Origin of the sequence: Mucilaginibacter pankratovii, assembly GCF_014773265.1 — a bacterium.
Taxonomy (GTDB): Bacteria; Bacteroidota; Bacteroidia; order Sphingobacteriales; family Sphingobacteriaceae; genus Mucilaginibacter; species Mucilaginibacter pankratovii.
On record NZ_JACWMY010000007.1, the window covers coordinates 1 to 57,671 of the forward strand.

Annotated in this window: 50 protein-coding genes (1 of these 50 running past the window's edge); 30 read left to right on the plus strand and 20 right to left on the minus strand. The window is 43.5% G+C overall.

All coding sequences use genetic code 11. The annotated features are described in order from the left end of the window. Window positions 1-317: hypothetical protein (locus IDJ77_RS27650; protein WP_224751104.1), on the plus strand; the 317-nt coding region annotated here is incomplete at its 5' end. Next, complete coding sequence (locus IDJ77_RS14325) at window positions 229-690, plus strand: nuclear transport factor 2 family protein (RefSeq protein ID WP_191189659.1); 462 nt, start codon at window positions 229-231, stop codon at window positions 688-690. The genes IDJ77_RS27650 and IDJ77_RS14325, both read left to right, overlap by 89 nt. A 75-nt stretch (window positions 691-765) precedes the next feature. On the opposite strand, the gene IDJ77_RS14330 is transcribed toward IDJ77_RS14325, so the two are convergent. Next, a complete protein-coding gene (locus IDJ77_RS14330) occupies window positions 766-1,527 on the minus strand; it encodes an SGNH/GDSL hydrolase family protein (protein ID WP_224751105.1) in 762 nt (253 codons plus the stop codon). 109 nt (window positions 1,528-1,636) lie between these two features. Between IDJ77_RS14330 and IDJ77_RS14335 the strand changes: the two genes are divergently transcribed. Beyond that, the gene (locus tag IDJ77_RS14335) at window positions 1,637-3,265 is read left to right on the plus strand and encodes a M1 family metallopeptidase (RefSeq protein ID WP_191189660.1); all 1,629 of its coding nucleotides are present in this window, start codon (window positions 1,637-1,639) and stop codon (window positions 3,263-3,265) included. Window positions 3,266-3,371: 106 nt separating this feature from the next. Here the strand turns inward: IDJ77_RS14335 and IDJ77_RS14340 are convergent, their stop codons facing one another. Both IDJ77_RS14340 and IDJ77_RS14345 read right to left on the minus strand, forming a co-directional pair. After that, window positions 3,372-4,100, minus strand: coding sequence for an esterase family protein (locus IDJ77_RS14340; RefSeq protein WP_191189661.1), 729 nt, complete (start codon window positions 4,098-4,100; stop codon window positions 3,372-3,374). Window positions 4,101-4,160: 60 nt separating this feature from the next. Then, a complete protein-coding gene (locus tag IDJ77_RS14345) occupies window positions 4,161-4,757 on the minus strand; it encodes a GDSL-type esterase/lipase family protein (RefSeq protein WP_191189662.1) in 597 nt (198 codons plus the stop codon). A 193-nt stretch (window positions 4,758-4,950) separates the two neighbouring features. Between IDJ77_RS14345 and IDJ77_RS14350 the strand changes: the two genes are divergently transcribed. The 21 genes from IDJ77_RS14350 to IDJ77_RS14450 all read left to right on the plus strand — a co-directional run bounded on the left by IDJ77_RS14350 (window position 4,951) and on the right by IDJ77_RS14450 (window position 30,278). Further along, entirely contained in the window at window positions 4,951-5,961 is a 1,011-nt protein-coding gene (locus tag IDJ77_RS14350; RefSeq protein ID WP_191189663.1) for a hypothetical protein, read from the plus strand. 212 nt (window positions 5,962-6,173) lie between these two features. Further along, window positions 6,174-6,953: a polysaccharide biosynthesis/export family protein gene (locus tag IDJ77_RS14355; RefSeq protein WP_191189664.1), complete on the plus strand. Its 780-nt coding sequence runs from the start codon at window positions 6,174-6,176 to the stop codon at window positions 6,951-6,953. A gap of 15 nt (window positions 6,954-6,968) precedes the next feature. After that, window positions 6,969-9,449, plus strand: a complete 2,481-nt coding sequence (locus IDJ77_RS14360; protein WP_191189665.1) for a GumC family protein — start codon at window positions 6,969-6,971, stop codon at window positions 9,447-9,449. A 51-nt stretch (window positions 9,450-9,500) separates the two neighbouring features. Next, on the plus strand, window positions 9,501-10,391 hold the full coding sequence (locus tag IDJ77_RS14365) for an ABC transporter permease (RefSeq protein WP_191189666.1): 891 nt from the start codon (window positions 9,501-9,503) through the stop codon (window positions 10,389-10,391). An 8-nt stretch (window positions 10,392-10,399) separates the two neighbouring features. Beyond that, window positions 10,400-11,710 carry an ABC transporter ATP-binding protein gene (locus tag IDJ77_RS14370; RefSeq protein WP_191189667.1) on the plus strand — a complete coding sequence of 437 codons (1,311 nt, stop codon included), beginning with the start codon at window positions 10,400-10,402 and terminating at the stop codon, window positions 11,708-11,710. Between the two features lie 50 nt (window positions 11,711-11,760). Then, window positions 11,761-12,693, plus strand: coding sequence for a glycosyltransferase family 2 protein (locus IDJ77_RS14375; RefSeq protein WP_191189668.1), 933 nt, complete (start codon window positions 11,761-11,763; stop codon window positions 12,691-12,693). Beyond that, window positions 12,693-13,700: a glycosyltransferase family protein gene (locus tag IDJ77_RS14380; RefSeq protein WP_191189669.1), complete on the plus strand. Its 1,008-nt coding sequence runs from the start codon at window positions 12,693-12,695 to the stop codon at window positions 13,698-13,700. Before IDJ77_RS14375 ends, IDJ77_RS14380 begins: the two co-directional genes overlap by 1 nt. A gap of 5 nt (window positions 13,701-13,705) precedes the next feature. Continuing rightward, complete coding sequence (locus IDJ77_RS14385; protein ID WP_191189670.1) at window positions 13,706-14,557, plus strand: DUF5672 family protein; 852 nt, start codon at window positions 13,706-13,708, stop codon at window positions 14,555-14,557. Then, a complete protein-coding gene (locus IDJ77_RS14390; RefSeq protein ID WP_191189671.1) occupies window positions 14,547-15,713 on the plus strand; it encodes a glycosyltransferase family protein in 1,167 nt (388 codons plus the stop codon). The genes IDJ77_RS14385 and IDJ77_RS14390 overlap by 11 nt, the downstream gene beginning before the upstream one ends. Before the next feature lie 57 nt (window positions 15,714-15,770). Continuing rightward, complete coding sequence (locus IDJ77_RS14395) at window positions 15,771-16,835, plus strand: NAD-dependent epimerase/dehydratase family protein (protein ID WP_191189672.1); 1,065 nt, start codon at window positions 15,771-15,773, stop codon at window positions 16,833-16,835. Between the two features lie 9 nt (window positions 16,836-16,844). After that, window positions 16,845-17,957 (plus strand): glycosyltransferase family protein, encoded by a 1,113-nt coding sequence (locus tag IDJ77_RS14400; protein ID WP_191189673.1) that lies wholly within the window; start codon window positions 16,845-16,847, stop codon window positions 17,955-17,957. A gap of 440 nt (window positions 17,958-18,397) precedes the next feature. Then, complete coding sequence (locus IDJ77_RS14405) at window positions 18,398-19,528, plus strand: glycosyltransferase family protein (protein ID WP_191189674.1); 1,131 nt, start codon at window positions 18,398-18,400, stop codon at window positions 19,526-19,528. 7 nt (window positions 19,529-19,535) lie between these two features. After that, the gene (locus tag IDJ77_RS14410; RefSeq protein WP_191189675.1) at window positions 19,536-20,699 is read left to right on the plus strand and encodes a glycosyltransferase family protein; all 1,164 of its coding nucleotides are present in this window, start codon (window positions 19,536-19,538) and stop codon (window positions 20,697-20,699) included. A 53-nt stretch (window positions 20,700-20,752) separates the two neighbouring features. Further along, window positions 20,753-21,841, plus strand: a complete 1,089-nt coding sequence (locus IDJ77_RS14415) for an acyltransferase family protein (RefSeq protein WP_191189676.1) — start codon at window positions 20,753-20,755, stop codon at window positions 21,839-21,841. A gap of 153 nt (window positions 21,842-21,994) precedes the next feature. Then, window positions 21,995-23,236, plus strand: a complete 1,242-nt coding sequence (locus tag IDJ77_RS14420; protein WP_191189677.1) for a glycosyltransferase family 4 protein — start codon at window positions 21,995-21,997, stop codon at window positions 23,234-23,236. A gap of 29 nt (window positions 23,237-23,265) precedes the next feature. Continuing rightward, entirely contained in the window at window positions 23,266-24,717 is a 1,452-nt protein-coding gene (locus IDJ77_RS14425) for a hypothetical protein (protein WP_191189678.1), read from the plus strand. Window positions 24,718-24,726: 9 nt separating this feature from the next. Beyond that, window positions 24,727-25,839 (plus strand): glycosyltransferase family 9 protein, encoded by a 1,113-nt coding sequence (locus IDJ77_RS14430; protein WP_191189679.1) that lies wholly within the window; start codon window positions 24,727-24,729, stop codon window positions 25,837-25,839. Beyond that, window positions 25,836-27,053 (plus strand): glycosyltransferase, encoded by a 1,218-nt coding sequence (locus IDJ77_RS14435; RefSeq protein WP_191189680.1) that lies wholly within the window; start codon window positions 25,836-25,838, stop codon window positions 27,051-27,053. Before IDJ77_RS14430 ends, IDJ77_RS14435 begins: the two co-directional genes overlap by 4 nt. A gap of 332 nt (window positions 27,054-27,385) precedes the next feature. After that, complete coding sequence (locus IDJ77_RS27950; RefSeq protein WP_317174344.1) at window positions 27,386-27,982, plus strand: LbetaH domain-containing protein; 597 nt, start codon at window positions 27,386-27,388, stop codon at window positions 27,980-27,982. 22 nt (window positions 27,983-28,004) lie between these two features. Further along, entirely contained in the window at window positions 28,005-28,817 is an 813-nt protein-coding gene (locus tag IDJ77_RS14445; RefSeq protein ID WP_191189681.1) for a glycosyltransferase family 2 protein, read from the plus strand. Between the two features lie 204 nt (window positions 28,818-29,021). After that, a complete protein-coding gene (locus IDJ77_RS14450) occupies window positions 29,022-30,278 on the plus strand; it encodes a WcaI family glycosyltransferase (protein WP_191189682.1) in 1,257 nt (418 codons plus the stop codon). A 50-nt stretch (window positions 30,279-30,328) separates the two neighbouring features. On the opposite strand, the gene IDJ77_RS14455 is transcribed toward IDJ77_RS14450, so the two are convergent. Continuing rightward, on the minus strand, window positions 30,329-31,429 hold the full coding sequence (locus tag IDJ77_RS14455) for an endonuclease/exonuclease/phosphatase family protein (protein ID WP_191189683.1): 1,101 nt from the start codon (window positions 31,427-31,429) through the stop codon (window positions 30,329-30,331). A 196-nt stretch (window positions 31,430-31,625) separates the two neighbouring features. Here IDJ77_RS14455 and IDJ77_RS14460 point away from each other — a divergent pair, with 196 nt between their 5' ends. The 4 genes from IDJ77_RS14460 (at window position 31,626) to IDJ77_RS14475 (ending at window position 35,693) form a co-directional block, all read left to right on the plus strand. After that, complete coding sequence (locus IDJ77_RS14460) at window positions 31,626-32,297, plus strand: CatB-related O-acetyltransferase (RefSeq protein ID WP_191189684.1); 672 nt, start codon at window positions 31,626-31,628, stop codon at window positions 32,295-32,297. A 63-nt stretch (window positions 32,298-32,360) separates the two neighbouring features. Beyond that, on the plus strand, window positions 32,361-33,641 hold the full coding sequence (locus tag IDJ77_RS14465; protein WP_191189685.1) for a hypothetical protein: 1,281 nt from the start codon (window positions 32,361-32,363) through the stop codon (window positions 33,639-33,641). Continuing rightward, a complete protein-coding gene (locus IDJ77_RS14470; RefSeq protein ID WP_191189686.1) occupies window positions 33,631-34,509 on the plus strand; it encodes a glycosyltransferase family 2 protein in 879 nt (292 codons plus the stop codon). Before IDJ77_RS14465 ends, IDJ77_RS14470 begins: the two co-directional genes overlap by 11 nt. Further along, a complete protein-coding gene (locus IDJ77_RS14475) occupies window positions 34,506-35,693 on the plus strand; it encodes a glycosyltransferase family 4 protein (protein ID WP_191189687.1) in 1,188 nt (395 codons plus the stop codon). Before IDJ77_RS14470 ends, IDJ77_RS14475 begins: the two co-directional genes overlap by 4 nt. Before the next feature lie 13 nt (window positions 35,694-35,706). On the opposite strand, the gene IDJ77_RS14480 is transcribed toward IDJ77_RS14475, so the two are convergent. From IDJ77_RS14480 to IDJ77_RS14495, 4 genes are all read right to left on the minus strand, one after another. Continuing rightward, window positions 35,707-37,110 carry an undecaprenyl-phosphate glucose phosphotransferase gene (locus IDJ77_RS14480; protein WP_191189688.1) on the minus strand — a complete coding sequence of 468 codons (1,404 nt, stop codon included), beginning with the start codon at window positions 37,108-37,110 and terminating at the stop codon, window positions 35,707-35,709. 373 nt (window positions 37,111-37,483) lie between these two features. Then, window positions 37,484-38,896, minus strand: a complete 1,413-nt coding sequence (locus IDJ77_RS14485; RefSeq protein ID WP_191189689.1) for an undecaprenyl-phosphate glucose phosphotransferase — start codon at window positions 38,894-38,896, stop codon at window positions 37,484-37,486. 284 nt (window positions 38,897-39,180) lie between these two features. Then, complete coding sequence (gmd, locus tag IDJ77_RS14490; RefSeq protein ID WP_191189690.1) at window positions 39,181-40,299, minus strand: GDP-mannose 4,6-dehydratase; 1,119 nt, start codon at window positions 40,297-40,299, stop codon at window positions 39,181-39,183. Between the two features lie 222 nt (window positions 40,300-40,521). Further along, the gene (locus IDJ77_RS14495; RefSeq protein WP_191189691.1) at window positions 40,522-41,394 is read right to left on the minus strand and encodes an SMP-30/gluconolactonase/LRE family protein; all 873 of its coding nucleotides are present in this window, start codon (window positions 41,392-41,394) and stop codon (window positions 40,522-40,524) included. A 113-nt stretch (window positions 41,395-41,507) separates the two neighbouring features. Between IDJ77_RS14495 and IDJ77_RS14500 the strand changes: the two genes are divergently transcribed. Together IDJ77_RS14500 and IDJ77_RS14505 are read left to right on the plus strand one after the other, a co-directional pair. Then, window positions 41,508-42,635, plus strand: coding sequence for a glycosyltransferase (locus IDJ77_RS14500; RefSeq protein ID WP_191189692.1), 1,128 nt, complete (start codon window positions 41,508-41,510; stop codon window positions 42,633-42,635). A 257-nt stretch (window positions 42,636-42,892) separates the two neighbouring features. After that, window positions 42,893-43,969 (plus strand): GH39 family glycosyl hydrolase, encoded by a 1,077-nt coding sequence (locus IDJ77_RS14505; protein ID WP_191189693.1) that lies wholly within the window; start codon window positions 42,893-42,895, stop codon window positions 43,967-43,969. 17 nt (window positions 43,970-43,986) lie between these two features. On the opposite strand, the gene IDJ77_RS14510 is transcribed toward IDJ77_RS14505, so the two are convergent. The 12 genes from IDJ77_RS14510 to IDJ77_RS14565 form a co-directional block, all read right to left on the minus strand. Beyond that, window positions 43,987-45,192 carry a glycosyltransferase gene (locus IDJ77_RS14510; RefSeq protein WP_191189694.1) on the minus strand — a complete coding sequence of 402 codons (1,206 nt, stop codon included), beginning with the start codon at window positions 45,190-45,192 and terminating at the stop codon, window positions 43,987-43,989. 29 nt (window positions 45,193-45,221) lie between these two features. Next, on the minus strand, window positions 45,222-46,226 hold the full coding sequence (locus IDJ77_RS14515) for a glycosyltransferase family 2 protein (RefSeq protein WP_191189695.1): 1,005 nt from the start codon (window positions 46,224-46,226) through the stop codon (window positions 45,222-45,224). A gap of 90 nt (window positions 46,227-46,316) precedes the next feature. Further along, complete coding sequence (locus IDJ77_RS14520; RefSeq protein WP_191189696.1) at window positions 46,317-47,783, minus strand: O-antigen ligase family protein; 1,467 nt, start codon at window positions 47,781-47,783, stop codon at window positions 46,317-46,319. Window positions 47,784-47,910: 127 nt separating this feature from the next. Further along, window positions 47,911-48,807 (minus strand): 6-hydroxymethylpterin diphosphokinase MptE-like protein, encoded by an 897-nt coding sequence (locus IDJ77_RS14525; RefSeq protein ID WP_191189697.1) that lies wholly within the window; start codon window positions 48,805-48,807, stop codon window positions 47,911-47,913. A 130-nt stretch (window positions 48,808-48,937) separates the two neighbouring features. Further along, the gene (locus IDJ77_RS14530; protein ID WP_191189698.1) at window positions 48,938-50,380 is read right to left on the minus strand and encodes a hypothetical protein; all 1,443 of its coding nucleotides are present in this window, start codon (window positions 50,378-50,380) and stop codon (window positions 48,938-48,940) included. Beyond that, on the minus strand, window positions 50,373-51,176 hold the full coding sequence (locus IDJ77_RS14535) for a hypothetical protein (RefSeq protein ID WP_191189699.1): 804 nt from the start codon (window positions 51,174-51,176) through the stop codon (window positions 50,373-50,375). The genes IDJ77_RS14530 and IDJ77_RS14535 overlap by 8 nt, the downstream gene beginning before the upstream one ends. A 23-nt stretch (window positions 51,177-51,199) precedes the next feature. Then, complete coding sequence (locus IDJ77_RS14540) at window positions 51,200-51,940, minus strand: SDR family NAD(P)-dependent oxidoreductase (protein ID WP_191189700.1); 741 nt, start codon at window positions 51,938-51,940, stop codon at window positions 51,200-51,202. Then, window positions 51,941-52,876, minus strand: coding sequence for a phosphoglycerate dehydrogenase (locus IDJ77_RS14545; RefSeq protein WP_191189701.1), 936 nt, complete (start codon window positions 52,874-52,876; stop codon window positions 51,941-51,943). Continuing rightward, the gene (locus IDJ77_RS14550; protein ID WP_191189702.1) at window positions 52,876-53,559 is read right to left on the minus strand and encodes an acylneuraminate cytidylyltransferase family protein; all 684 of its coding nucleotides are present in this window, start codon (window positions 53,557-53,559) and stop codon (window positions 52,876-52,878) included. Before IDJ77_RS14550 ends, IDJ77_RS14545 begins: the two co-directional genes overlap by 1 nt. A gap of 61 nt (window positions 53,560-53,620) precedes the next feature. Further along, entirely contained in the window at window positions 53,621-54,577 is a 957-nt protein-coding gene (locus IDJ77_RS14555) for a glycosyltransferase family 2 protein (RefSeq protein WP_191189703.1), read from the minus strand. Window positions 54,578-54,633: 56 nt separating this feature from the next. Beyond that, window positions 54,634-56,031, minus strand: a complete 1,398-nt coding sequence (locus IDJ77_RS14560) for a UDP-glucose 6-dehydrogenase (RefSeq protein ID WP_191189704.1) — start codon at window positions 56,029-56,031, stop codon at window positions 54,634-54,636. Between the two features lie 113 nt (window positions 56,032-56,144). Continuing rightward, a protein-coding gene (locus tag IDJ77_RS14565; protein ID WP_191189705.1) for a GumC family protein crosses the window boundary here: on the minus strand, window positions 56,145-57,671 show its 3' portion. Its footprint extends 879 nt past the window's final position; 1,527 of the gene's 2,406 nt are visible here — the last part of the coding sequence; its start codon lies beyond the right edge, outside the window; the stop codon is at window positions 56,145-56,147.

The window sequence follows — 57,671 nt, forward strand, 5'->3', positions numbered from 1 at the left end:
ACAACCTGCAACTTAAAGGCAAGGCTATAATCGCGCTGACTGCGCCGATCGCTTTGTTTTTTTCTTTCTTTCATATAAGTCAACTTGGGTGTCAACTTATTTCAGGACGGGACAATGAAATGAATAAGGCCGGGCATTGTACCGGCCTTTTTTTGGTTTTTTCAAAAAACCTTCACGAGGCAAATGACAAAGTATTTTTTGATATATTTAACCATCAAATATTAAATCATGAAAAAAGCAGGCTTGTTATTCGTTTTCGCGCTTTTGCTGACCTTTACTTCGTTTGGGCAGGACCAAAAGGCTATGCTATCCAGTAAAGATCCTCAACTTGCTAAAAACAAGAAGTTGATTTACGATTTTTGGCGGGAGGTTCTTGAGGGCGGGCATCTTGAGCTTGCTGACAAATACCTGTTACCAACATATATTCAGCATAACCCCAATGTGCCAACCGGGCGACAGGGCTTTATTGATTTTTTTTCCAAATTTGCCAAACCTTTGGCTATAAAAGCAACCGTTAAAGCGCCGCTGATCTCGATAGTTGCTGAAGGTAACCTGGTTGTACTGAGCTTTAAAGATGAACATCCGGATCCGAAGGTGAAAGGCAAAAAATATGTTACCACCTGGTTTGATATGCTGCGTGTCGAAAACGGAAAAATAGCCGAACATTGGGATAGCGCACTTAAAAATTAACCACCTGGTTTTCGATATCAGTAATGCATTATTTAGTGAGGGGCACCAAACCGCATAAATAACATGGTGGTTAAATTACACCAACCCGATCTTTTTACCCACCACCATTAACCATTGCCTGGCCATTAGTTCGTGCCCGGCGGGCATAGGGTGGATGCCGTCCCAGATCCAGTAGTCGACGGGGGCTTTGGCCAATGCATCGTTAAATGGCTGCTGCAGGGGCACAAAAACGGCACCAAATTCCAGCGCCAGTTTTTTGGCGATGACCTGCCTTTTGGCCACTTCTTCGGTCCATTTATCAAAATTGCCATTTACCCTTGCGCCGGGTAAAATGAATGGTTCGCAAATGATGAGCTTAATATTGGGGAGGGCGTCCTTAGTTTGTTTCAACAGGGCGCGGTAACCTGTTTCGTAGTTTTCGGCGCTATAGTTGGCATCGCCGTTTACGCAGGCCTGCACATCGTTCACGCCTATCAAAATACTCAGTACATCGGGTTTCAGTGCCAGGGTATCGGTTTTCCAGCGGGCGGCCAGGTCGGTTATTTTGTTGCCGCTGATGCCGCGATTATAAAAATGGAATTTCTTTTCGGGATGATCATACCATAAGCGGCTAGCCAGCAAGCACGCATAGCCATGGCCCATTACATGGTTCCAGTCATTGTCGCGGGTGCGGTTGCCATCGGTGATTGAATCGCCCTGAAACAGGATTACGGCGTCGGTTCCTATCTTTTCGGCAGTAAGAACATCGGCTTTAAGCATCTCCGGAATAGCGGTGACGGCAGCGCCTAAAAGCGTGGTTTGTTTAAGGAAAGAGCGGCGCGAATTGTTGGCCATCATAGAATTGAATTTTCATCAATGTAAAAAGAAATTGCGAAAACGGCGGGTGTTTTTTCTGATTTATAATCCCACCCTAAATGCCTATTTTGTTGGCTCAAGGTAAATGCATATGAAAACCATCCGGCCAGTTTTGTTCCTGTTTGTGTTATTGGTATCAACCGCCTCCTTCGCCCAAAACCGCGACATCAGCTACATGAGTTCCGGGGGCAAATTGCGGCCGCTGCAGGCCATCATGGATATCCGCCACTACACCCTGGCGCTGGATGTAGATATCCCCAAAAAAAGCATCAACGGTTATGCCGAGATCGATCTGCTGCTGACCAAAGCCACCGATACCCTGCTGTTCGACCTGGTGCACTTGCTTCGCGTTAGCAAAATAACGGTTGATAAGAAAGATGCAGGTTTCGGGCAAAAGGGCGATTCTATTTTCATCGTTAATAACAATAGCTATAAGGAAGGCAAGCATACTATCCGCGTCAATTATGGCGGCGAACCACCCATTGCCGTTAGGCCGCCATGGAAGGGTGGTTTCACCTGGACAACCGACAAAACCGGCAACCCCTGGGTGGTGATCAATTGCCAGCTGGAGGGGGCTAAGGTGTACTTTCCCTGTAAAGACCACCCCAGCGATGAGCCAAACGAAGGGGTAGACCTTTTCATTACCATCCCCAAAGGACTGTCGGTGGCGGGCCCGGGCCTGTTGCAGGGCGTAAAAAATACGGGAAAGGATAAGGCTACCTGGCACTGGAAAACCAACTACACCATCAGTAATTATTGCGTGGTATTTAATATTGCCAAGTATAAGGTATACAGCAGGCCTTATACCACTGTTGGTGGCCATACCGTACCCATCCAGTTTTATGTGCTGGAAGAAGATACCGCCCATGCCAATCATTTGATGGACCTGCGCGCGCGTGATACCCGCATATTGGAAAAATACTTCGGCGAATACCCCTGGTATAAAGAAAAGATAGGCATTGCCGAGGTGCCAAACCCGGGCATGGAACACCAAACCATGGTAACCTATGGCGATAAATTTAAGTACGATAAATACCCGGGCGGACTGGATTACTCTGCCAACCTGTTCCACGAGTTTGGGCACGAGTGGTGGGCCAACAAGGTTACCAATAAAGATTGGGCGCATATGTGGATACAGGAGGGGATAAACACCTATGCCGAGGCCTTGTTTTTTAAGGAAACGCTGGGCGAGACTGCATACGATTCGGTGATCATCTCGCAACGGGCGGGCATCCGCAATCAGCAGCCGGTGGTAAAGGCCGAGGAAATGGGCATGGCCGAAGTTTACAACGGAGATATTTACAGCAAAGGCTCCTTTTTTATGCACACCATGCGGCATGTACTGGGCGACAGTGTGTTTTTCCCTGCGCTGAAGAAGTTTGTTACCGATGTGCAATACCCTTACGACAAATTTTTTACCACGCAGGATGTACAGGATTTCTTCAACAAACAATCGGGCCGAAACCTGGATGCCTTGTTTGATTTTTATTTGAGGACGACCAATACCATGGATTTTGAATTGCGCAGGCTCAGGCCCGATACCTACATCCTCAGCATAAAAAACAGCCCGATGGACTTGCCGCTGGATATTTTAACGGATAAAGGTATTGTGCATACCACCATAGCAGCCAATAAAAGTACACCGCTGCGAATTGTAAGCAAAACACAGCCAGTGGTAGATCCGAAAGGGTGGTATTTTAAGAAGGTGATTATGCAGTAATTATCGGAGGAAAAGAAAGCGAAATAATATCGAATAATGAATGCCGAACTCTGAATGTTACTTCATCATTCGATATTGGATATTCGGTGTTCGATATTTAATCCGGTCATAAATACAACTGCACCATCTTTTTCCAATAACGCGGGCGGTGGGCGTAGTTATCCCAAATGTAAAATTCGTTGTTGATGCCTTTATCCCACAGCAGGCGGCTTACTTCCTGGTTGATATATAAAAAGGGGTCGGTTTGGCCTACGGCTAAAATAATGTTCAGCTTGCGCATATCATTCAAAATGCCGTATTCGTGCATATTGGCAATGTATTGCCTCGGCATATTAAAGTACACCTCGTCGTTACGGTAGCCATCCAAAAGATCTTTAAAATCGTCTATGTTCTGGGTAAGATCGTACCGGCCGCTCATGCTCACCACTTTCTTAAAAATATGCGAATGTTTTAAGGCGAGGTTTAAAGCATGGTAGGCACCCATGCTGCAGCCGGCAACTTCAAAATAACCGGCGTTGTTTTTTTCCTTCATTAAGGGCACCACTTCGTTCAGGATATACTCCTCGTACTGCAAATGCCGGGCAATACGCACCGCAGGGTGCGCCCAGTGGTTGTAAAAACTTTCGGCATCAATACTATCTACGCAAAAAAGCTGCAGCTCGCCGTTATTTATCTTTTGCTGCAGGGCGTCTACAATACCCCAGTTCTCGTAATCGTAAAAGCGGGCCATCCGGGTTGGGAAAAACAGCACCGCACGGCCACCATGCCCAAAAATTAAAAGCTCCATGTCGCGCTGCAACCTGGGGCTGTACCATTTATGATATTCCCTGTTCATTCCACCATGTATTGCGTCCGAAATATCTCCAACGGATGTTACTTTAAAATAAACACGCGGTTAACTATTAACAATAATTTTGTTCTTAACCACCTGGGCCCAAAGCTGGTAACCGGCCTCGCTCAAATGCAGGGCATCGCCGGTAAAAAACACTTTTTGCGGGTAGCCGTCGGCATCCAGCATTTTCTTAAAAACATCTATAAAGCGCCAGTTATTATCGTCTTTAATGATCTGGCTTTCAATAAGGTTGTTGGTATATTTAAACTGATCGGCCATGCCCCAACGAGCGACACTTGGCTTAAGCGAAATAAAATAACAGGGGATATTGCCAAACCGCTGACTTGCTTTGGTAACCAGTTGCTGAAAAAAAATAAATACTTCCTCCGGGTTCCGGCCATCACCCAAGTCGTTATCGCCAGCATACACCACCAGTCTTTTTGGCTTGTAGTTCACCATTACCCTATCAAAAAACCATACACATGCCGCCAGGGTAGATCCGCCGAACCCCAGGTTAACGGGTTTTAGCTCCTTAAGGTCGTCGTAAAGTCTTGTCCATAAGCGGATTGAAGAGCTTCCATAGAAAATCGTTTCGGCGTTTTGTGCCAATTTCAAACTGTCTTTTTCAAGGCGTTTTACCTCGTCCTCGTACCAATACATCCTCTTCGTTTATTAATCAGGGTATACTGCCGCAGCAATACCCAATTGCTTCCAAACCTAAAAAATCTTTGTGTGGTTTGTTGCAACCCTGCCTTTAATTTATGTTACTAAATTGTTGTTTGCGGCCGGTAACGTTAAAGGGCTATTGCTTTAATGCCTCAAAATATTATTTTTGTTTCACAATCTATACTGAATGGAAAAAAAGGCTACGGGGTACGCTACTCATTTATCGCAGTCGGAACTACCCGTTTTCTTTTTGCAATTGGGCGAAAATACCAGTTTGTTTTTCGGGCATATACTTAAACAGGCCGCGTTATCTCATGGGCACAACAATGTTTATGTGCTTACCGATACCAATTTTGAAGCTTACAGCAAGTATAACTGTATCGATGTATCCGGATATACCAATGGCGTAAAAGAATTTGACAAGGTTTACCAGCATCACTCAAACAATCCCTACTTTTTCGAGAAGGCCTGTTTCGACAGGTGGTTCATTATCAATGATATTGTAAAGGAGCTGGGCATCAGCTATTTTGTACATGCCGATTGCGATGTGCTGATATTGCAGGACCTTATCCCCGTGTTTCGGAAATTTATAAAGGAACAGTACGATGGCACCATGATGTTTTTCGAACTGGGCGAAAACAGCGTAACATCCGGCCATACCTCGTTTTGGAGCGCGAAACTTATTAATGATTTTTGCGAATTTGTACTGGCAAAGTATGCCGATGCGCCTGCTTTTGATAAAATGCTGAAAGATACGCTGGCGGGCAAATTCCTGGATAACAAAAACGTATCAGACATGATACTGCTGGATGTTTTCCGTACCGAGGCAAAACCCAATACGCTAAACCTGCTATCGCTGGAGACGGAAGGCATCAGTTTTGATTTTAATGCCAACGTGCCCTTCAACGGCTGCAGGTATTATTTTGAATGTACCCCGGGCACCCGCATCAAAAAAATGACGAGGCGGAAAGACGGCCTTTACGGCAAAGTGCAGGGCGAGCCGCTTTATTCCAGGTTTTATACCATGCACTTTCAGGGGTATTTAACCAAAACACTTATCCCGCTGCACACCGATGCGCAAAGCGCTGCCGAGGGGCTGTCTGATTACTTATCGGCAAAATCTCATAACCTGGTACGCAGGGCAAAATTGTATAAGAATAAAGTTAGAGACCGGGTGAAAAATTTAATAAAAAAATAAAGTAAATTAGCCCCAAACAGGTGCCCGTTTTGGTTGCCATGACGCAATTTGTTGATTTAATATTTTTTAGGATATATTTAGAAAATTTTTATTATTTTTAGAAAATCAGTCGATTATATTAAAAAAGTAAAATAATATTGCATAATAATTTTTAAGTTTGCAAAGGCTACAATTATTTTACCTGATATAATAGCTACGCTGCTGTGATACTTATGAAAAACAACTCCTACTCCTTTATTGCCATTTTGCTGGCCTTTTTGGCATTATCTTGTTTAAATTCATGCGTGAGTTCCAAGAAGCTTGCTTACTTTACTAACCTGCAAAGAGATAGTACAGCCACGATAGATGAGCAAAGGCTGCAAACTAAAATAAATGTAAGCGATATCCTGCAGATCAACATTTCTACACCCGATCCTATCACCACCGCTATATTAAATTCGTCAACCGCTATCAATACAGGGCAGGGCGGCGTAAGCGGTTACCTGGTAGATGAAACCGGCTCTATTAAATTGCCGCTTGTTGGTTCGGTAAAAGCAGAAGGTTTAACAAAAATTCAGCTGGCAAGCTCTATTACCGAAACTTTGCTTACCAAGCAAATTGCCAAATCTCCTATAGTTAACGTGCGTATCGTAAACTATAAAATAACCGTATTAGGTGAGGTGTCCAGGCCGGGTGTTATACAGGTACCTAACGAGCGTATGACCCTGCCCGAAGCGCTGGCTTCTGCCGGTGACCTTACCGCATTCGGAAAGCGCGACAACGTGCTGTTGATAAGAGAAGTTGATGGCAAGCGCATCACCAGGCGTTTTAGCCTTAACCAAAGCCAGTTGTTTGATAAAGATATCTACAATCTTCAAAATCAGGACATAATTTACGTGGAGCCAAACAGCGCGAAAGCCGCCGCCGCCGACCGTACTACCCAGCTGATCCCATATTTCTTCAGTGCTGCTTCGCTTTTAATAGTGATATACTTACAGTTCATTAAAAACTAACATCTCTTTCTGTTGATGAAAAATACTGCTCAGTCTACCAATGTTACCAATCCATTTGAGGGTACCACCTCAAAAAACGCAGTAAGTGCAATTGCATTCAGGTATTTGCCGTTCTGGCCCATATTTGTGTTCACAATTATGGTGTCCCTGTCGGTAAGTTATTTCTATATTCACTACCAAACCCCTATTTACGAGGCCGGTTCTACCATATTGCTAAAAGATTCGAGAGGTACCGATGGTGCCAACGTACTGGAGGCGCTGGGGCTTAATAATGGTTCTAAAACGGTAGAGAACGAGATAGAGGTTTTAAAATCGCGCGTGTTGATGGAACAGGTTGTTAAAGACCTTGGCTTGTATGCGCAGGTTTACAGCAAAGGCGCCTTAAGAGATATCCTGATATACCCCAATCCGGTTAAATTTATAGCGCTTAACCCCGAGGATCTTCAAAATTCTCCCAACCTGCCTATTTCATTCGAGTATTTGCCAACTAACAACTATATCACTATCTCGGGTAAAAAGTATGCGTTAGGCTCTCCGGTACGTACGCCTTACGGAGATTTTATAATCAACCCGCTTAAAACAAATAAGGCAGTATCCAACCAGGTTTTTAAAGGCGAATATTATTTACAGGTACGCAGTATCAAAACTGCCGCTAAGTATACCCAAAGCGCACTTACCGTAGCGTCGGCCGCAAGGCAATCATCATTAATTGCCCTTAAGCTGATAGACCAGGTGCCTGTACGTGCCGAGGATATTTTGAACGATCTGGTAAAAGTTTACAATGAAGCCGGTGTAACCGAGAAAACCCAAACAGCGCTAAATACGCTTAACTTTATAAACGATCGTTTGGTGCTGGTAACCAAAGAGCTTTCGGGCGTTGAGAACGAAATGCAGGATTACCGCCAAACCCAGGGCATTGTAGATCTCTCTACCGAGGGAAGGAACTATATAGAGAACGCCCGCCAGAACGTTACCCAACTGGCGCAGATCCAAATTCAGCTGGATGTACTTAGCCAGATAGAAAAATACATTGTACGTAAAGGGAACAGCTCCGGTACGGTACCATCCACGCTTGGTATCACCGATCCTATTTTGCTGCAATTGCTTGATAAACTTTACTCTGCCGAGCTTGAATTAACCAACTTAAGGCAAACCGCCGGCGAAAACTCGCCGCCCGTTGCCGCAGTGCAGGAACGTATAAACCAAATAAAACCAGGTTTATTAGAAAACTTAAACGCCCTGAGGCAAAACTTAGTTACCACGCAAAACAGGTTAAAAGCCGAGGGGGGTATTAACTCATCGCAATTAAGGGGGGTGCCGCAAAAGGAGCGTAAGTTTTTAGAAATAAGCCGCCAGCAAGCCATTAAAAACAATATTTACACCCTATTGCTTACCAAGCGCGAGGAAGTTGCGCTATCGCGTGCTGCAGCCGTTGCCGATAGCCGTATTGTAAACTATGCCGAAGCAAAGGGTACGCCTGTAAAGCCTATACCGCTTAATATTTACCTGGTAGGCTTATCTATTGGGGTTATTATAGGTATCGTATTTGTTTTGATAAGAGAGCAATACAACCAGGAGGTGCTTTTCCGTACAGAAATTGAGCGCAAGACCGATGCAACCGTACTGGCCGAAATATTACACGATGACAGCGGAGAAACCCTGGTAATCAAAGATGGCAGCCGAACGGTAATTGCAGAGCAGTTCAGGGCGCTGCGTACATCGCTTAACTTTATAGGCATCCAGGGCGACAAAAAAACAATACTGGTAACATCATCCATATCCGGTGAGGGTAAGAGTTTTACAGCGATCAATCTCGCGGTAAGTTTGGCCCTAACGGGTAAAAAGGTGGCCATCCTCGAGTTCGATCTGCGCAAACCGAAGATCAGTAAGATGATGGAGATAACTCAGGAACCGGGTATAAGTAATTATATGGCCGGGCTGGCAACTTACGAAGAAATAAGTCTCTCCATGGCAGAGCGAGATATCCCCGGGCTGGTAATTTTACCTGCCGGTACCATTCCGCCAAACCCTACCGAGCTGATGCTGAACGGAAGGCTGGATGTGCTGATGGCAAGGCTTAAAGAGGAGTTTGATTATATCCTTATCGATTCGCCGCCAATTGGTTTGGTTACCGATGCCAAGATCCTGAATAAGTATGTTGATGCCTGCTTGTACATGGTAAGGCATAAATACACACCTAAGTACTACTTAAATCTGATAGACCACATTTACACCAATAACGAGCTGAGCAATGTAAATATCATCTTCAACGGTTTAAAACTGCGTGGTATACTGGGCCGCTATGGCCAGGGTTATGGCGCGGGTTACGGCTACGGATATGGCTACGGCTACGGATATGGCTACGGTTACGGATATGGCTACGGTTACGGTTACACCCAGGAAGAAGATAAAAACAAAAAAGGCTTAAGAGGCTTGTTTAACGCGATATTTAAAAAGCCCGCAAAACGTAAGAGCAGTAAAAAATCCCAACACTAAACCGCGTGCCGCAGGCTAAATGAGTACCGGAGAAAATAATAGTAAATTATTATGGAGTTGAATACGCCACATCAGGAATGGGATTTAGAAATTAAGCCTCACGATACCGTTTTTAATCTTCACTTAAAAGATGTTTGGAACTATCGCGACCTGCTTTGGTTACTGGTACGGCGCGATTTTGTATCGTTTTATAAGCAAACCGTTTTAGGCCCGCTGTGGTTTTTTATTCAGCCTATATTCACCACCATTGTTTTCACCTTTATTTTTGGCAATTTGGCCGGTATCTCTACTGATAATATTCCTAAGCCATTATTTTATATGGCAGGCACCATCGCTTGGAATTACTTCGCAGATTGCCTTACCAAAACATCAACTGTATTTAAAGATAATGCCAACATATTTGGCAAGGTATATTTCCCACGATTGATCATGCCGTTGAGTATTGTGTTTTCCAACCTGGTTAAATTCGGGGTGCAGTTTGCGTTGTTTTTAATTGTATTTGTGTATTACCTTATTCAATACCATTACTTTCCTGAAAACTTAGAACCCGGGGAAAAGGTTGAGCCTAATTTATTGCTCTTGTTATTTCCAGTGTTAATTATATTTATGGCAATTCTGGGGCTTGGGTTGGGTCTTATTATTACAGCACTCACAACCAAATATCGCGATTTGGCTTTTGTGGTAACTTTTGGGATGCAGTTGTTAATGTATGCCACCCCGGTTATTTACCCTTATGCAGAGGCTTTGAAAAAAAGTTATCATCTGGTTGTAACGTTAAATCCTATGACGGGACTTATAGAAACTTTCAGATATGGCTTTACTGGAGGTGGCCAATTTTATCTGTGGCCTTTTATTTACAGCATTGTGGCCAGCCTGGTGCTCTTTATGATCGGACTGATCATATTTAATAAGGTTGAAAAAGATTTTGTGGACACTGTTTAATTTAGGCCATGGGTGATATTGCTATAAAAGTTGAAAATCTATCTAAAGCGTATCAGCTGGGCGATTTTGGTACCGGCACCCTCAGCCGCGATATCGAACGCAAATGGGCCCTGCTAAGGGGGAAAGAAGATCCTTTTTTAAAAATAGGCGAAGCCAACGACCGCGCTACAGCCGGCACCAGCGATATTGTATGGAGCCTGAAAGATATCAACTTCGAAATAAATAAAGGCGATGCGGTAGGCGTTATCGGCCGTAACGGTGCCGGTAAAAGTACCTTGTTAAAAGTACTTAGCCGTGTAACGGTACCAACAGCCGGATCTGTAAAAATTATGGGCCGGGTAGCCAGCTTGCTGGAAGTAGGCACAGGCTTCCACCCCGAGCTTACCGGTCGTGAAAATATATTTTTAAATGGTGCCATTCTGGGCATGCGCAAGCACGAAATAAAAAAACATTTTGATGCCATTGTTGATTTTGCAGGGGTAGAACGATATATCGATACCCCAGTAAAACGCTACAGCAGCGGTATGTATGTAAGGCTTGCCTTCGCGGTAGCGGCCCACCTCGAAAGCGAGATATTGATAGTAGATGAGGTACTCGCCGTTGGCGATGCCGAGTTTCAAAAGAAATGCCTTGGTAAAATGGGCGAAGTAAGCAAGGGCGAAGGGCGTACGGTGCTGTTTGTAAGCCATAATATGGCGGCCATTAGCAACCTGTGTTCAAAATCCATATTACTGAAGCACGGGCAGTTGCAAACTATGGATTACACCCACACCGTAATTGATAAGTACATCCGCACCGGCGAAAATAACGATGGGCAGGTAAACCTCGAAGATCTGATCGTCAAACAAAAATCAACCAAAGCCGGCTTTTACGCGCTGAGGTTGTTATCCCGGTCGAAGGGTATCACAGCCGATTTTGCTATAAACGAGGATGTTATTATAGAGATAGAGTACGATGTGTACGAAGATGGTACCACCATACAGCCAAGTATCCACTTGCTTGATAACTTGGATACCTGTATTTTTGCCACGTTTAGTGCACCATCGGCATCCTCTACTGTCGATCCTTTTTACAAAAAACCGTTGCAAAAGGGTAGGTACAGATCTACCTGTGTAATTCCGGGGAATTACTTAAATGATAAAAATTACAAGATCAATGCATTTTTGGTGCCCGAGAATATGGCCGATATGGCTGTTGCCGAAAGCGTATTAGCGTTTACGGTGATAGAAACGGGCGATATGCGCAAGGAATTTACCGGTGATTGGTGGGGGGTAGTACGCCCTAAATTATCATGGAACACCGAAGCTATTATAGCTTAGGTGCTTTGTTGTTCAACTTTTGATTTGTTTATCCGGAAATTGAGCCCAATATGGTGCAACCCTTACTAACAATTGCTATACCCACGTTTAACCGGGCTCAACTATTGGGCCAATGTTTGCGCGCGCTGTTATCGCAGGTTAGCGCAGACTTGCTGCCGCGGATCGAGCTGATGGTATTTGATAATTGTTCGGCAGACAATACAACCGATATTGTAAGTAGTTTTGTTAACCGGGGGCATGATATTAAGTACTACCGAAATCAGGAAAATATAGGTGCCGACCGCAATATCGCTACTTGTTTTTTAAACGCTAAGGGTAAATATGTTTGGGTATTCTCTGATGATGATTTTCTATTGCCGGGCTATTTAAAACATATATTTGATTTACTGGATAGCAGGGATTATGGTGCTGTTTACTTAAATGGTATTTGGTACACCGGCGATTATAATGCAGTGCCAAACGCCGTAAACCATCTTAACTACGAGGAATTTAGCAGCCCGCTTTTATACCTGCAACGGGTTAATTTTTGGGCTACTTTTATCACCGGCAACATTGTTAATAAATCCCTTTTTGCCGATTGTAGCTACATCAGCGAATTTTACGACAGCAACCTGGTACAGCTAAGCTGGATATTGCCGGCCATGTTTAAGGGCAAACCCAACCTGGTTGTAAACGATAAGGTGCTTGCTTGTAAAGAAGAAAATACCGGTGGCTATAAACTGATGCAGGTGTTTGGTAAAAATCTTAACGAGGTTTTAGATAAACTCGAAAGCAAGAAAATGGTGGATAGCAGCGCTAAACGGATAATAAATATTTACATGCTGCATACTTTTTTTCCGATGCATATTGATAAGGGAGGCAAAAGTTTTTCCAGGGAGAACAGGTTTTTTATTTTACTGCCGGTTTTTTGGAAATACCCCTCGTTTTGGTTAAAAGTAGTACCTATGTTATTAAAAATTAAAAAACGTAAACTCGCTGTTTAATGAGCAGCCAACATACATCCATGAAGGTAGCGTATACCATTTGTGCTAATAATTACCTCGCTTCGGCAAAGGTGTTAAAGGAGAGTTTTACCAAACATCACCCGGAGATACCCTTGTTTATTATTTTGGTAGATAAAAAAGACCCGGCAATAAACTACAACAATTTTTACAGCGACAGTATCCTTTTTATAGATGATATAGTTGAGCTGGATATTGACGCGCTGAGCCATAAATTCAGCATTGCCGAGCTTTGTACAACCGTAAAACCATTTGTGTTTAAATACTTTTTTAATAAGTACGATGCGGTTGTTTATATCGACCCGGATATAAAAGTATACGCCCCTTTTACCGATTGCTGGGAAGCGCTTAAAAAGTACACCTTTGTACTAACCCCGCACCTGATGAACCCCGTTGATGACGGCAAAATACCAAGCGATTTTTACACGCTGCGTACCGGGATCTTTAACCTGGGATTTTTAGGATTAGCCAAAGGCGAAGAGCTGGAGCGGTTTTTAAACTGGTGGGGCGAACGCCTGCTGGTATACGGGCACACCAATTGGGATAAAGGGATGTTTTACGACCAGATATGGGCCAACTATATCCCGGTGATGTTTAATAACTACCTGATATTAAAACACTATGGCTATAACGTTGCCAACTGGAACTGGCACGAGCGCACATTAACCAAAAGCGGCGGCGAATGGATGGTAAATGAAAAATACCCGCTAACATTCTTTCATTTTAGCAGTTACAGGTATACCGCGCCACTGGTGCTTTGCAATTACAATACGCGCTATAACAGGTTTAACCGCCCCGATATTGCCGAAGTGGTTGACGAATATTACGCCGACCTGAAAGCAGCCGGTGCGGATGCGGTGCGGAAAAGCCCGGCTTATTACCAGGCACAACACGATGTATACGAACTGAAGATGTTTGCCGCGAGGCCACTTAAAGAAAAAGTACGCAACAGGCTCTCCAAAATGGTGGAGAAATATTTTAGCAGTTAAACAAAATGGCCTCAACAAAAATGTGTGTAATTATCCCGGTGCATCAACCGATAATTTCGGCAGATGAGGCGATATCTTTGCTGGCCTGCAAAACACATTTAAGTGCGTACGATTGCTTTTTAATTTACCCCGAAGGGATGGATACCAGCGCCTATACCGCGGCGCACCCAGGTTTATTATTACACCCGGTAAACCCGGACTGGCTTTCGTCTATAGAAAAGTATAATAAAATGAAGGTAAGTATAAGCTTCTATCAGCTGTTTGCTAAGTATCAATACATGCTTACCTACGAACTCGACGCTTATATTTTCTATAACGATTTTGATAAAGCGGGCGCATTTGCGTTCGATTACATAGGCGCGCCATTTTTTGAGGGCTATTGGGCGGCAAAACCCGGTGCCGCGTTTATGCAGGGTGGCAATTCGGGCTTTTCGGTTCGTAATATTCAGGCGTGTATAAACGCCCTGCTTTCCTTAAAAAAATACCACCCGCACTGGTTGCTTTATAAGGCGCTGCTTTCGTACTCCTCCAGGGTAAGAAACAAGCTGAATAAATGGACAAATGATAAGTACGAGGTTTTTATAACCGGCCGCTTCGCTTTTGCCTTTGCCGATTTTCATTTAAATGAGGATGTGGTATGGTCTGAAGTGATCCCGCAGCTGGTGCCGGCCTTCACCATCGCCGACCCCATGAGCGCGCTGCGTTTTAGTTTCGAATATAATTTAGAAGATTCGTTAAGGCTTACCGAAGGCAGCCTGCCGCTGGGCTGCCATGCCTGGGCTAAGCACCTGAGCTTTTGGAACAAGTACATCGATACAACAACTATTACAAAGAAAGGGCAAACCAATGAAGTTTGATTTTTACCTTTCGGAGATGTCGGTATCAGATAAACATGGCGGCGGTTTAACCCTGCAGCGCATCTTAGGCGCGGATTTGAATGATATCGATCATTTTGTGCATGTGAACCGTTTTGCGATGGATCTGCATGTAAAAGATGGCCTTTCCGGCCAAAGTCACGATTTGCTTTCGATATGGGAAAGCGATTGGGTACGCAGGCTCATCGGGCGTTCGCGGGCTTCCCGTATGAGCAAAAGGCTCGGGATGATCAAATTGCACGCCAATAGTGCTGCTAAAAAGATGGCGGCCATATTTAAGGATAAACAGGAACTTACCGGGTTGGTATGCCCACAGGGAGCCAACGCTATTTTTACACTGGAGGCACTCAAGAAAATAAAACAGGTAAAATACATCACCTGGGTGATGGATGATCACCTGGTAAGGTATGAGAATGACGCCTGGCATTACCCCGGCGGCACAGAGACGGTGTTTGCCAAACATCTGCGCGAGGCTGAGCATGTTTTTGTAATAAGCCCCGCCATGCAGGCTTTTTATAAAGAACGTTTCGGCGTGGAATCCACTGTGTTATTTGGTTCTTCCGGAACGGTTGAGCAGGGGGCTTCGTCGAAAAAGATGAGCGGCCCCTTAAAGATAGGGTACTTTGGTGCGGTAGCTGCCTGGCAGCGGGATGCCTTAAAAGCTGTTGCTTTGGCACTTAACGGTACCGATACACAATTGTTCATTTACTCGGGCGTGGAGCGGCTGCCCGATGATATACTTTTAGATGGCGTACATTTTAAAGGAAGCGTAGCTCCCGATAAAGTGCTTGCCGAGATGAAAAATTACGATGCGGTGCTGTTACCCATTAGTTTTCAGCAAAAAATTCGTAATATGTCGCAGTTTAACATCGCCACTAAAATGAGCGAATATTTAGCGTGCGGTGTACCGGTGCTGGCAGTAGGCCCCCCATACTCGACAATGATCCATTATCTTAATGGTCATCAAGCCGCCATTACGGTAGCATCCGATAAAGAAAACGACATCAGGGATGGCTTTAAACTGTTGCGCAATGCGCAGTATGTTGCCGAGCTGTTAAAAAACGCCCAAAAATTAGTTGCAGATGAAGTTGGCTCCGGGCCAATGCGCAGGGTGTGGGCTTCCGTGGTAAACGGTTAATGCCTGCGCCAAAAACATATTTAATTTACAATATACATAACCTTTGCTTAACGTACTATGGCAAGTTCCGCTAAAAAATTACTGGTAACCGGCTCGTCCGGCTTAATAGGATCAGAAGTTTGCTACCATTTTGCCGGCCTGGGCTGGGAAATACACGGCGTAGATAACAACCAGCGTGCTATATTTTTTGGCGCCCAGGGCGATACCCGCTGGAACCAAAACCGTATCCAAACAGATCTGGGCGCAAAATTTATCCATCACGAAGTGGATATCCGCGACCGCGCCGACGTGCTCGCCTTAATAAAAGAGGTAAAGCCCGATGCCATTGTGCATACCGCCGCACAGCCCTCGCATGACCGCGCCGCCGCTATCCCCTTTGATGATTTTGATACCAACGCGGTAGGTACCCTTAACCTGCTGGAAGCCGTTAGGCAGGTGTGCCCCGAATCGCCTTTTGCGCACATGAGCACCAATAAAGTGTACGGCGACAGGCCAAATACTATCGACCTGGTAGAAAAAGAAACCCGCTGGGATTACGCCGACCCGTTTTATACCGATGGCATCACCGAAGAGTTCTCTATCGATCAAAGCAAGCACTCTTTGTTCGGCGCATCTAAAGTTGCTGCCGATATTATGGTGCAGGAGTATGGCCGCTATTTTGGCATACCTACCTGCTGCCTGCGGGGCGGTTGCTTAACCGGGCCAAACCACTCGGGGGTTGAGCTGCATGGCTTTTTAAGCTACCTGGTAAAATGTAACGTAGAGGGCCGCGAATACAAAGTGTTTGGTTACAAAGGCAAACAGGTGAGGGATAACATCCACTCGTATGATGTAGCCAGCTTTATTGATGCGTTTATCAGCGCGCCGCGCGTTGCCGAGGTTTATAACATTGGCGGTGGCCGCGCAAACTCCTGCTCTATTTGGGAAGCATTTAGCATTGCAGAGAGCTTTACCGGCAAAAAGCAGGTGTACACTTATGTAGATGAAAACCGCATTGGCGATCATATGTGCTATATTTCCAACCTGGATAAAATGCGCGCGCATTATCCAAACTGGGATATCACCATATCGCTGGAAGAAACCATCAGGCAAATTGTAGCGGCGCAGGGCACCCATAAATAAAAAATTCTTTTGAAGCTTTTAACCTATCAGCCATTTTCATTGTACTCCAACGGGGGAGGTAACCGTATACTCCGCCGCTTGTTTAAAGGCCGGGAGGCGGATGTAATATCCCTGGTGGTGGAAGAAAACCCCCTGCACCCCCGCCAGGGCACCATTGCCGAAACTATTGTATACGCTGCACCCATTGTGCGCAAATGGGCGCGCTGGAAACTGCGTAACTTTCGTACCTGGTTAAGGCACGGGTTGTATAAACCCTCAACCATAAAAAAAGTACAGGCAGCAGCCCGTAAAATTGAATACGATGTATTGCATGTGATAGATCACGGCCCTTTTTCGGCAGCTTTATGTACCGATGAATTTTGCCGGGACAAGCCGCTTTGGGTATCCTTTCACGATCATTTTTCTACCACGTACGGGCTGCTCGAAAACAGCGCCGCTTTATGGAAACGAGCTAACCGCAGGCTGGTAATATCCGAGGAGCTTGGTAACGAATACGGCAGGCTGTTTGGCAAAGCCGAATACGAACTGATAACCGATGGCGTAACCGCAGCGGAAGTAAGCGAGCCCTTAAGCACGCCCGGCTCGCCGGTGGCGGTTTATTTTGCAGGGCTTTTGCACCTGGAGTATATTCCATTATTTAAAGTACTGGCCGATGCTTTGGACCTGCTGAGCAAGCAGGGCCATCAGTTTAAGCTGATATTGCGTGCCACGCAATACATGCCTTTTTTAGAGAACCGGGCCTTTAATACCGATTATCGCCCCATGACGCTGGATGATGCCGAGCTAAAGCGCGAGCTGGATAGTAGCGCTATACTTTACCTGCCCATAAAATTCACCCGGCCCGATTTTTACCTGTACAGTCTGTCTACAAAAATGGTTGGGTATTTGGGAGGTGCCGGGGCAATACTGTACCATGGCCCGCAGGACAGCGCAGCTTGCCACCTGCTTAAGAAAACACAGGCGGCTGTTTGCTGCGGGAATTTAGATGCCGAAAAGCTTTCGGCAGAAATTCTTAATTTGCTGGCAGATAATCACAAAATATCTGCCAACGCGAAAGTGCTGGCAAAAAAGCAGTTTGGGCTGGAGCGGATACAACAGCAGTTTTGGCACAAAGCAGAATAACTGCCATGTTGCTTATACCTGGTATTTGCTCACTTCTTCGCTGCTGATGATCTTATAACGCGATGTTAGGCATTTGGCACAGAAGAAACGTTGGATCGGAAAAAAAAGCGTCAATGGCTTCATTAACAGAGGCAATGGCTTTTTGTAATGAAAAGGTTGGTTGCAGCAATCGCAGTATAAAAAAGGTTTTTGCATGGTAGGTAGTGTATTACTATATATAATACAATTGGTTTGTTAAAGTATCGGCTAAGAACTTAAACAACAGCAAAAATTAAGAGGGGCTTAATGGAAACAAATATATTTATTACCTCGGTATTTTTATTAACGAATAGGTAATAATTACATTACAAAACAACAAACAGTTAAAATTATGGATTGTTTTTGATTTTGTTAAAAAAACACTATTTAACCACCTCAAAACCAATCTATTTTAAAATAGTATGCCCGATAATATAAATATCGTTTTTATATGCAGTTCGTTGGAGCAGGGGCACGATGGCGTGGGCGATTATACTCGGCGGCTGAGCGCCGCTTTAATAAAGGCGGGCCATAGCTGTGCGATACTATCCGTAAGCGACAGGCATACCGAAAATATATTGGAAAGCACCCAGCAGGCCGATGGTGTGGATGTACCAGTGCTTCGCCTGTCATCCGATATCGAAATAAAAAAACGCTTCGAGATAGCAAAAGAATGGGTGGATAAAATTGACCCGCAGTGGCTTAGTTTGCAGTTTGTACCATTTGGCTATCACCCCAAAGGTTTAAAGCTGGGTTTAAGTAAGATGCTACTCACCTTAAGTAAAGGCCGCAGATGGCATATGATGTTTCACGAGCTTTGGGTAGGCATGGCCAACGAGGAATCGAAAAAGCTGCATTTGTGGGGACAGGCTCAGCGCATTCTCATTAAATCGCTTATTAAAAATTTGAAGCCGGCTGTTATTCATACGCAAACGCGTTTGTACCAAACCCTTTTGGCAAAAATGAGCTTTAAAGCAGGGTATCTGCCTTTATATAGCAATATCCCGGTGGTTGGCAGCCAAAGCGGTGAGCGCGCTGCGGAGGGAGAAATATCCTTTGTGGTTTTTGGGGCGATACACGATAAGGCACCCATACAGCAATTTGCCAAAGAGGCCGCTCAATATGCCGATAAATTTAAGCGGCCCCTAACCTTAACCATTATAGGCCGGGGCAACAACGAGCAGCAACGATGGGCCGGCGCATGGGCCGAAGCAGGCTTACCGGTTAACCGCTTAGGCGAATTGCCGGCACGGCAGATCTCTGAAGTATTATCAGGAGCAACAATAGGCCTTTCGGCAACGGCATTGGCCGTGATAGAAAAAAGTGGTTCGTACGCCGCTATGCGCGAACACGGCTTGCATGTAATATCGGTATCCAAAGCATGGACACCCACCGGCGTAGCCAAACCGGCAATACCCGAAGGAGTTACCGAGTACACCATCGGCAACCTGGAGGAATGCATCGCCGACAGCAAATTTATTCCGTATGGCAGCAGCGTTGAGCAGGTTTCTGCTAAATTTGCCCGGGCCCTTATTAATTTAAAAGCGGAGTAGAAACCGGATGATCAAAAGAAAAATATGCCTTTTTACCGCGCACTCGCCAAAATTGGGTGGCGGCGGAGCAATATTAAGGAGCCTGGTGGCCAACCTGCCCGATCTCGACATCTTATGGACCTATATTGGAAACAGCCCCGTAGACGGTTATGAAGATGGTTATCTCGGCCCGGCGCTGATGGGCGGGCCACTGTTAAAAGATATCCTGCAAACCAGGCAGATGCTTAGTAACAGTAAACTTCCGTTTATCGATAATATCATCAAAAAACTGCTGGCGATAGATTGCGATGGCTACTGGATCGTATCGCACAACGAGGGATTGCGCATAGCCATTGAACTATCCACCCGCCAAACGGAACGCCCTGTACACATGACCGTACACGATGACTGGGCTGGCGCACTCTGCGCACGATCGTTACGGTACCGGTTTATGGCCGGTGCGGCACAAAAATTAACCATTACGGCGCTTAAAACCGTTCCATCGTTCGATCTCATCAGCGGCGGGATGCGCGATCATTACCGCAAGCTAAGCGCCCGCCGTGGCGAGGTGTGCCATCGTTATTTACCGGAGAGCGCCATATTAGCCGGCGATAAGCCGGATAATAAAAACGAAGTGCTGGTTGGCCATATCGGCTCCATCTACGATAAAAAAGACCTGTTTAATTTTATTACGCTGCTGAAGGAATTTTATCAGCAGGAAAATAAAAAAGTAACCCTGCAGATGTGGGGTTGCCATTTAAAGCCGGGCGATGTGCCGCAACCTTTGCAGGATAATATAAAGTTTTATGATACCCTGCCCGAAGATAAGGTGGTGCCGGAGCTGGCCAAGTGTGATTTTGTTTATTGTATGTACCCGCTCGGCAAGGCCTTGCGTACTTTTTCAAAAACCAGCCTGCCTACCAAGCTGAGTAGTTACTTGCAGGCTGCACGCCCCATTTTCGGGCACGGCCCGGCCGATAGTACGCTGGCCGAGTTTTTAGGCACCACAAAACTGGGCGGTATGTGGAGCGTGCGCGATAAACAGACGGGCTTTAAGGCGCTGGAAATGATTACTGCGCTAAATCCCGGCCCCGAACAATGGCAGGAGGCGCGCAGGCTTTACTTTGGCGAAAAAAACCTGCAGGTGATGAACAAGGCTTTAAACAGCAGGGAAATTAGCGGCAAGGATTAGTTTGCTGCATCGTTATTTGGGGCATATTTAATATCTTTCGGGCAATAAACATTATGTTGAATATAAAACCACGCGTTATAATAGGTAATTCGAGTATTTTTTTGGATGCCCTGCGTATAGGCGCTGCCTTAACGGTTTTATACATCCACGCTTTCGACCGCTGGTTCCCTACGCTGGCCCACCCGCAGTACGAGCCCGGCGAGCCCTCTCACGCGGCGGTAATCATCTTCTTCGTGCTATCAGGTTATGTAATAGCGCATACCACCATCAGCCGCAACCGTGGGGCTGTTATGTACGCTCAGGCACGTTTAAGCAGGCTGTGTTCCATTGTGATACCCGCGCTTGCTATTACTGCTGTGATAGCCTTTATTGTTAAACAGGCCGATCCGCAATTGCTTGCAGCTCACTCCCGCGGGCACGATTGGGTACGCTACATCGCATCCGGCTTATTTGTGAACGAGCTTTGGCTGTTTTCGGCAGCGCCGCCGCTTAACGGCTCGCTGTGGTCGCTTAGTTTTGAATTTTGGTACTACGCCATATTTGGCCTTTGGTTTTTCAGGAAGGGTGGCTGGAAATCGTTCTTATTACCCGTTGCCGCCGTACTGATAGCAGGCCCCAAAATTGTGGTGATGATGCCGGTTTGGCTGGCGGGTTACCTGGCTTATATCCTCCCGAGGCCATCTGTAAAAGCGGCCACCGCGTGGTTTTTTGTACTGATGGGGCTTTTCGCGGCCTGGCTCGCGGTAACTTATATCCCTTTTATCCCATATCGTATTGGCTATAAGCCGCTGTACTATGCCAACCAGTTTGTTACCGATTGGATAGTGGGCCTGTTTGTTGCGGCCACTTTGTGGATACTGCCAACCGGAGACCACCTCAGCACCGAGCATAAGTTTGCAAACGTATTCCGCAAAGCGGCAGACCTAACCTTCCCGCTGTATGTGCTGCATTTCCCGCTGCTGGTTTTGTGGCGGGCATTGTTTGGCTATAAAGCGTATGATATGGTGCAGCTTTGGCAGGCGCTTATCTCGGTATTGGTGGTGGCTTCTTTACTGGGTATTTTGCTGGAAATGCAGCGCCCCTTATGGACGAGGTTTTTTAAACAACTGTTTGGAACCTACAAACCCGTCGCCAAAAGCTAAAGCACCTGCACAATCAGGGTAAACAAACAATAAGCTTGGTTTTGGCTGATAATTACAATTTCAATGATTATAATTGTATATTCTTACAATTTTGTTAATTTGTATGATTATTTATAAAGAAATTTTATCCCGACGGGTTTGGTTTAGGTATTTATGAAGGTAGTTCTGTCGCACCCAACAGGGAATGAATTTGTAAGGGCGCTTATTAAAGCGCTATCAAAGCAAGGCATGTTGGCGGAGTTTGATACTACGGTGGCGGCAGATCCCGCTTCGGCATGGCTAAAGTTACTGCCTGGCAGTTTAAGGCAGGAGTGGCTGCGGCGTACCTATCCTGTTCCGCAGGCGGAGATCAACTCTTTCCCGCTGAGGGAACTGGGGCGGATGATACTGCCGCGTGCAGGTTTTAAAAACGCCGTAAAACACGAAACCGGCTGGGCCAGCGTAGATGCTGTATACCGTGGTTTGGATAGCGAAGTGGCCAGGCGGGTTTTAAGGCTTGCAAAAGAAAATAAGCCCGATGCCGTGTATGCCTATGAGGATGGCGCCTTGCAATCCTTCAGGGCGGCCAGGCAACAGGGGATAAGGTGTATATACGACCTGCCGATAGGCTACTGGCGGGCCGCAAGAGTAATGCTTGGTGCCGAGCGAGAGCGCTGGCCCGATTGGGCACCTACCTTAACCGGCCTGCGCGATTCGGAAGCTAAGCTGGCCCGAAAGGATGAGGAGATAAAACTGGCCGATAGTATTTTTGTAGCAAGCAGCTTCACCGCCAAAACGCTGCAATATTTTGAGGGAGCACTGCCACCGGTAAGTGTAGTGCCCTATGCTTTCCCGCCGGTGGTTAAGGAACGGTATTACGAAAAGGTAACGGGCCTGAGGCCCTTAAAATTACTTTTTGTGGGCGGCTTATCACAGCGTAAAGGCATTGCCGATATGTTTGCCGCGGTGAAAACTTTCGGGAACAAAGTAGAGCTTACCGTTGTTGGTAGTAAACTGGTTGATAACTGCGCAGTGCTGAACGAAGCTTTAACAAAGCACCGCTGGATCCCCAGCCTGCCGCACAATGAGGTTTTAAAGCTCATGCATCAGCACGATGTATTACTTTTCCCTTCGCTGTTTGAAGGGTTTGGGCTGGTAATAACCGAAGCGATGGCCCAGGGTACGCCGGTGATCACTACAGACAGGACCGCCGGCCCAGATATTATTACCGATGGCGGAGATGGCTGGCTGATACAGGCAGGCTCCACCGAAAAGTTGCAGGAGGCTATAGAAAATATATTGGTAAAGCCGGCAATGGTTGAAATTGCCGGGCGTGCTGCAATGGCAACCGCCCAAAAAAGGCCCTGGGAAGTTTACGGGCACGAATTAGTGAACGCTATAATTCATAATAATTAATTATGTTTAAGGTTTAATTATCTGCATTAATGAGTACAACTCTCGATAGAAATACGGCCGTAGTAGCAAGAAATACCGCGCTTAATGTGGAAAGTCGCATAAACCATGCGGCTGTGGTTGCTTCGCTAAAAAAGGGTATTTGGATATATTTCATATTGCTTATTATAGAAGGGGGGCTGCGCAAATGGATATTCCCTTCGCTTGCAACACCTTTATTGATCGTACGCGACCCTGTAGCTATATGGTTGCTGGTAACTGCCTGGCGCAATGGCTACCTGCCTTCCAATAATCACTTTTACGCAATGGTGTTCATCGGCAGTTGTGCATTATTTACAGCTATACTGGTGGGGCACCACAGCTTGCCTGTGGCAGCGTATGGCGCGCGCATCCTGCTTTTTCACTTCCCGCTTATATTTTTGATCGGGAAGGTCTTCGATAAAAATGATGTTTTAAGGCTGGGAACAATTGTGCTTTGGATGTCTATACCCATGTTTTTGCTTATTGCCATGCAATTTTACAGTCCGCAATCGGCATTTGTAAACAAAGGGATAGGTGCCGAATCGCAGGGCGGAGGCTTTAGCGGGGCCTTAGGGTATTTCAGGCCGCCCGGTACTTTTTCGTTTACAACGGGTAACACCCAGTTTTTTTCGCTGGTAGGGGTTTTTGTAGTTTATTTTTGGCTCAATATAGAGCAGGTGAACCGGATATTATTGATAGGCGCTACCATAGCGTTTATTGCCGCCATCCCTATTTCAATAAGCCGTGGCTTGCTTATCCAAACCGTACTAACGGGGGCCTTTGCGCTCGCATCAATTTCACGCACACCGAAGCTGTTGGGCAGGATGCTGGGTGCGGGGATAGGTTTGATCATCATAGTTGCCTTGCTGAGTAACTTACCGTTTTTTAAGAACGCTATCGAGGTGCTTACATCCCGTTTCGATACGGCTAAGGAAAGCGAGGGCACTCTTGATAACACTATTGTAAATCGTATTGGCGCGAGTATACTTGAGCCCTTTGTAAACTCGGAGCTGCCGTTTTTTGGCTTTGGAATTGGCATGGGCACCAACGCCGGTGCAAGATTACTCATTGGCCGGTCTGATGTGTTTTTGATTGCCGAAGGCGAGTGGGGTAGGATGATTGGAGAGATGGGTGCCATTTTTGGTATCGGCGCCATTTTAATAAGGATGCAGCTGGTTTTAAAAATGTTGATCCAGGCCTATAAACGCCTGAAAATAAACAATATGTTGCCCTGGCTGATGGTGAGCGTTAGCTTCCAGGCGGTTGCCCAAGGGCAATGGGCACAGCCTACGGCCTTAGGTTTCGGTGTAATTATGGGTGGTTTAACCATCGCGGCCATGAGACTGCCCGAACAGGAACAGCAGTATCAGCGGTATCAGGAACAACAAGCGCTGTTGCAGCAAGAACAACAAGAGCAGTTGCAACAACAAAAACAACAGGCCCAACCCACGGCCGGGGTATAATTATTTCGCATGGCCGTATCCCCACCCAAAATATTGATATACCGGCTCGGGAGCCTTGGCGATACGGTAATGGCGTTGCCGGCGTTCCATAAAATACGGCAGGCCTACCCGGATGCAGATATCACGCTGCTTACCAATAGCCCGGTGGCAAATAAAGCCGCCCCGCTTGCAAGCGTACTGGGGCAGGGCTACTTTTTTAACAGGGTGCTTGCTTACCCCGTTGGTACCCGCAGCCCGGCTGTTTTGCTTGGGCTGGTTAAACAAATAAGAGAACTAAAGATAGATACCGTTGTATACCTTGCTGGCGTACGTACTTTAAAAACGCTTGCAAAAACAAAATTAACCGTATTTAGAGACTGGCTGTTTTTTAAGGCCGCGGGCGTAAAAAACACTATCGGCTTCCCCTCGGTGCTGCCCGATTTTGAGCTATCAGTAGATGAGGCCACCGGCGACCTGGAGTGGGAGGCTAAAAGGCTTGCCCGCCGCGTAAAACTATTGGGCGATATAGCGCTTGATGATGATTCTTACTGGGACCTTAAGTTTAGCCCGGAGGAAATAAAAACAGCCGGCGAACAGCTGGCGCCGCTTGCTGCAGGCCTGCCTTTTATAGCAGCAAGTACCGGCACCAAAAGCCATGTGAACGATTGGGAGGAACATAACTGGCTGAATTTGTTACACCAGTTATCGCCTTTGTTACCGGGCTGGCAACTGGTAATGGTAGGCGGCCCGGATGAGTTTGACCTGGCAGGCAGGTGTATGGAAGCCTGGGGCGGCAAGGGGCTAAATTTGTGCGGACAAACCTCTCCGCGCGTATCGGGCATAATTTTAAAGCGGGCAAAAGTTTTTATAGGCCACGATAGCGGGCCAATGCATTTGGCGGCTGCCGGCGGCACACCATGCGCGGCGGTTTTTTCGGCAAGGCATTTTCCGAGGCAATGGTACCCGAGGGGTAACTTTAATAAGATAATTTACCACAAAACAGATTGCGCGGGCTGCGGGCTTGATGTTTGTGTGGTTCAGCAAAAAAAATGCATTTTATCTGTTACCGCGGATGAAGTTATTGGGGCGGTTATGGAGATCCTGGGTCGCGAAAAATCAAACAATACTAATATCCAAAAATGAAGCTGCTGCACATTATTGCAAGTATGGACCCCGCCAGCGGCGGCCCGTGCCAGGGCATAAGAAACACCAACCCCGAACTGATGCACAATGGCATCAGCAGGGAAGTAGTGAGCCTGGACGACCCTAACAGTGCGTTTTTGGGCATGGATAACTTTACCATTCACGCGTTGGGCCCCGCTAAAGGGCCATGGCAATATTCGCGGAAACTGAGACCCTGGCTTATTGCCAATATGGACCGTTTTGATGTGGTAGTGATCAACGGCTTGTGGCTGTATTCGAGCTTTGCCGGATGGAGCGTAAAGCGCGCACTGGAACGTAAGGCAAAAAAAATGGAGGTGCCCGCAAATGTGCCTAAACTGTATGTGATGCCGCACGGCATGCTCGATCCTTATTTTCAACGCGCACGCGATCGGCGGCTTAAGGCCATACGCAATTGGTTTTATTGGAAACTGATAGAACGCCGGGTGGTTAATGATGCCGATGGCTTGTTTTTTACCTGCGAGCTCGAATTGGAACTGGCCCGGCAGGCATTTTCGCCATATCACCCCAAAAAGGAAGTGAACGTTGGGTACGGTATCATTACCCCGCCGGAGCATACACCCGCTATGGATGAGGCTTTTTATAAAAAATGCCCCGAGATGAAGGGCAAACCCTTCCTGCTTTTTTTTAGCCGCATCCATAAAAAAAAAGGAGTAGACCTGCTTATAAAGGCATACGCAGAGATAGTGAATAAAACTATCCCCGAAACTGGCGAGCGTTATAAATTGGTTGTTGCCGGGCCGGGTTTAGAAAGCTCTTACGGCAAAATGCTGGAGCGGCTGATAGCCCATTACCCCGATCTGAAGAGTAATATAATTTTTACGGGGATGCTATCGGGCGATGTGAAATGGGGGGCATTGTATAATTGCGATGCTTTTGTATTGCCAAGCCACCAGGAGAATTTTGGCATAGCTGTAGTGGAGGCCCTTGCTTGTGCAAAACCGGTACTGGTATCTCACCAGGTAAATATCTGGAAGGAGATCCAAAGCGGTGGGGGTGGCGTCATCGCTTCCGATTCTATCGATGGCACGCAGCAGCTATTAAATACCTGGGTAAATTTATCCAAGGCTGAAAAAGATACGATGGGTAAAAATGCAGCGCAGGTTTTTAAAGATCATTTTAATATCGAACTGGTTGCCAAGCATTTTATAAAAGCGATCTTTACCGAACGATAACAACTATAAACCTACCGTTATTTTGGCGCGATGCCTGTTTTTTATAGGTGGGTTATGGCTGCCCGGGTTTCATAATAATTTAAATAAATATTTTTTGTTTTTGCTTTTAAGAAAAGGATACATAGTTACTGCTGAGGAGCCAGATATTTATATAAAAGCATAGCTGGTGTTAAAAATTTAAAAATTGAAGCTTTCCGTTGCTATAAATAAATAATATTGTTAAAAATTGTATAAGTTTAGTATTATTGCTTAAAATACTAATAAAGCGTAAAAACAATTATTGGTATCTGTAAAATTCAGTAGATGGCAGTTTTTAAAAGTAAGCATCGCGGATGCGCTACTTAAACAAAGGTTCGCGCTACGTTATTTTACTTATTAGTTACATGGTTAATCAGGACACACACACGGGGCCATCTTTTTCTGTTACCAATCGTGCGGCCAGGGTTTTATGGCAGTTAGTAGCCATCATATTCTTCAGGCTCTCACCAAAGCCCTTACACGGATGGCGATCCTTTGTGTTACGGTGTTTCGGGGCAAAAGTAGGCCGTGGTGTGCATGTTTACCCGGGCGTTAAAATATGGGCCCCCTGGAATTTGGTATTGCACGACGAATGTGGGGTAGCCAGCGGTGCCACCTTGTATTCGCAGGCGAAAATTACGATAGGCCGCAGGGCGGTAATTTCGCAGGGGGTAAATCTTTGTACCGGTACGCACGATTATACTAAAGCAGGGTCGCCATTAGTGGCGCGCCCAATTTACGTGGGCGATAATGTTTGGATAGCTGCCGAGGCGTTTGTGCACCCCGGTGTAACCATTGCAAATGGCTGTGTAATTGGGGCCCGCGCGGTAGTTGTAAATGATATGCCCGAGTGGATGGTTTGTTCCGGGCATCCCTGTAAGCCGCTTAAGGCAAGGGTAATAGTTAATTAACAAGAATTATGGGTTTTAATTGATGGTATCGGTACTAATACTCACTAAAAACGAAGAACAAGACCTGCCCGCCTGCCTTGCATCGGTAGCTTGGTGTGATGATATCCATGTTTACGATTCGTATAGTGATGATAGAACGGTTGAGATAGCTAAAGCTGCCGGTGCCTCGGTTACGCAGCGGGTGTTTGATAACTGGGCCGCCCATCAAAACTGGGGACTTAAAAATATAGCGTTTAAATACCCCTGGGTATTGTATATAGATGCTGATGAACGCGTATCAGAGGGCTTGCATAAATCTTTGCAGCTGTTTGATGTAAATAATGCAAACGCGGCATATGAGATACGCAGGCGCGATTTTGCCTGGAACGGAACCTGGTTAAAGCACGCGCAGGTTTCGCCGTTTTACCTGCGATTGTTTCGGCCCGAAAAAATGCGGTACGAACGATTGGTTAACCCGCTATCGATACCAGAAGGTAGCGTAGCAAGGCTGGAAGGCTATCTGGACCATTACCCTTTTAGCAAAGGGATAAAGTTTTGGTTTGCCAGGCATTTAGGTTACGCAGATATGGAAGCGGCAATGCGCCTGCAGCAAATGAACGCGGGCGAAAAATTTTCGGTAAAAAAGGCCTTATTTAGCGCCGATTTTACCCAGCGCAGGTATCACCAAAAAGGCTTGTTTTACAAGCTGCCCGGCAGGCCGCTTATTAAATGGCTGTATATGGTGGTGGTGCGGCGGGCGTTTTTAGATGGCCCGGCAGGTGTAACGTATGCTACAATGCAATCGATATACGAATATTTTATAGTGCTTAAAACAAAAGAGATGCTGCCTAAATAATGCAGGTGGCAAAAAAATAATATATTTATGCCATGCTGTAAGCGTAAGTGTGTAATTATAAGTAGTTAAAACTTATGTGTTTTATAAGTGCCGGTGTCTATGAATGTTTAACAAGTTTGCTTCATAAATTATTTTATCTTTAAAATATATATTCGGTGGTTTTTACCAAAAAAATGCGTTACCGGCCTTAGGCTCAGTTTATAAATGGACAAGAAAAAAATACTGTTAATAAGTCATAATTTCTCTCCTGAACCAATTGGTATTGGAAAATATAACGGCGAAATGCTTAGCTGGCTGGTTAACCGTGGCTATGACTGTACAGTAATTACCACTTTTCCGTATTACCCGTTTTGGAAAGTGCAGGAGCCCTACACAAACCGCTGGTATAAAAAGGAAGTGGTTTATAACGCCAAAAGCGATGCTACCCTAACCATATACCGTTGCCCATCTTACATCCCAAGCGACCCAACCGGAAAGCAGCGTGCCCTGCAGGATTTTTCTTATTGGGTAACTAAGTTTTTTATGGTTTTTAAGCTCGTCTTTTTTAAACAAAAATTTGATCTTATTATCACTATTGCCCCGCCATTCCATTTAGCCTATTTGGGGCTGATGCTGAAGAAATTTAACGGTGGTAAATTGCTGTACCATATCCAGGATATGCAGATAGAAGCCGCGCGCGACCTTAAGCTCTTCTCCAAGAAAACAGTATTGGCCGGCCTGTTTAAGGTTGAGCACAAAATTTTGAAAGACGCGGATTTTGTGAGCAGCATATCCAACGGTATGATCAGAAAAATTAAGGCCAAGGTGGATAGGGAGATCTCATTTTTCCCTAATTGGGTAGATACCGATTATTACTTCCCGCTGCCTAACCGCGAAAAGCTGAAAACAAAATGGGGCTACAAGCCCGATGATATTGTTTACCTGTACTCGGGGGCGGTTGGCGTAAAGCAACGGTTAGAACGGATACTGGTTACTGCCGAGCAGTTGCTGAACCACCAGCACATTAAATTTATCATTTGCTCATCGGGCCCATATAAAGATCAGCTGCACGAGCAGGCCAAGCGTAAAGGCCTCAATAATATTTCGTTTTTGCAGGTGCAGGAAAAGGAAGTGTTTAACGAGTTTTTAAACATGGCCGATATACACCTGGTATTACAGATAGCTGATGCCGGCGACCTGGTGATGCCATCAAAACTAACCACCATCCTGGCTGTAGGCGGTGCCAGCATCATTACAGCATCAAAAGGTACGTCGTTGTACGATATGGTGCACGATTATGATTTTGGCTATGTTGTAGAGCCGCAGGACAAAGACAACCAGGATCTGTTGACGAACCAGATCCTCCAGATAAAGCTTGATGACGACCTGGAATACAAAAGGGAGAATGCCCGCAAATATGCGGTGCAATACCTTAATGTAGATAAGGTGATGAACAAGTTTGTAGACGACTTTTTAGACTGATATCCTCTCCCCGGTACTTCTTTAAGATATAGCGCGCTTTCTCTTTATTATTAGTTGAGTTTTAGATCGCTGATAACCGGTTTATGATCCGACATTTTTTTCTCGATGGTTTTGTAGGTAAGAACATCAAACTGCGGGCTTACCAAAATGTAGTCGATCTGCAGGGGGAACAGGCTGTAATAAGTGGTTTGAAAGCCGCTTCCTTTTTCTAAAAAGGCGTTTTTCATGCCCTGGCTTACCTCATTTACCGAGAATGAGTTTGGGTTGTCGTTAAAATCGCCTGTGATGATATATGGGTAGGGGCAGGTACGTATATGGTTTTTTATTTTGTCTACCTGGAAACTCCTGTAAACGTTTGCTGCAGAGATCCTGCCTTTTATAAAAAATAGCTTCTCGAAGCTGAATAACCCCCCTTTCAGAAACCTTTTCTTTTGCTTGTCATTCATGGTTACCGCTGCCAGGTGCAGGCTATAAATCCTTATTGTTTTTTTGTTGTAAAGTATATCTGCAAAAATAGCTTCGGTATTTAACAACGAGGCAGTAGTATCAACCACGCCGCTTTTTAAAATAGGGTATTTAGAAAATATCGCGTTACCCAATGAATCCCGTTTGTCTGCAAAATACTTATAATAGTAACCCATCTTAAGCGTGGTTTGTAGTTGGTTTATAAGCGTATCGGTCTTTTTTGGGGCTTTTGCAAATTCTACCATCGTTAAAATATCCGGTTCCTGGTTCGTTATCAGGTCAAACACTTCATCCTGGATGGGCTGGTCTAAAAACCTGTCTAAGCCCGTAAACTTATGTACGTTATATTGCATCACCCTTAAAGTGCCCGCAGAAACGGTTTGCGGTTGTACACTTTTACCCCGGAAGCCAAAGTAATGCGTCATGGTGCTATATCCCAATAAAAATGGCAACAAAGAGATCAGCATGAAGATAGGTTTTCTGAAAACCCAGTAAAATATAAATAGGAGGCTGCCAAACGCTATATATAAATAACCAAAACCTAATATCGCTATGAAATCGTAATCGCGCGGATCGGTCACGGGCGCCAGGTACGACAATAAAAGCGCTACTACCACAAAAATATTAAGGCCTAAAACAATCTTATCAAAAAGGGTAAATCTTTTATTGTTTTTTGAAGGTTTCATCAGAAAGGGTCTTTATAAAATTTCCTAAAAGTACAGTTTCTGGGTATTTAAAAGAAATAACGTAATAAACAAATGCATTAAAATGCGGTAAAGAAAAGCGGTTTTTATTAAAAAAATCACAAAATTTGTGTTTGTTATTTATATTTATCACCACTATTGGCGACGAAATCTTTTTTATCTATGTTTACCTTATAAAATGAGGAAGTGGCTTAAACGAAATTACTACAGGCTTATCAACTATAACAACAGTGTTAAAATTGGCAGCGGCGTAGAATTTAACATCCACAATGTTTTTGAAGGGCATAATGTTGTAGGGGCCGATGCCATTATCGGCACCACCTATATAGGCTATGGCACCTACATATCAAACGGATCGGTAATAAAAGATACCAGCATAGGCCGGTTTTGCTCTATTGGCAGTAATATACAAACAGGGCTGGGCCGCCATCCTTCAAAAGATTTTGTATCTACACATCCTGCCTTTTTTTCAACCCAAAAACAGGCTGGGTTTACGTTTGTAAGCGAAACGATATTTGAAGAGTTTTTATACGCCGATGAACAGAACAAACGCATTGTAACCATAGGCAACGATGTGTGGATAGGTAACAACGCTATTATTGTGGATGGCGTTAAAATTGGCGATGGGGCAATTATTGCAGCCGGCGCAATTGTTACCAAGGATGTAGAACCCTATGCAATTGTTGCCGGTATACCGGCAAAATTTATAAGATACAGGTTTACGCCTGAAGAGATTGTCGGCCTGTTACGCATTAAATGGTGGGACTGGAGCCCCGAAAAAATAAAAGCCAGCAGCCACCTTTTTAAAAATATAAACCAATTTATCGCGGAGGCAGATCGGCCGACCTGATGAAACAGGGTTATCCAAATTACCACAGGCCTTTTTATATCAAACAACAAATACCTTAACTGAATGAAGCGCAAAAGAAAAATAGATGTAAATTATTTTATAATGCTGGCGTTTTTGCTGTTATCGGCAAACGCTAATATACTTTCATCTACCATGGTGGCCTGGGGTATAGCTATTGCATCGTTACTGGGATATGCTATCACAAAAAGGTTAATTACCCGCAAAGATGTCAACATCATTGCTATATTTTCGGGCGTGTATCTGCTGTTTGTAAGCCTCCGCTTCTTTTTAGTTAACGACCTGGAGACGGATTATTTATACAGCGATTACTTATTTCTGTTTAAATATATTTTGTTAAGCTTTATTGTATGCACCATACTGCGCGATAAGCTGCTGGCCTACTTTGTAAAGGTAATGGTACATCTCACTATCGTATCCTTAGTGTTTTTCGGGCTGCAGTTGCTTTCGCCGGTTACTATGTATAAATTGTTTGCCACGTTAAACTTCCCAACGGGCAATACTATCCCCGGGTATACAAACGCACTGGTGTTTACCTATACGCAGGGCTTTCACGATTTTAGCAACTCGGGCTTTGTTTGGGAACCCGGCGCATTTGGTTGTTTTTTGGTGTTAACGTTAATGTTCCACTTCTTTTTAAACAGTTTTAAATACGATAAAATAACCATCTTACTTATCATAGCCAATATCACCACGTTTTCTACAACCAATTACCTGGGCTTATTGGTGCTTATATTTTTATCGTACAGGTTTAGGGTGCCCAAGATCAACTTGTATGTATTGATACTAGTGCCATCCATAATTTTAGCATTCATTTTCATCCCCTTTTTGGCAGATAAGATAGCTGATACCTACCAGGAAGATATGCGCGACCTTAAGCACTTAAAGGTGCTGGAGAAATACTATCACCACAACCGTATGGAGATACCTTTAAACCGATTCTCCAGCATGTGGCATATTCTGGATACGTTTGGTAATAAACTTATTTTAGGCGTTAGCAACAAGTACAACGAGGTGCTAAACAAATCCTACACAGTGAATATATCAAACGGAGTGTTTGATTTTATTGCAAAATTTGGCGTGGTTGGTTTACTATATCTGCTGTTTAAGTATGTGAGGTTTTGCAAGCCATACCTGCGCAACTGGGAAAATATAGTTTATTGCGTTGTTATTTTGCTGGTGCTGAGCTTTGGCGAGCCGATTTTATTTTTGCCTATCATCATGATGTTTTTATTTATAAGGTTTAAGCAAAAAGGCTTTAGCAGGTATAGAAACAACGAAGAAGACGAGGAGGTGGAAGAAAATCCCCACGCGTATGCAAAATGAGCTTAATAACGGCAACTGCGCTGTACTTATTGCCTGTTACAATCGCAGGGAGAAAACTGTTGGCTTCCTGGATAGCCTAAGCAGGCAGGAAGGTTTTGCAAGCGTCAACCCCGATATATACCTGCTGGATGATGGCTCTACCGATGGTACCGCGGATGCGGTAGCCACGGCCTTTCCGGAGGTGAAAATTGTAAAGGGTAGCGGTAACTTATTTTGGGCGGGCGGCATGCGCACCGTTTGGAGCCATGCAATTGCGCAAAAGCACTACAACTTTTTTTTGCTTTATAATGATGACGTGGTATTAATGGATGGGTCGCTTAAGCGGTTTATTGGCACTTATACCCAATTAGCTGCAAGTGGGGTAGTGCTGGTAGGTTCTACCTTAAGCCCGGTAAGCAAGCAAATGTCTTACGGGGGGCGAGCCCTGTACAATATAAAACATGCCGCCTATTACCCGCTTACGCCGCCTGATGTAACACCCATTCCCTGCCACCTGGGTAATGCCAATGTATTTTTGGTTGATGCTGCGGTGGTAGAAAAGATAGGCATATTTTGCGATGCTTACACCCACTACCTGGCCGATTACGATTACACATTAACCGCCTTTAAGGCTGGCCTGCAGGTATTGCTTGCACCGGGCTTTTACGGCTACTGCGAGCACGACCATGGTGCTAACTGGCTTTCGGGCAAGCAACCTCTTAAAAAGCGTATAAACTACCTCTACAGCGTAAAAGGGCTGGCTTATAAAGAATACCTGTTTTATATTAAAAAGCACTTCCCGGCCGATTATTTTGGCGCCTTTGTTAAATTGTGGATGAAAACACTGTTCCCTATTATATGGGATAAGTTTAAAAAAACAGCCGATTGAAAGTAGTAATATTAAATAACGACTTTAGGGCATACTGGAAAGGCAGGCTTATATACCTGCATCAAAGTATGGCGGCGCAGGGCGTAAGCATTTTTGCGGTGGAGTTGTTTGGTAAAGGATCGCCGTACGCGTTTGATACCGTAAATGCGGGCAACGACTGGTGGAGTTGTTTATTCCCGGATAAAAGCGCAGATGAACTGCCGAAAGAGGAGATCAAAAAAAGCATTTTCTCGGCGCTTGATAAAATAAACGCCGATGTTATCATAGCGCCTTCTATTGTGTTTTATGCAGGCGCGCTGGGCATTGCCTGGGCAAAAAAACGCGACCGCAAGTTTGTAATGTTTGATGATGCCCGCCCCGCACAGGTTAAACGCAACTTTGTGGTGCAGTGGGTTAAAAACCTTATCACCAGCCAGGCCGATGCGTTTTGGCTCCCTTCCAAAAGCTACGATAGCGCATACGCGAATTTTAAGCAACAGGGTCTTCATTATTTTTATGGGTTTGCTTGTATTGATAACGATTTGTTTAGGCGCAATCCAGGCCTGCCACCGGCCGGTAAAACCATTATTTGCGTAGCACGCCTGGTATCCATAAAAAATATTGAGGGCTTATTGGCGGCATGGCAAATTGTAGAACAGCAGAATACTGGTTACCGCTTACTGATAGTAGGAGACGGCCCCGAGGGTGAAAAACTAAAGCAGCAAAAGGATGCCCTTAAATTAAGCGCTGTGGAGTTTGTTGATGCTGTGGATAACAATACCCTGCCGACCTATTTTGCGCAGGGAGAAGCCTTTATTTTGCCCAGTTTTTCTGAAACGTGGGGCCTGGTGGTTAACGAGGCCATGGCGGCGGGTTTGCCCGTGTTGCTTAGCCGTACCGTAAATGCCGCTACCGACCTTTTGAAGGATGGCCAAAACGGGTTTGGGTTTGATGCATTTAATGTTGGCGATATAGCCGCCGCCATATTAAAATATACCCAATTAGATGATAGCGCAAAGGCAAAGATGGGTGCAAGCTCGCAGGCTATTATAGCCGGTATGAGTTATGAGAAAATGGCCGAACAGTTAATGACAGCGCTGGCGGTTATTAATGCTAAGCCATATAAACGCCCGGGTTTAATTGCCGTGGCCATCATTAATAACTGGCACGGCCGGTACAATACGTCGGGTTGGGATAAATTATAAGCCGGGGAAGAGTTTAAAACGCGTTCTCATCGCCTTTCAGGCTGTTCCAGATGGTAAGGAAGATGATCTTCATATCAAACAGGAACGACCAGTTCTCCAGATACCACACGTCAGCTTCCACACGTTTAAGCATCTGTTCGGTAGTTGCGGTTTCACCGCGTAGGCCATTTACCTGTGCCCAGCCGGTAATACCCGGTTTTAAAAAATGCCTCACCATAAACCTGTCTATCAATTGCGAATACTGTATGGTATGGCTCAGCATGTGTGGGCGCGGGCCTACGGTAGACATGTTGCCTATCAGTACATTAAAAAACTGTGGCAGCTCGTCTATACTGGTACGGCGCAAAATGGCGCCCAGCCGGGTTATGCGCGAGTCGTTCCTAACGGCCTGTTTACTGTCGCTGTGATTATTGATGCGCATACTCCTGAATTTATAGCACCAAAACGGATTATTATCCCGGCCCGAGCGCAGCTGCTTAAACAATACGGGGCCTTTAGATTCTAATTTTATGAGTATGGCCAGTATAGGGAACAGCCAGCTAAAGAAGAAGATGATCACTATCAGCGAAAAGCAAATATCAAACAAGCGCTTCATAGAGCGGTTAAGCATGTTTTCCAACGGCTCGGCTCGTACCGATATTACCGGTATATGGCCAAAGCTTTGGATTAAAACGGGTTTAATACCGTAATCGTAATATTCGGGTACTATTTTAAAACGTATCAGGTTCTTTTCGGCGTCTGATAATAGTTTTTCTATTTTTTGGGATTCGGCAACCGGCAGCGTACAAAATATTTCATCTATTTTGTTGTTGAGCACATAGCTGATGCACTCATCTGTAGAGCCGAGGTATTTACCCGTTTTCCCGGTTTGTACTGGGTTATCATCAAAAAAGCCAATAAGCTTATAGCCCCTGTCGGGGTTGCCGGCAAAAAACCGCTGCAAATCGTTACTTATGCGGCCGCTGCCAACTATGATCACCTTGCGCGAGTCGAATAGTGATGCTCTGTCGCTTTTGCGGATGGCCAAAAATATGATCTTCCAAAGCCATAGCAAGAGGCCGATTAATGCAGATGCGTATATGAGGTAGGTGTGTGTTATGTAATATGCTTTAATACCAACAACAGCTACTATTATAGCAATAAGGGTTATAAAAATAAGGTAGGTTTTTATAACGTTACGGAACGTGTTTACCGAGTCTTTATTTAAAACCTCATCATACAGGCGCGTTAAGTTTGCTGATAACAGCCAGGTAAGGTTAAAAACTAATACAATGGGCAAATAGTGCTGGCTGGGAGGCCATAAGATATCTTTTTCGGTAGCTACTAAGTAGTAAGCTATCACCATACCCATGTTTAAAACTATGTAATCAGTAACCAGATTGATAGTTTTAAAGAATGTAGCGTAGCGATGAACCATTTATAACAATTATTTAACTGATGACGGGCAATCTAATAAACAACCCTCCATCAAATGTTTGTACCCGGCAGAGGGCATATAAATTTGCTAAAACTTGTAAGCGTTCAATAAAACCTGTTTTTTATACCGGCTGTTTATTTTACGCATAAACAAAGCCCAATTGCTTTATTATTTTGAGCACTAAATTATACTTTTTTTGCGAAACTATACTTTATAAGTTCTGCGTTAATTTTAACGCATATAAGCAGGCCAAATATTACTATTTAATGCCCGGCATTTAAGCACCGGCTAATAAAATTCTTGCGCTTAAAACGCTTTATATACAGGGGGGAGGGAGCGGTAATTGTTAGCGGGCTTAATATATACATGCTTTTTAAAAAGCGTGTTTATCGCCAACCAGGGTTTTCCAAAAAGTAAGGAAAATGATCTTCAGATCGAGCAGCAGGCTCCAGTTTTCGATATACCAGATATCGTAGTTAACGCGGGCCATCATCAGCGAGGGGTCGCTGGTTTCTCCTCTAAAACCATTTACCTGTGCCCAGCCGGTTATGCCGGGTTTAACCAGGTGCCTTACCAGGTAGTTATCTATAACCCCTTTCGATTCGAGGTTTAACGGCGTAGGGTGAGGGCGGGGGCCCACCACAGACATACTACCCAGTAACACGTTGATGAATTGCGGAAACTCATCCAAATTTGATTTTCTTAAGAAGGCGCCAATTTTGGTTATCCTCGGGTCGTTCTTTTTAGCCTGCTGGTATTTTCCGCTGCTTTCGTCAACGTCTTTAGAAACCGCCTTCATCGAGCGAAATTTATAGCATTTTATCTTTGCATTCTTTTTACCCCAGCGCTCCTGTATGAAAAATACCGGGCCCTTCGAGCTTAGTTTAATAGCTATCGCGATGATAGGGAACAGCCATGAGCACACCAGCACCAATACAAGCGAACTGAACACGATATCAAAAAGCCGTTTTATCGATCGCAGATGGATCTCATCCAAAGGCTCGTGCCTAAGGGTGATCATCGGGAAGCCGTTAAATATACTTACGTTATACTGCGAGTTTATCAGCTCGTGGTAGGCCGGTATAATACGCAGTTTTACCGTGTTGCGGCCAACTACGCTGGCAATGTGTTTAATTTTATTGTGGGCCCTGTTTGGCAATGCTACTACCACCTCGTCAAACTCTACCGAGTGGTTTTCCATCATTTCGTCAATTTTATCAACGGTACCTAAGTACTTACCGTTAAGGTAGGGTTTTTGTTCGTCATCCAAAAAGCCAACAATTTCGTAACCCAGGTGCACGTTGCCATCAATGATGTTAGAAAACTCCATACCGGTTTTACCGCCTCCAATAACCAGGATGCGCTTTTTGTTCATCCCTTTTTTTTGCAGAAAAAGCATTAATCTTTTATAAAAAACTTTTTCCAGTGGTATTAATATGCTTAACAGAACGATATAAAAAAGTAAAAAACGCTTACTGTTGTATGTTTGATGCGACGTGAAAAAGAAAAGTATAACCAAACATGCCTGTATAAATATGCTGTTGGCAGTTTTATACAGGTTCGCAGTAATAGATTTGGAGTTAAAATCGTCTGATGATTTAGTAGACCGCGAAGAGAAATACCAGCCTATTATAAGTAAAGGCAACATCCAAACGTTTATGAGGAAAAAATTGCGGCCATATACTTTTGTAAGAATATAAAACGCAAGGATGAAGCAAACGGTTAGAAGAAGTACCTCGTTAACAAAACGGAAAAAATTGAAGCGGTATTTATATCTTAATTCCATAAAAAAATATAAATCAATGTGATGTTTACCTTAGGCAATTTATTAAAAATTTAATTAGTATATCTAATTTTACCTTAAAGGTAAACAAAATATAGCATATTCCAAACCCGAATAACGATCTGTTATACTAACTGATTAGCAGCTGCTTAACTCAAAAAAACATGTGTATCCCAAACCCATTGCATGAGTTTCTTTCGCGCCGTTTAAATAGCACGAATGCGTAGTATTTTTTGTATCTGCAGGTTATCAGTTATATATAATTTCTCTTTTTTTTTATTTTAATATTATTCGAATTGATTTTTGATCTGGTAGCCCGAATCTTTCAGCAATTTTTCGCGCTGGAACAATTCAACATCCGCTGCAACCATTTCTTTAACCAATGCTTTTAAATCATACTTAGGTTTCCAACCCAGTTTCTCGTTTGATTTTGTTGGGTCGCCAATCAATAGGTCAACCTCGGTAGGGCGGAAGTATTTAGAATCTACAGATACAACTTCAGATCCCACTGGCAACAGAAAATCGGGGTTGGTGCTGCCCGATACGTAGCCTTTTTCGTTTTCGCCTTTTCCTTTAAATGTTATTTCTATCCCAACTTCGGCAAATGCCAATCTAACAAATTCGCGTACGGTGGTTGTTACGCCTGTTGCAATAACAAAATCCTCGGGTGTTTCTTGCTGTAAAATAAGATACATCGCCTCTACATAATCCTTGGCGTGGCCCCAATCGCGCTGCGCATCGAGGTTGCCTAAGTATAATTTGGATTGCAGATTCATGGATATTTTAGCAACAGCCCTGGTTATTTTACGGGTAACGAAAGTTTCGCCGCGCAGCGGGCTCTCGTGATTAAACAATATACCATTACAGGCAAACATATTGTATGCTTCGCGATAGTTCACGGTTATCCAGTAGGCATACAATTTTGCAACTGCATAAGGCGAACGCGGATAAAATGGCGTAGTTTCTGATTGCGGAACAGCCTGCACCAAACCGTAAAGCTCTGATGTGGAGGCTTGATATATTTTTGTTTTTTTAACCAGATTTAAGAGCCTTACAGCCTCCAGTAGCCTCAGGGTTCCAATACCATCGGCATTGGCGGTGTACTCCGGGGTATCAAAGCTAACCTTTACATGAGACATGGCCCCAAGGTTGTAGATCTCGTCTGGCTGCACTTGCTGTATGATCCGTATCAGGTTTGTCGAATCGGAAAGATCCCCGTAATGAAGAACAAATCTTTGATCTTCATCATGCGGGTCATGATAAATATGATCAATGCGTTCGGTATTAAATAACGAACTACGGCGTTTAATGCCATGCACTTCGTACCCTTTAGATAATAGCAGATCGGCTAAATAGGCCCCGTCCTGTCCGGTAATGCCAGTTACTAAGGCGATCTTTTTACTCATATGTATATTGTAGCGTATTTAATTAAATAATTCAAATGTATTAATTTTTAAACCGTTTTGATATGAAATTTTAAAAAAAATTATTGCCAAATTTCCATATGCTAAATAATATTTACACTGTTTGGGGGTAACAAGCGCAAATATGCATGGTGTTAAATTGATTTTTAAGGTTCAGGCCAGCCCTAAAAATATTGCAATTGCTGCAACTGTATCACGTATTTCCTAAGAACCAAATTTGAAGCTGCCACGACCCGAAACGCCGGGTTGGGCAACAAATAAAGAACCACTTAAAGGGTATTGTATTAATTCGTCCTCCGTCATTTCGCAGCTTGCCGTAGTAATAAAAAGTTGATCCAGATTTTCGCCGCCAAATGCGCACGATGTAACCTTGGGGGCGGCAACATTAATTTTTTGCAGCTGTTTGCCGGTATGCGGATCGTACCGGGCTACGCCGAAACCATCCCAAAGGGCTATCCACAGCATGCCTTCGCTATCAATGGTCATCCCATCCGGGTAACCTTGTTCTGATGGGATTTTGATGATAACCTTCTTATTAGCAATTTGCCCGCTGATGGGGTCAAAATCGTACCTGGATACTTCTCCTATTGGGGTATCGATATGATACATGGTACTCTTATCGGCAGACCACGCTATACCGTTCGAGATAGTTAGCCCGTCCAGTTTCTCGGTAAGGTTAAAGTCGGGCGTTAAGCAATAAAGTTTATTATCGCCGGTAGCGTTTCCCATGGTTAACGATCCTACCCAAAACCGGCCATCAGCATCGCATTTGCCGTCGTTAAAACGTTTGTTACTATGGTGTATACCGGTTTTAAGCTTGTATTCAATTTCGCCATCGGGCAAATTCAAAAATGCCATGCCGTCTTCCAGCGCCAGCAACACTTTGTTATGTGCCACAGGCACAACCGTACCCACACGCTTATTGGTTGGGTAGCTTATATTGGTGTGGGTGGCAGGGTCGTAAATATTAAATACTCCGGCCTCAATATCTACCCAGTAAAGTTTTTTATTAAAAAAATCCCAAATGGCTCCTTCTCCTAAAATTGCGTTTGTTTTATAAATTATATCGGCATCCATAATTAAAAGCAATTGGTATGAGTTTTATCCCTAAAGTCTTATTTTTTAACAAAATTATAAATGATTCTGATAATTTATAATTAAAATTACAATCATAAATAGATTTTAACAACATGACAGGATCCAGCAAAATAAGAGTATTGCATATTTCACAAGTACAAGGCGGAGTAGAAACTTATATAGAGCAGATTATTAATAATATAGACAGAGACAGGTACGAGTTGATTGTTGCCTGCCCCGAAATGCGCCAATCCTTAATTAAAATGGCGGGGAAATACAATGTGCCTTACATCAATTTAGAGAACACAATTGAGATCTCGCCCATAAATGATCTTAAAAGCATTTTAGCTACCATTAAGTTGGTACGTACCCTTAAACCCGATGTTATCCACGCCCATAGTTCAAAAGCGGGGATGATCACCCGCCTTGCAAGCATTTTTTTTAAAACTAAGGTATTATATACGCCCCATGCTTTTGCTTATTTAGGTAAGCAGGGCCTTAAACGAACGTTTTTTTTACTTGTAGAGAAAATAGCCAAACCCGTTACCGATCTGATTTTGGCAACATCCTACTCCGAGGCGGCCAGAGCTACAAATGATGTGGGCTTTTCGGAAAAGAAGGTAATTACCTGCCCTAATAGCATTGAAATTTTACCGGAAAGAAAAAGGAAGGAAAAAGCCGATAGAATAATGATAACGATGGTGGCGAGGCTTGTTGACCAAAAAAACCCGATGATGTTTTTGCGTGTTTGTAAAATAGTAACGCAGGCAAGGGATAATGTGTTTTTTCAGATAGTGGGTGCAGGTTTTGATGATAAGTGGAAAACAGACCTGGAGAATTATATAGCGGATAACAGGCTTGAAGATAAAATGGCCATATTATCGTGGAAATCGCGTGCGGAGCTGCTGCAAACCCTGAGAGAAACAGACGTATTTGTAATGACATCGTTGTTTGAATCTTTTGGGTATGTGGTTGCAGAAGCACAAATGCTGAACGTGCCCGTTGTGGCCACCGATGTTGACGGCCTTAACGAAATTATTGAGAACAACATCACAGGTTACCTGGTTGACGTAAACGATGATGCAGCAATGGCCGAAAAGATACTGGCTGCAATTGATGATGACCATAAAACAGACGACATGGTTAAAAAAGGCAGGGAGAGGGTAAGTAAATTATTTAATGTAAAGAATAATATTAAAATCCTCGAACAATTTTATGACGAACATGCAGTTAAAGTATGATAATGAGAAATTTAAAATTATCGGCGCTTGTTTTTGTTAGCCTGTGTTTTATCGGGGTTTTAACCTTATCATATTATCGCAACACAAATTCACAACCCACAGATATAAGCATTGCTATTGATTGCAGTAGCCCTAAAACACAAACCAAATCAATGATAGGGTTTCTGCTTTCGGTAAACGCACAGAAGCCCGGATCAGACTTAATATTACCGCTACATCCAAAATACTGGCGAGTAAGTTCCAGAAACAAGCGTATAATGGCCAGGATGAAAATTTTTGGTGCCCAGCCTATTTTTACGGTGAGTGATGTTTTTAAGTATGCAAGCGCCGATGATGATTTTAAAAAAACGCCGGTACGCTTGATGCGCCAATGGAAAGATACGGTGAAGAGCGTTATGTTTCAGCATAGGGCCGAGAGGATTAAACCGATATATGATATTTGGAATGAACCAAACGGCAAGCAATTTTGGAGCGGAAGTAACGAGGAGTTTTTTGATACTTACAAAAATGGTTACGACCAGATCCGTAGCATGGTGGGTGGTAGCACAGCTATGATATCGGGCCCGTCGATCTCTAAATTCGATGTAGAATTCCTGGGTAAATTTTTAGATTATTGCCTGGCAAACAAGATGACGCTTGACGTGCTAAGCTGGCACGAATTTAAAAGTGAAGATGACATACCAAAAGTGGCCGACGATATTTTGCTTGCAAAATCGATGTTTGTAAATAACCCTAAGTATGCGGCGCTGCACATTAAATCTGTTCAGATAAACGAAATAATTCCGCAGAGCGACCAGTTTTCGCCCGGCAGTATACTGGCCTATTTTACGTACCTGGAAAAAGGTGGTGCCGATGGGGCCTGTAAGGCCTGCTGGACCGAATCTAACGGGAAAAGCAACTGTTTCAACAATTCGTTAGACGGGCTTATCGATGCGGAATCGATGCAGCCCCGGGCAGCCTGGTGGGCTTATAACTATTATAATTTAAGTTTGGCCAACAGGTTAAAATATACCTCTAACAACAGCCATGTGGTAGGCTTTGCAAATTATCAAACCAATAACATCCAGGTTTTACTGGGCTATTATGGTAATAAGACGGCAAACGCAGCTGTAACAAGCGTTAATGTGAACTTACGCAATGTACAATCCCTGGCGTCCTTTGCCACAAAAAGCACCGTAAATATCTCGGTATTATCTATCCCCAATACCGGCGAAAAGGTAATGGATGGCCCCAATCCTATCTATCAAACAACTGCAACAGTGAGCAATGGGCAAATTAGTTTCTCGGTACCCCAGCTTTACTTAAGCGGTGCCTGCGTGGTTAATATCAATTAGAGGCAGCAGGCTCAGCGTTAAATAATGTTCAGGATCTTATCGCTAAAGGTTTTTGGTGAAAAACGTTCTGCATTAGGGAAATCTACAAACTTAGGTTTAGTTTTTAACGTGTTTATCAATACATTGGCCAGCGCCTGGTTATCATTAGGGTTGTACATAATGCCGTTATGGCCGTTTGTAATTGTTTCGTTTACCCCTGTTACTTTCGCAGCTATGGTATACAGGCCGCAAAGCGAGCTTTCTATTAAAACAACCGGAGATCCCTCTGATGACTCTATTACCTTATCAAACCCTTCAAAATCGCAGGCTTCTTTATCAATGGTTGGGAAAATGAAATAATCACAATTCTTCATCCACTCCAGCACGTTGTCTCTCCAGCCTATCCAGTAAACATACTCATCCAGTCCGTTGGCATGGCAGTACTCTACCAGGTGATTCTTGAAGTTTTCTTCGGGTTTGGTTTTAGGATTGCCTAACAAAAACAGTACGGGCATTTGCTCTGGTGTAAATGCATCTTTAACGGCTTTCATGGCGTATATTAAGTGATGCACACCTTTTTGCGGCCTTATAAGGCCCGCGAAAAGTAGTTTTGTACGGCCGGTTAATTCCGGCTTCAACAGGCCGCTTATTTCGGTTTTTACGGCATCGGCATTAATTGCGCCATATTGTGAGAAATCTATCCCGTAGTTAAGCACCATCTTTTTGGGCGATGGAGGTAAGCTCTCCAACACATCGGTGCTGGGGCACATTAAATGGTTGGTAAAGGTTAAATATATAAGCCGGGCAAATGACGGCCTCAATTTATTCTTGCCCTGCAGGTAGCAGATCTTTTTGCCCTTAAAAAACATGCAAAGGTATAGCATCATCACCGCTCCGCGGGGATCGCAGAAGTACATGCTATCAAACTTACCCTTTTTTAATATTTTAAAACACTGCGAGTAAAAAGGTACAAGGCCTTTAAAAATTGAATTGAAAAAATTAGAAGGCTTAAACCACCTATCGGAGTTGCCGTATTGCTTAAGCGTATCGCTGGTGTTAACCATTATAATTTCATCTACATACGGCCCAAACATTTCGTGGTGTATGTTGGTGGGGTCGTCTGCCAGCAGAAGGGTGATATAAAAATTTTCTGCTTTTAACGCTTTACAAAAATTTAACGATACGCGTTGTGCACCGGAGAAAACCGGATAAGATTCAAAAACTAAAACTTTCTTATTTTTCATGAAATTTTTTATTAAAGGGATACTTTGATTTAATTGACTACCCATTTTTTGCCACTCGCAAGTGATCTGGCAATTCCAAAAAAGTATTTTATCCTTCGTATATTAAAAAGGCGCAGCACATCGGCCCGCCGGCCATTCCAAAGCAGGTAATACATTATCCTTTCAATCAACAATTGTGTTAAGTAAGCCTGGTCTAAAATCGAATCGTCTGTTTTAAGAATTATGGCATCAACCGTGGCCTGCAATTCTTTCAGAGGGATATTTGGATTTATTTTGGCCCTGCCCGGGCCGGTAATAATGCTCAATGTTTCTAATTCCTGATCAGTTAAGCGCCCGCCTAACTTTAAATTTAAATGCATCAGGATCTGTTTGAACATAGCATGATCTATACCGCGTTCGCCTTCATAGCTGCTGGTTACGCTACCCGGATGTTTACGGTAATGCAACAGCACGGTTGGAAGGTTATGAAACTCGCAGGTACCTATCAGGTCTATCCACAGTTTGTAGTCTTCGTACTTAGGGCAGGTGGGATCAAATGTGATATCTTTAATAATATCAGAACGGAACACTACAGTGGGGTGAACAAAAGGGTTATAGCAATAAAGCGTAGCTATAATTTTGCGCTGGGTTACCGGGCTGTAGCGGATCTTATTGGTTGATCCAAAATACTGCACCGCGGTACCAAGGAGCCCAACTGATGGGTGCTCATCCAGGTAATTTACCTGCTGTAACAATCTTTCGGGAAAAGCTATATCATCGCTATCCATCCTTGCAATATATTTGCCGCCTTTTTTTATAGCTATTTCTAATCCCCGGTTAAGCGAGTAGATCAAACCTTTATTTTGCCCGTTAGAATAGTAACAAATTCTTTCGTCTTTTATAGACAGGATCACTTCTTCAGATTTGTCTTTGGAGCCATCATTAATTATGATCAGATCAAAATTTGCAAAACTTTGGTTGAGCACACTGTTTATAGAATCGAGCAGAAAGTCTGCCTGGTTATAAACGGCCATAATAATATTAACCTTTGCCATGTTTGTATTAAGGTATTGTGTTTAACCATTAAGCTGGTTACTCCAAGCAAATAAGTATCGACTTAGCCGAACTGATAATTTAACCAGCTCTTATTCCTTTTCCGGTTTATGATCACCTTCTATTTCGTCTGTTTCTTCAGGATAGCGTATTAAATCGGCCCTGTTATAGCCCCTGTCTATATCATCAGTTTTATTATTTGTTTTATTGCTAACTGTTGCAGTGTCGTCTTCAACAGTAGTTACTAAAACCAATGTATCCTTAGCTATGGATTGACTATTAATTATGGCAGCAACCAATACAAATAAAAGTGTGAAATTGAGGAAATATAAGTTACCCATAGATTCGGAGATACCCGCGAATAGGATATATAACATGAAACTTAATAGGGGATATGCCAATTTTGACCCATTATTCCACATTAACCTGATTTTTTTAAAAAGGTTAAAGAGCAAGCCCATGTATATGATAAGGCCGATATAACCATAATCAAAAATTGCGGAGAGTGCTGTGTTGTGCGGGCTTTTAGCTTCCGGGTCTCTCCAGCCAACAAAAAGATAGGCCCATTTTTTTGACATGCCAGAACCATAATGCCCGTGCAAGCCGTAACCGATTAATTGTTCGGGTTGAAAATTAGCCAGCCACTCTACTGCCATATTCCAAATAACATAGCGCGAGTTTCCTGTTTTCAACTCATTTCCACCCCTGGAAATAAACTCAAGTTCGGGGATTTGTGAGATTATCGGCGTGATGTAAAGAAACATTAGCGGGCCAATTATCACTATTATTGGGGCTAAACCGAAGATCCGTGGTAATTTAGTCCTGTTGAAACGCGATTGCCATATTTTACCTAAGTAAATCATGACAGTAATTAAAAAGGGGAAGTAAAGCGAAGACCTGGAATCGACAAATAAAAGCGTTGCCAAAAAAACAGCGGAGGAGAGCCCGGTAACAAACCTTCTTTTGTTATGGAAAATAAACATAGAAACGCTTAAACAGAAGGCTCCGCCAATGTAAACGGCATAATTATTAAAACCAGCTTCTAACGGGAATTGTACCCGGTTAATATTAAGCCCCAGGTGAGAAAGCAACACCGCGTTCATCGATTCGTGATCATTGGCAAGTACGCTCTGTGTAAGTGTTACGTGTAACCAAAACAATATAAAATTGCTTATAGCCAACAAACAAAACGGAACTATACAAAAATCAATTAAAACGTCTTCCTGACTTCTAAACCTCGTTTTTGACCAGTAATACAAGAAAAAACAAATGCAATATATTGCGAATAATAGTGTATTCCCGACGTTAAACAGGACGAAATTTAAAGAGTCATGCGTGCCACTGGTTCTTATAAGACTGATTACTATAATTAATACGTAAAAAATAAGATGGCTATTTATCCGGAATAGATTTTTAAAATTTAACAGCGGGCTTTTTTTCCAAAGGATTGCAATGGCTAAAGCCAAAACAAGTACCGGCGCCAGGCTTATTACAATGTTGTCGGCAAAATAGTTTAATTTTAATATTACTAAGAAAATTATAAGTGCGTTTATTTTCATTGAAAAAATTTTAATAGTATACCCACGGTCAGGTAAAACGTCAACTCTCTAAGTTGAGCGTTGACAGGTAAACTTACGTCGAAAATGCTACATTTTCAATATTGGCATTCGCCATCAACGCTTTACTTTATTGCGCTTTGTTTGTATCGTTAAAGATCTCTTCGAACGGCTGACGTTTAAACACCTCTAATTTACCACCAAAAGTAGCGTTTATCACCTCTCTTCCGTCAGCTTCAAAGTACTCTTTTGCTTTTGCAAAACCTTGCTCCATTCTATCTACGTTAGGATCGTGCCACTTATATCCTTTGCCAAAATATTGCGGGTTAAAATGGTTAGGGTCGTCTTCCGTTGATAAAATATCAAAACCACTTTCTCTAACATTACTTATTAGTGCCGATTTTGGAATAATGTAATTATGATCAAAGCCTATCATGTAAACCGTTTTAAAGCCCATGTAATAAGCCAGCTCCAGGCACAGATAAGTAACAGAACCACCTACCCACAGGCGACGAACAGGGTCGGTTGAAAAAGAGGGGAAGTTTTTCTTATCACCGTAATTCCTCAAAACATTCATCAAAAAAGTTTTATTATCCGGTTCTAACAAGTAAGCTAAATATGTCCCGAAGAATTTATACTGCGATTCGTGATAAGCATTTATTTCATCCTTTCTATCTACTGCTACCAAATAATCTTCAATAACATAGAAGGTTGGATAAAACTGCATTTTCTCATAGTTGAGATATATGGCATTAACCCCAAAAGTATACTCGTTTTTTAACTTTGTTAAATCCAACGCGTTTAACGATGGGCCATTGCCGATGATAAAACAGCGTTCTCCCTTAAATTTATCTTTTAAGTTTCTAAACTCGCGATCTCTCTTGGTGAAAAATATATTCTTTCCGGCGAGTTTAAACCGTGTGGTATATATAATCCGCATGAAGATATTAGTGTGTTTGTCAAACGCGTACTGATCTACAAGCAAGTAGTATAGAGGCCCAAAAATCTTTTTTAAAATAGTCTTCATATTTAAATAAGTTAAATGTTAATTACATGGCAGCTTTTACTAAGAAAGCTGCATAAATTTTGTTTGCTGAAAAAGGTATTCTCTGTATGTATGGGCAATTTTTTTTAATGTTTTAGATATTAAGCAGTTGTTAATATATTCTGTTTATCAGAACCCGTATGATACACACCATAATTAATATAGCCGCAGGTAATAATGCACTACGTTTAAAATACCATAAGAAGTTGGTCCTAAGCGATTTAATCGACAAGTAAACGTTCCACCAGTTATTGATGATCAGGTTAGATATTCCCTGCGCTAAGGGAAATGCCCACACATCTATCTTTGGTAAAAAGATATAAATTAACCCAATATTCACTGCTCCACTTATGATAGCCGATTTATAGAACGGAATTTTGTTAGTTGTAACAACAATTTGTGCATGCATGGCATGATGCCGCTCTAAAAACCAAATTAATCCTAATACAATCAGGATATTATAGTCAATCAGTTTCGCTTTAGACCCTATTAAGGTTAATCCCCATTGACCAAAAAATATTAAGACAGATATGCCGATAACATACACCAGCAGGGCTCGTTTAATGCTTATTGCGGTAATGTTTATTAAGCCACTAAGGTCGTTTTTTACCCGCAACCCCGAGAAAGCGGGAAGTTTTGAATAGAACGGCGCTTGTGAGAATTGGGAAACAGTGGTAATTAATTTTAACGTAAGCAGATAGGCTGCCAATTTAGCTGAATCGGACACGTTTGAGTAAATTAACCCGGTGGCCTGGTTTATCCCCGTCGAACATAAAATCAATATACCAGAACGCCAGGTTGGAGCCCAGCACCAAAGGAAAACATCCTTATGAAAAGAGAAAAACTTAAATTCTTTAAACTTCCCATCACATATTTCCCTTTCCAGAAAATAGTCTCTTGTGATTAAAATTACGCTGAAAATTACCTGTGCGGCCGATAGAACTAATAAGCTATAATTAAAATAAACGATTAAAACCGACACTATAACGTTTAGGAAATTATTGATGATATCCCAACGATTTATTACTACAATGTTATTTGTTCCAATAATCACCGAATCGAATTTTCTGCTGAAAAAGCTTATAAAAACGCTGGCAACATATAAGTAATAAGAATTCCATAGTTGTCCTTGCTCATGCGTTTTCAGTATCACAGTACTTATTGGCTGGTACGTAAAGGCAATTATCAATACAACCACCAAAAAGCTGATAAATAAGTAGGTAGAGTTGATGGTGCCATATATTTTTTCCAATAGCGGCCAATTGGGCTTTCCGTTCAGATGCTTGTGATTGCCATCACTTACATCTGTTGGGCTTTCTAACCCATAAAAAGCAAATGATGTTATCCTGGAAAAGCTGGGATAAAACCCAAAATCAATAACTATTGCAAAAGAATTTATGGTTAATAGTAAATACCAAAATGCAATTTCGTTGATATTATACCTAACCAAAATTAACGGCGTAAGTACTAAAAGTTTAATAGAGCTGCTTAGCATATTGCCCCATGTTAAAATGGTTGGCGAACTCCATGCTTTTTTTATTAATTTGCTAATCATTGATTATTTCTTTGATCTTTGAATGAATGTCAATAAAAAGCTTTTTAAAACCTTCACCTGTAAAATGAATATTATCAATAGTGAACTTTTTTATCTCCGTGTCGGTCCAGTTTTTTAAAGTTGTTCGATTAGGCATTTTCTCTCCAAGTAGTTCATCGTATTCACTAACCATCTGATCAATATTTGTTGGCCTGCCGTTTAAATAGTTTCCGTCCCATCCTTTCACAAAGTGATTGGAGTCTATCCATATCAGGTTCTCTATTGCAGTAAGCTTCGGAATTATTTCCGTTTTAAAATATTCTTTCGAATAAATAGTGGTGGTCAGCTCGTTTCTATAATACACGTTAAACGGATGCTTATGATACGTAGCGTTGGCAATAAACAAATCTTCAAATCCAGCTACGCCTTCTTTGCTTTTTTTTACTACTTCAATATTGCTTAATGGCCTCGGCGAAAAATCCACAACCCCGCAATGTAAAACCACGGCCGAAAACTCACTCTTGTTTGGTACCGTATTGTAGAAATTTAAAAAATCAACTATGGTAGTAAATTTTTCAGGACAGATACGGTATTCCACTTGATAATGGCGCGCTAAATAGCTGATGTATGTTTTAAATGGCATTTTCCCCAGTTTTCCCGCTACGTTAAATCCGCGCGAATCTGTATAAACCAATATTTTAACATCATTTTTATTTATTAAAACAAGGAGCCGGCTATATATAGTAAAAACTACATTTAAACTTTTATTTAATAGTTTAAATAAAAGCCTTCCTGGAATTTTTAAAAGCGAGTGCATTTACGTTGTTGTTTTTGCGAAATTTAATCCAAATCTTTCAGCACATTGCTTATGCCGCCATCTATATTAAGGTTTGCACCGTTAATAAAGCCCAGTTTATCTTCGGCAAGCAGCAGGGCCAGTTGCGAAACTTCCTGTGGTTTACCAATGCGCTGGCTCGGGTGAATTTCATTTAGCATCTGCACTTTTGCTTCGTTGTTATCAAAGCCATCCCGCAGCATCTGCGTATCAATTGCGGCCGGGCTTATGGCATTAACGCGCACACGGCCCTGCAGATCAACCGAGAGGGCCTTTGTAAGGCCCACCAGCGCACTTTTAGAGCTTGCGTAGGATACGAAGCGCTTTTTTGTAAGCTGATGGTGTATGCTGGCTATGTTGATGATAGAGCCTTTTGCTTTTTCCAACTTCGCCAAAAAATATTGGCTCAGCATTAATGGGCCCGTTAAATTTACATTCAACGTTTGGTTCCAGTCCTGCAGTTGTAATTCGCTAAGGCTGGATAATATCTGAACCGCCGCGTTGTTGATGAGTACAAAGATCTCGGGGATCTCTGTATCAAAAGTTGCCTCGGCTTCGCGCTTGTATGCTGGGTCTGAACAATACTTGTGCAGATCGAACTTGAAAAACTTATCGCAGTACGGCGATTTCTGATCTTTTACATCAAAACCTATTACCGTGTAGTTGTTTTCTTTAAAGGTTTGTGCAAGCTGGGTGCCTATGCCGCCCAGTACCCCTGTTATAACAACCGTTTTTTTTGTTTCCAATTATTTAATATTTAGGTATCCAAACAAAATCTCAATGGCCCTTAAGCTGGCCCTTATTACAGCTTCTTTTGTGTTAGAGCCGTTGTGCGTGCCAAAAATACATTGTTCAAACTGGCGCAGCGGGCTATCGGCAGGCAGTGGTTCAACTTCAAATACATCTAACCCGGCCGACTTTACCTTGCCACTTTCTAAAGCAGCTATCAGCGCGGTTTCGTCAATTAAACCTCCGCGCGAAACGTTGATAATAATTACGCCATCCTTCATTAGCTGGATGCTCTTCTCGTTAATGAGGTGATAGCTGGATGGTGTTAACGCGCAGGTGATCACTACAAAATCCGCAGCTGCTAAATTCTCGGGGAACGGCAGGATGGTATCAACCCCGGCTTCCGCTGCAGTAAGCTTTGTAAACGGATCGTATGCGTTTATGGTAACATCAAAAGCTTTTAACCTTTTGGCAGTAGCCAGGCCTATATCGCCAAGGCCAACCAATGCAACTGTTTTACCGCTGATAGACATGCCCGCAGGTTTTATCCAATTACCGGCACGTACTTCACGGTCAACCTTGTAGCTTTCGCGTGCAAGGCCGGTAAAGTATGCAAGGGCCATATCGGCTACCTCGTTGCCAAACATGCGCGGGGTATTTGCAATAGGGATGCCCAGTTTTTCGCAGGCTTTAAAATCAACGTTATCAACGCCAACGCCCCATTTTACTGCGGCTATAAGCTTGCCGTTTTTGCCGGCGGTAAATACCTTTTCGGTGGCAGGGTCGTCGCCAATTATCCATGCATCTACAGTAGGTACCAGTTCAATAAGTTCGTCTTCGGTTAAAACCTGTACCACATTTGGTGTTACCAGCTCTAAACCTTTATCTTCAAAATAATGCCTCAATTGCTCAATTGCCCTAAGCATTGGCGGGCATGTTACTAAAACTTTCATTACTTGATGTTGTTTAATTGTTTGTACAGCAGTTCTGCCATTATAAAATTCAGTTCCACATCAATATCCTGCGCTTCTTCTTCCATCATCTCAAATAAGTAGGGCCTATCGCCTATACGGTTATGTTTTTTCGCCAATATTTCTTTGGTGAAAAGGTACATACACGAGTTTTCTTCAAAAATAGGGGGGAGGTCCTGCGTACGCAGCAATATGTTTGGGTTATGGTTTATAGGCCTTGCAAGGCTATCCCAGTAACGTACGTTTTTGCGGGTTACCGAGAAAAGCGAATCGTACATGGGGTATACTTCAAAAAACTTTTTAATACCCGCTGCTACCGTTTTTGCCGATAGGATAGGGTTGGTGCTATGCGTTTGCAGGTAAAACTCCGATGGTACCTGGTTAATAGAGTTCATCAGCACATCGTTCATCGGGATGCTGCCATCGCGCAAATGCTCGGGGCGCTCCAATATAATTACCTCCGGGAAAGCTTCTTTGGCCTGCTCAATAACTGTGGGGCTATCGGTATCTATAATAACCTTATCAATAAGTTCGCATTCCAGCAAAGTACCAACTACATGATGAAACAACGGTTTGCCCGCAAAATCGCGATAGTTTTTACCGGGCACCCTTTCGCTGGAGTGGCGCATGGGTACAATAGCAACAAGCTTATATTTATCTGTCATTTTTTTTGTTGATGAAAAGTATTAGGTAATAAATTATGATAATATCGATAGGATATTAAGATCAACCCGCGTGGTTGCCTTTTAAGTAAACAATTTTTTCGGCGTTTTCTCTTTCCTCGGTAGAGCTCTTGCGCAAACCGTTGGGATAATAAAACCGCTGCCTCAAACGGGTGTTCACTTCGCCATGCTTAAAGCCCTTATACGTGCCCCAAAACTGCATGTATCTAAACCGTATAATTTCTGATACGTTTTTAAACAATACACCATCGTGGCGGGCATGTACAAAATCGCTAAAAGTATTTGCAACATATAAGCGCACAAAATCCAGCAGGCTCATGTGTTGCTTAGGGAATATTTTTTTTAAGGCTATCGCCTCGCGCATGTAGCGGTTTTTTATTTTTGATATCGATTCTTCATGCACATGCACTATAGGTGCATCGGCTTCGTAAGCAATAACATGCCCTTTTTGTTCAATTTTACGGGCCCAGTCTAAATCCTCAAGGCCGGTGAGGGTTTCGTCGTACGGTTGATTTAGCCAAAGCTCCTTCCTTACAACAGCGTTGGCGTTGTTGCAAAAAGGGTGGTCCTGGTTATAGTTAGAATCATCCGGGAACCATTTTTTAAAGATCTGGCTTTCCGAGTACTTGGTAATTTCGTTACCAATTTGTTTACCGTAAACCAGGGCTATATTCTTGTTATCAAACGGCTGGATCATTTTTTTTATCCAGTCGGTATAAACCGGGTAAACGTGCGCGCTGGCAAATAACAGGTATTTACCGGTTGCCATTTCACAACCTTTATTAAGTGCCCTGCCAAAGGAAAATTCCTCCGGCTTTATCGAGATCACCTTTGCGCCGTGTTCTAAAGCTATTTTTACAGTATTGTCCGTAGAGCCGGAATCAACTAAAATAACTTCAGTTTCGGAGTATAAAGTTTGTTTTTTTATACCTTCCAGCAGCCGGCCAATATGCTTTTCTTCATTAAACGACCGAACAATTAAGCTACAAGTATAATACATGGCAAAACCGTTTAATTGTTATCAAATTAATTGAACTCTTCAAGTGCGCTTAGGGTTTATTTACCTATGGTGTACACTTTAAAGCCAATTTGTAATAGTTTTTTCCTGTCAACCACATTTCTGCCGTCAAATACAAAAGCAGGCTTGGTCATGTTGTTATAAATTTTCTCCCAGTCGTAGGTTTTAAATTCATCCCACTCTGTCATGATAGCTATTGCATGCGCGCCTTTACAGCAATCATAGGCATTATCAAATATCGTAATCAGTTCCGAGTTCTTTGATTCTGGCCTGGTATGCAGGTAGTTCAGATCGCCCAGCACCTGGCTTTCAGAAACTTTTGGATCGTATACCGATACGTTGGCTTCCTCGTTAAGCAGATCGTCTGCAACAAAAATTGCCGGCGATTCGCGGGTATCGTTGGTGTCTTTTTTAAACGCCCAACCCAAAAAGGCAATTTTTTTGCCCGATACGGTATTGTAAAGCGTTTTTACAATTTTGTTTCCAAAACGTCTTTTCTGATGATCGTTCATGATGATCACCTGCTCCCAGTAATCAGCAACCTGTTGCAAGCCGTATGAGCGTGCTATGTAAACCAGGTTGAGGATATCTTTTTGGAAGCATGAGCCACCAAAACCTACCGATGCATTTAAAAACTTAGGGCCAATGCGGCTATCGGTACCAATAGAGCGGGCCACTTCTGATATATCCGCGCCGGTATGCTCGCAAAGTTCTGATAAGGCGTTGATAGAAGATACCCTTTGCGCTAAAAATGCGTTAGCTGTAAGCTTCGATAGCTCAGACGACCAAAGGTTGGTAGTTAATATCCTTTCTCTTGGTACCCAGTTAGCGTAAACATCAACCAAAGCGTTCAGGGCTTCCTGGCCTTCTTCGGTAGGGTCGCCGCCAATTAATATACGATCTGGTGCGTGCAGGTCCTCAATAGCGGTACCTTCTGCTAAAAACTCCGGGTTCGACAGGATCTGAAACTGAACGCCGTTACCAGTGTTTTGCAAAATGCTTTTAACCGCCTCGGCCGTTCTAACAGGTAGGGTTGATTTCTCAACAATAATTTTATCAGTAGTTGATACCCTTGCAATTTGGCGGGCGCATAGTTCAATGTATTTTAGGTCGGCCGCCATGCCTTTACCCGTACCATACGTTTTTGTAGGCGTGTTTACCGATATGAAGATCATTTCGGCTTCGGCAATAGCTTCATCAACTTTGGTAGAAAAAAACAGGTTCCTTCCCCTGGCCTCGGCTACTACCTCTGGCAAGCCAGGTTCGTAAACAGGTATGTTATTGGTATCCGGGTCGTTCCAGGCATTTATGCGCGCCTGGTTAAGGTCAACTACGGTAACTTTAATATCCGGGCATTTTTGTGCTATTACCGACATGGTAGGGCCGCCAACGTAGCCGGCGCCGATGCAACAAATTTTGGTAATCTTTTTAGTCATATGCAGTTTACTATAAAGGGCTTTTTAGTAATTAGTTAAATGGTTTGCTATGAACATTCCGGCTTATAAAGCTTAATATTTACAATTAAATTTTATAAGCCGGTTATTAATAATTAGAATCTCCTTACAAATGTCCTGACCTTTGAACCTATAGTTTCTTTTTCTTTATCTGTATAGGTGTTGTACGAGCTGTAATAGCTGTTGGTATACCCGTAGCCGTAGTTGAACTGATCGCGTTTGATACCGTTAAACACAAGTGTGAATTTAGGGAAGCGTTTAGCGTTGTCAACATCGTTGATAAATTCAAGCTCATCTTTAAGCGTATGCCCTTGCCTTATCATGTAAACTACGGCGCCTGCTGTACGTGCTATGATGTACGAATCGGTAACCAGGTGTATTGGCGGCGAATCTATCAGTATGTCATCATAAGTTTCCTTAAGCGTTGCAATTAATTCGTCGAGCTTGTCTTTCTCCAAAAGCTCTGATGGGTTTGGCTGGATAGGGCCGCAACCTAATACATCAAGCCCCGGGATACCAGAAGGCTGGATAAGCTTTTTAATATCGTGAGCGGTTTCGGCAAGGTAATCGCTTATTCCCGGGTGCTCAGGCGATAAGTTAAATACACCCGAGATCTTCGGTTTACGAAGGTCCATCTCTAATATGATGGTTTTTCTGGATGCATAAGCCAGTGTAACAGCAAGGTTGGAGCTCACAAAGCTCTTACCCTCGCTACCAATACTTGATGTAAACAGCGTTACGCGGCCTTTATCGCTATTGCCATGCAAGTGCGACAGGTTGGTACGCAGCACACGGAACTGCTCGCCGATTGCGAATTTTCCACGGCCCTGTGTTACCACAATTGGTGTTGTATCTTCCTGGTACGAAAGCTCGCCAAGGATAGGTACGTTAACCGCATCTTCAATTTGTTTACGGTTGCTAATGCGTTCGTTAAGGCTTTCGCGGGCATATAATAAGCCTACCGGTGCGGCCAGGCCGAAAAGTAGCGCCAGCGCGTAAACTATCGATGGTTTTGGCCATTTGGCTTTACCTGCGTGGGCATCATCCACAATTTCAGAATCTGAAACGGTAGAAGCGTACCTTAACGATATAGCTTCGCGTTTTTCAAGTAAGAAAGTGTAAATTTTCTCTTTACTCGCTTGTTTACGCTTCATAGAAGTGTACTCTCTATCTTGCTCAGGGATCTTTTTAAGCCCCGCCTGGATGGTTCCCTGGAAAGTACCAATCTGGTTTTTGATGGCAACCTGTGATGCCTTCATGGCCGAAATTTTATCCTTAAACGCTTTGCGCAATGCAACTATCTGTTGGTTTACAGCATCAAACATCGGGTTGGTTTCGGGTATGGTAGCCAGCATATCTGCTTTTTTTAGCTGCGCTACGGTAAGTTTTTCATATAAAGCCATTAAGCTTGGGTCTTCCAGGTGCGCGCTTGTTGGTGGCAAGGCACCGGCGTTTCTGGGGTTATCTACCCATTTTTCTATACCCTCTAAAATGCTAAGCTGTAAGTTTGCTTCGTTACTGGCTTTGATGTTGGCCTGGCTGATATCCCTGAAACCCTGGCTCTGCGATGCGATATCCGTCATGCTCGAGCTGCTTTTAAACTGCTCTATTTGCTTTTCGTC

Coding starts and splice junctions, on each gene's coding strand:
- IDJ77_RS14325 (WP_191189659.1), top strand. CDS start 229: ATGAAAAAAGCAGGCTTGTTATTCGTTTTCGCGCTTTTGCTGACCTTT.
- IDJ77_RS14330 (WP_224751105.1), bottom strand. CDS start 1,527: ATGATGGCCAACAATTCGCGCCGCTCTTTCCTTAAACAAACCACGCTT.
- IDJ77_RS14335 (WP_191189660.1), top strand. CDS start 1,637: ATGAAAACCATCCGGCCAGTTTTGTTCCTGTTTGTGTTATTGGTATCA.
- IDJ77_RS14340 (WP_191189661.1), bottom strand. CDS start 4,100: ATGAACAGGGAATATCATAAATGGTACAGCCCCAGGTTGCAGCGCGAC.
- IDJ77_RS14345 (WP_191189662.1), bottom strand. CDS start 4,757: ATGTATTGGTACGAGGACGAGGTAAAACGCCTTGAAAAAGACAGTTTG.
- IDJ77_RS14350 (WP_191189663.1), top strand. CDS start 4,951: ATGGAAAAAAAGGCTACGGGGTACGCTACTCATTTATCGCAGTCGGAA.
- IDJ77_RS14355 (WP_191189664.1), top strand. CDS start 6,174: ATGAAAAACAACTCCTACTCCTTTATTGCCATTTTGCTGGCCTTTTTG.
- IDJ77_RS14360 (WP_191189665.1), top strand. CDS start 6,969: ATGAAAAATACTGCTCAGTCTACCAATGTTACCAATCCATTTGAGGGT.
- IDJ77_RS14365 (WP_191189666.1), top strand. CDS start 9,501: ATGGAGTTGAATACGCCACATCAGGAATGGGATTTAGAAATTAAGCCT.
- IDJ77_RS14370 (WP_191189667.1), top strand. CDS start 10,400: ATGGGTGATATTGCTATAAAAGTTGAAAATCTATCTAAAGCGTATCAG.
- IDJ77_RS14375 (WP_191189668.1), top strand. CDS start 11,761: ATGGTGCAACCCTTACTAACAATTGCTATACCCACGTTTAACCGGGCT.
- IDJ77_RS14380 (WP_191189669.1), top strand. CDS start 12,693: ATGAGCAGCCAACATACATCCATGAAGGTAGCGTATACCATTTGTGCT.
- IDJ77_RS14385 (WP_191189670.1), top strand. CDS start 13,706: ATGGCCTCAACAAAAATGTGTGTAATTATCCCGGTGCATCAACCGATA.
- IDJ77_RS14390 (WP_191189671.1), top strand. CDS start 14,547: ATGAAGTTTGATTTTTACCTTTCGGAGATGTCGGTATCAGATAAACAT.
- IDJ77_RS14395 (WP_191189672.1), top strand. CDS start 15,771: ATGGCAAGTTCCGCTAAAAAATTACTGGTAACCGGCTCGTCCGGCTTA.
- IDJ77_RS14405 (WP_191189674.1), top strand. CDS start 18,398: ATGCCCGATAATATAAATATCGTTTTTATATGCAGTTCGTTGGAGCAG.
- IDJ77_RS14410 (WP_191189675.1), top strand. CDS start 19,536: ATGATCAAAAGAAAAATATGCCTTTTTACCGCGCACTCGCCAAAATTG.
- IDJ77_RS14415 (WP_191189676.1), top strand. CDS start 20,753: ATGTTGAATATAAAACCACGCGTTATAATAGGTAATTCGAGTATTTTT.
- IDJ77_RS14420 (WP_191189677.1), top strand. CDS start 21,995: ATGAAGGTAGTTCTGTCGCACCCAACAGGGAATGAATTTGTAAGGGCG.
- IDJ77_RS14425 (WP_191189678.1), top strand. CDS start 23,266: ATGAGTACAACTCTCGATAGAAATACGGCCGTAGTAGCAAGAAATACC.
- IDJ77_RS14430 (WP_191189679.1), top strand. CDS start 24,727: ATGGCCGTATCCCCACCCAAAATATTGATATACCGGCTCGGGAGCCTT.
- IDJ77_RS14435 (WP_191189680.1), top strand. CDS start 25,836: ATGAAGCTGCTGCACATTATTGCAAGTATGGACCCCGCCAGCGGCGGC.
- IDJ77_RS27950 (WP_317174344.1), top strand. CDS start 27,386: ATGCGCTACTTAAACAAAGGTTCGCGCTACGTTATTTTACTTATTAGT.
- IDJ77_RS14445 (WP_191189681.1), top strand. CDS start 28,005: ATGGTATCGGTACTAATACTCACTAAAAACGAAGAACAAGACCTGCCC.
- IDJ77_RS14450 (WP_191189682.1), top strand. CDS start 29,022: ATGGACAAGAAAAAAATACTGTTAATAAGTCATAATTTCTCTCCTGAA.
- IDJ77_RS14455 (WP_191189683.1), bottom strand. CDS start 31,429: ATGAAACCTTCAAAAAACAATAAAAGATTTACCCTTTTTGATAAGATT.
- IDJ77_RS14460 (WP_191189684.1), top strand. CDS start 31,626: ATGAGGAAGTGGCTTAAACGAAATTACTACAGGCTTATCAACTATAAC.
- IDJ77_RS14465 (WP_191189685.1), top strand. CDS start 32,361: ATGAAGCGCAAAAGAAAAATAGATGTAAATTATTTTATAATGCTGGCG.
- IDJ77_RS14470 (WP_191189686.1), top strand. CDS start 33,631: ATGCAAAATGAGCTTAATAACGGCAACTGCGCTGTACTTATTGCCTGT.
- IDJ77_RS14480 (WP_191189688.1), bottom strand. CDS start 37,110: ATGGTTCATCGCTACGCTACATTCTTTAAAACTATCAATCTGGTTACT.
- IDJ77_RS14485 (WP_191189689.1), bottom strand. CDS start 38,896: ATGGAATTAAGATATAAATACCGCTTCAATTTTTTCCGTTTTGTTAAC.
- gmd (WP_191189690.1), bottom strand. CDS start 40,299: ATGAGTAAAAAGATCGCCTTAGTAACTGGCATTACCGGACAGGACGGG.
- IDJ77_RS14495 (WP_191189691.1), bottom strand. CDS start 41,394: ATGGATGCCGATATAATTTATAAAACAAACGCAATTTTAGGAGAAGGA.
- IDJ77_RS14500 (WP_191189692.1), top strand. CDS start 41,508: ATGACAGGATCCAGCAAAATAAGAGTATTGCATATTTCACAAGTACAA.
- IDJ77_RS14505 (WP_191189693.1), top strand. CDS start 42,893: ATGGCCAGGATGAAAATTTTTGGTGCCCAGCCTATTTTTACGGTGAGT.
- IDJ77_RS14510 (WP_191189694.1), bottom strand. CDS start 45,192: ATGAAAAATAAGAAAGTTTTAGTTTTTGAATCTTATCCGGTTTTCTCC.
- IDJ77_RS14515 (WP_191189695.1), bottom strand. CDS start 46,226: ATGGCAAAGGTTAATATTATTATGGCCGTTTATAACCAGGCAGACTTT.
- IDJ77_RS14520 (WP_191189696.1), bottom strand. CDS start 47,783: ATGAAAATAAACGCACTTATAATTTTCTTAGTAATATTAAAATTAAAC.
- IDJ77_RS14525 (WP_191189697.1), bottom strand. CDS start 48,807: ATGAAGACTATTTTAAAAAAGATTTTTGGGCCTCTATACTACTTGCTT.
- IDJ77_RS14530 (WP_191189698.1), bottom strand. CDS start 50,380: ATGATTAGCAAATTAATAAAAAAAGCATGGAGTTCGCCAACCATTTTA.
- IDJ77_RS14535 (WP_191189699.1), bottom strand. CDS start 51,176: ATGCACTCGCTTTTAAAAATTCCAGGAAGGCTTTTATTTAAACTATTA.
- IDJ77_RS14545 (WP_191189701.1), bottom strand. CDS start 52,876: ATGAAAGTTTTAGTAACATGCCCGCCAATGCTTAGGGCAATTGAGCAA.
- IDJ77_RS14550 (WP_191189702.1), bottom strand. CDS start 53,559: ATGACAGATAAATATAAGCTTGTTGCTATTGTACCCATGCGCCACTCC.
- IDJ77_RS14555 (WP_191189703.1), bottom strand. CDS start 54,577: ATGTATTATACTTGTAGCTTAATTGTTCGGTCGTTTAATGAAGAAAAG.
- IDJ77_RS14560 (WP_191189704.1), bottom strand. CDS start 56,031: ATGACTAAAAAGATTACCAAAATTTGTTGCATCGGCGCCGGCTACGTT.